The following is a 57,671-nucleotide window of genomic DNA, read 5'->3' on the forward strand; positions in this document are numbered from 1 at the left end:
TCATGGATGGGGTTCAGGTGATAATTAACGTAGCGGGCGAAGTGCTTGATGCGGCTGGTAATCTGATTCGCGATGCTGCCGGAGCCGTTGTCGATTTGGCTGAAGATACCTGGGAGGCATTAACTGGTTGGTGGTGAGAATAGTATAGCTAGAAAACACGATGAAAACTACATCAATTGTCCTGCTCTGTATGGCTATATGCTACACACCGCTGGCCGTCGCTCAAAATTCCAAACTCCTGCGGGCCTATGCTCAACCGGTCAGGAATGAAAATGCCATTCAGGTTAAGTGGATTATTGGGGTGCCAACGCCTACCGTCCAATACCACGTATTACGTCGGTTAGTAGGTGAAAAGGTATTTAAACGACTGACCGTAAAACCGTTGCAGGGTATTGTGGCTCCTGAGCCTGGCGCGTCGGGTGCCATTGCCGACGCTCAGAAAAACTACCTGGCTTATATACAGGCGCGTCCGAAAGCCAAAGCTGATGCCCGCCTGTATCTGCAACTGTTCAGCATGAATGCTACCATCAGCAACGAGTTTGCCCAGGCCGCGGGCGTGTACTATACCGATAAAACCGTGACGGCAGGCCAGACTTACGAATACGCCATCAGTGCCATACTGAAGGGTAAAGAATATAGCTGGGCCGTCAGCGCACCCGTACGCGCTGGCAACTACCAGCCGTTGGCGGCCTCTACTGGCCTTAAACTAAAGCAGGAAGGCACCCGACGCGTGGCCGTAAACTGGACCATCCGGCCCGATGTGCTGGCTTACAACGTATATCGTCGGCGTGGAACGGGTGGCATGGATGAGAAAATCAATAAGCAGCCTGTAATCGTCATCGACGCGCAGGGCGGTAAGCAGCCTTCTACCCAGTTTACCGATACTGACAGCACGCTGCGTGTCGGCGAAACGTATTATTACCGCATTGCCGCGCTCGATCCGTTCGTAAATCCCGGCGAACTGAGTCAGCCCGTCTGGCTCACGATCAAAGACATGGACCCACCTGCCGGACCAACGAACCTGAGCGGCCGCATCGATAACCGAAAGGTGAGGCTTGGCTGGACCCCTTCGCCTGCTCGTGACTGCATTGGCTATCGGCTGTTCCGCAGTACGTCGATGGAGAAACCGTTTCAGCCCGTACTACCCCGCCTGCTGGCTACAACCGATACAACGTTCACTGACGAAACGGCTCTGGAAGGAAGCACATATTATTACTACCTCCGGGCCGAAGATCAGGCTGGTAACGGCGCGAATACGTTGCCCATTCAGGTCAGTCATCCCGACCTGACTCCACCTGCATCGCCCACCGGTCTGGTAGCGCAAACCGATACGACAGGCCACGTTCGGCTAAGTTGGAAGGGTAATACGGAATCGGACCTCGCCGGGTATTTCGTCTATCGTGGCCTGACTCAAAGCGATGACAATTATGCTCAGTTGCAACTGGCTCCGCACAAGCTGGCTACGTACCGCGATACGTTGCTACGTAACAACCGCAACGCGTTCTACTACCGTGTAACGGCGGTCGATAAAATGGGTAACGAAAGTAAGCCCGCCCTGCTGACGGTACGTCTGCCCGACCGTCGCCCACCGATTACACCCCATCTGCAAACCCTCACGGCCACGGGTGATTCGGTGCAGGTGATCTGGCAGGCATCGTCGTCGGAGGATGTGCGCGTCTACCACGTATTACGCCAGAATGAGAACGACGCCAAACCAACGTATCAGATCGTGGGTCGCACTTCCGCCAACCGGTTTTCGGATCGGAACGTAGCGAGTGGTACGTATCGCTACGCTATACAGGCCGTCGACAGCACCGGTAATACGTCGCAACCGTCGATTCCGCGTTTGGTACAGCTTATTGGTAAATATAGCCTTACGACACCTGCCAATGTAAATGTGCAGTTGGATGAGCGGGGCAAGCGCCTAACCGTAAGCTGGAATCGTACCCAGCAGCCGACTGATTTTGCGGGATACCGCGTACTGGCCCGCGACGCTGGCGAAACGTTTCGGGCCGTAACTCCTCTGCTGGCCGAATCACAGGCCGTACTCACCGATTGGGAAAACGGCTCCGACTACGAAATCGCAGTGGTGGCCGTGAGCCAGACGGGACGGCAGCTACGTAGCGAAATTGTCAAGGCGAAAGCCAGTAACTAAGTCACACCTTCATCGACTATGAAAAAGTACTTTTTTCTGCTCCTGTTCCCAATTTTACTGCATTTGTCAGTACTGGGTCAGTCTAACGCGCCTACCAATCTGGCAGCTTCAGCCCAGAACAGCACGTCGATCCGGCTCACCTGGACCGACAACATTTCCAACGAAACCGGTTTTGACATTGAACGCAGTACCGATAATCGGACCTTTACCAAAATTGCCGATGGCAACGCGAATACACCTTCATTTACGGTTACGGGATTATCGCCCGCTACGCTCTATTACTTTCGGGTACGGGCTAAATTCGCTACCGGCACATCGAACTACTCGAATGTAGCTTTTGTCACTACGTATCCTGTACCTCCCGTTGTCAATACGCTGACTGCTACGTCGAAAGGCACTACCTCGATTCAGCTCGCCTGGACTGATGTCGTTAAGGAAGGTACTTATTTCGTCGAACGCCGGACAGGACAGTCGGGCAACTTCACCCGCATCGCTACGTCTGGGCCAGGGTATACCGATAACAGCGTATCGCCGGGTACGGAATACTGCTACCGCGTACAGTATGATGCCAGTTATGAAACCGCCGGTTACTCCAACATAGCCTGCGCCACCACCCAGCAAGCTCCGCCAGCAGCCCCTGCTAGACTTGCGGCACAGGCTGTATCCAGCAGTCAAATCAATCTGCAATGGGCCGATGTAAGCAATAACGAAACAGGTTTCCAGATTGAGCGGGCCAGCAGTGCTACGGCACCGTTTACGAAAATTGCGGATGTAGGTGCGAATGCTACGTCTTACGAGGATAAAAACCTGTCGGCCAGCACGCAATACTGCTATCGGGTTCGGGCTGTCAATGGCGCGGGCAACAGCGGCTATACAGATATTCAGTGTGCGACTACGCAGGCGCCACCCCTCGGCGCGCCCCAGAATCTGGTTGCTGCGGCCGCTTCAACTACGCAGATTAACTTGTCGTGGACAGGTGTAGCCAACATCACCGGCTATCAACTCGAACGTAGCACCGATGGAAATAACTGGGCTAAAATTGCTGACCCAGCTAACAACGCCACCAGCTACGAAGACAAAAACCTAGCACCAAATTCGCGCTATTACTATCGACTACGTGCCGTCAACGGCGGTGGTCCCGGTCCTTATTCAAACGTAGCAGATGCCACTACGCCTGATACGCCACCCGCAGCCCCCGCTCGCCTGACTGCCACCGCCGTTACGTTCAGCCAGATTAACCTGCAATGGGCCGATTTGAGTAATAATGAAAGCCGCTTTGAAATCGAACGTAGCACCGACGGGACGAGCTTCACTAAAATCGCCGATGTTGGGGCGAATGCAACGAGCTACGAAGACAAAAATTTGCAACCGCAGACGCGCTACTACTATCGTATTCGGGCCGTTAATGCGGCCGGTTCGTCGGGGTACTCCAACGTAGCAGATGCCACTACGCCCGTTGGTCCGCCCGCAGCGCCACAAAATTTAGTGGCTACGGCGGTCTCAATTACGCAGATCAATCTGACGTGGACGGCGGTGCCTAATGCCACGAACATTCTTATAGAACGGAGTCCAAATGGCAACGATGGCTGGACGCAGATTGCCAGTGTAGCTGGTAACGTCACTACGTATGAGGACAAAAACCTGAGCCAGAACACACGTTATTTTTACCGAATACGGGCTACCAACACCAGCGGAAACGGGCCATATAGCAACGTAGCAAATGCGATCACACCCGATGCGCCACCAGCAGCACCCGCTCGTCTGACGGCAGCAGCGGCTTTGGCCACGCAGATTAATCTGGTCTGGGCCGACTTATCAAATAACGAATCGGGTTTCGAAATCGAACGTAGCGCCGATGGAAATACGGGCTGGACGAAAATTGGGGATGCAGCCGCAAACGCTACGTCGTTTCAGAATATCGGCCTGACACCGAATACGCGCTATTTTTATCGCATTCGGGCAATCAACGCGGCTGGGCAGTCGGCGTATTCGAACGTAGCGGATGCGACCACTCCCGATGTGCCACCAGCAGCTCCCGCGAATCTGACCGCTACACCCGGCTCGGCTACACAAATCAACCTGACCTGGGCCGACCAATCGGCCAATGAAACCGGTTTTGAGGTTGAACGGGCAAGCAGTGCTACGGCACCATTTACGAAAATTGCCGATTTGCCGGCCAATACAACCACGTATCAGGATCAGGGATTAACGCCTGCGGCAACGTATTGCTACCGGGTTCGGGCTAAAAATACCATTGGCGCATCGGCGTATTCCAACGTAGCGTGCTCGGCTACGCCTGACGTACCGCCCGCGGCCCCGGCCCGCCTGACGGCTACTCCAGCATCGCCCACGCAAATTAATCTGGCCTGGGCAGATTTGTCGGCGAATGAGAGTGGTTTTGAGGTCGAACAAAGTACTAGCGCTACCGGTACGTTCACGAAAATCGCAACCCTGCCCGCGAATGCGACGACCTACGAAGTCAAAAACCTGACGGATGCCACGCAGTACTGCTTCCGGGTTCGAGCCGTGAATGCGGCCGGACCATCAGCCTATACAGAACCTGCCTGCGCCACTACGCCTTTAGCTCCGCCAGTCACGCCAACGGGTCTAACTGCCAAGGTGTCGGATTATGACCAGATTCAACTGAACTGGGCTGCCGTTTCGCCGAAAGCTGTAACGGTTAGTATTGAGCGGTCTACAAATCCGAATGGCCCATTTGTGGAAATCAAACAGGTGCCAGCCGCACAGACCAATTATGTTGATCCGGGTTTGCAGGAGTTCACTACGTATTACTTCCGCATTCGGGCAACCAATGCTGCCGGAAACTCGAACTACTCGAACGTAGCATCGGCGCGGATTGAAGAGGTTGTCATTGGCGTGGAAGACGAATGGATTACGCAGACGCAGGTTTTTGTCGAGAATCGTACCCTACAGATACGTACTGAGTGGTATCGGTCGGTTCCGGCGCAGGTTCAATTACACAGCCTGGATGGCCGGGTTCAACTCGCTGATAATCGACGGGTTGGTACAACCGATGCCTGGTCTTACTCGCTAACACAGCCGCCATCGGGCCTGTACGTACTCGCTATTGTGGCCGATGGACGGCTATTCACCAAACGTATCATACTACCATGAAAAATCTACGCCTTCTCTTTTTTCTGCTCATCGGTCTGAGTAGTTGTCAGCCCAAAACCGTTACGCCCATTACAGATCTTGTCAGTAAAATATGGAAAGCCAATACCGTGAAAGAAGCGGACGTACTGGTTTTTACGCTCGGTGCTACGTCGAACATCAAACCGGGTTATACGAATTTCCGGCTCGATCTGAGCCAGCCGGGTAAGGTCATTCTGAAAGATGTGGATGGCCGTACCATCACCGGCACCTGGACCGTGTCAACTGACAACAAACGCCTGATTTTGTCGGACTTAACGCCGAAGCCAACTAATACGGGCGGTATGATCGAATATTTCATTTTGTCAGACGCCGACGGTTCGTCGCTAAATCTGGAACGTACTGCCGAAAGCCGTAAAACGGGAAATACAGTCAATCAATACGGGTTGATACCAGAGTAAGTCATAAAAAACAATATCTTCACCCGAACCATCATTACGATTGATTTAGGTATCTTGGCCTGAATTGTTAACGTGAGATACTGATGAGTCGGAGCATCCTGAAATACACGCTTCTGATACTGGCCGCTACGTCGTTCATCTATCCGTTTATCTGGATGTTGAGTGCGTCGCTGTCGTCGGAGCGCGGATTGGGGGAGTTGACTCTGTTGCCTGTAGATTTTACGTGGAATAACTATGTAACGGTTTTTACAAAAATTCCGCTCGATAAGGCGTTTTTGAACAGTGTGTTCGTGGCCGTGCTGACCACTACGTTGGTGCTGGTTTCGGGAGCGATGGTCGGGTATGCCCTGGCACGGCATCGTTTTAAAGGGCGTGACCTGATCTTCTACCTGATCATCTTTTCAATGACGTTACCGTTTCAGATTACGTTGATTCCCAACTACATCACCATGGTGAAACTGGGATGGGTTGATACGTATCTGGCCCTGATTGTGCCGTTTGCGCTCAATTCGTTGTCGGTACTTCTGTTTCGACAGGCGTTCCAAAGCCTTCCCGAAGCCTTGATCGAAGCCGCCCGAATGGATGGTGCTGGTGAGCTACGTATCATTTTTCATATCCTCGTACCAAACGTATTACCAACCGTACTGACCATTACTATTCTGACGTTCATGGGCATATGGAACGAAGCGCTTTGGCCCCTGATCGTTATTCGCGACGAAGCGACCATGACCATGCCTCAGTTAGTGACCCTGTTTTCGGTGGGTGGACGAGCTGACGCACAACTAGGTGTGAAAATCGCGGCTGCAGTGATGCTGGCCATTCCGATTGTGATTTTATATCTATTTTTTCAGAAACATTTCATCCGCAGTATGGCGTCTTCAGGCATGAAAGACTAACGTAGCGTGGACTTTCCGCGGTACATTTATCGAGTACCTTCATGAATCGAATAGTTTTTTTTTACCTGCTGTCCCTGCAAATTCTGCTGCCAACATTTTTAATTACAGATTCTGTTGCACAGCTATCTGTACCAGCCAAACGTTACGTCAATCTGGCGCATCTGGACCGACTTTATCAAACGGTTAAAATGGCTTCGACGGGCGCTACAGTCGGAACGATAGCCATTTATAGTGAAGCTCCGGATTATCATCTGGTTACCGATGCAGATGAAGGTTTCACCTGCATCGACGACGTAGCACGGGCCGCCCTGCTGCTTCTGCACGAACCCGACCTGGCAACAGCCAATGACAAGCAAACCAAATTACGGGCGATGACCCAGTTTGTGCTTCAACTACAGGCCGAAACCCGAAACGCCGGCGCGGGGTACTTTTATAATTTTCTCTGGCATGATTTCACCATCAACAAAACCTTTCGGACCAGTGTAGCCGAGCCGAATTTCTGGTCGTGGCGGGCCATGTGGCTGCTGACCGAAGCTTATCCGTATTATCAGAAAAACGACTCCGTTCTGGCCGGACGTATTCAGTTGGCAGTGAAGAACGTAACGTCAAACCTGCTACGTGACTTTGGGAGTCAAGCCAAATTATATACAACTATCAAAGGTATTCAAGTGCCTAAATGGTTACCTTTCGGGTCGGGTTCAGATCAGGCGGCTATCATGCTGATTAGCCTGACTAATCTCTACCAGCAGTCACCCAGCAGCGACGTACTGAAACTGATTGACCAACTGGGCGAAGGTATTCTGGCCATGCAGTACGGCGACGCCAGAAAATATCCGTACGGCGCTATTCTGTGCTTTGAAAACAACTGGCACGCTTACGCCAGCGATCAATCGTACGTATTGCTACGTGCCGGAAAGGCGTTGAACAAACCCGCCTGGATTGCGGCCGCCAAGCGTGAAATCGACAATTTTTATCCGTACCTGATACAGCATGGATTTCTGGAATCTTTTGAAATAGAGAAAGTAGACAGCGAAATTAAAGCTGTGAAAACCAGCCGTTTTTCGCAGATTGCCTATGGCATTCGGCCAATGATTTGGGCCACGCTGGAAGCTTACGACCAGACTAAAGAATCCAAATACGCCGACATGGCTGGTAAACTAGCAAGCTGGTTTCTGGGAAAAAACGTAGCCAACACCGTCATGTACGATCAGACGACCGGACGAGGATACGATGGCATTGGTGCTAACGGGAAGGTAAACCGAAATTCAGGGGCAGAGTCAACGATTGAGGCACTCTGGGCGTTCCAACGTATCGAGCAATATCCGGAAGCGATGAAGGCGCTGGAAAGGTACAGGTAGAAACAGGGCATGCCCTGTCTCGTGTGCGTCAGCAATTGCAGACGTTAACTAAAACCATCCGGTCAGGAGACACGGCATGCCTTTACGTAGGTTAAATCTCTTTCCCGCAGTGCGGACAAACACGTCGGTTATGACCTTTCCGGTTGCGGATATGTTCGTTAAAACCAGACACCAGAATACCCGTCGGCAAGGCAAACAGGCCAATACCAGCGATGGCTGAAATACCGCCCAATAGTTTTCCTAATGGCGTAATTGGGTGAATATCCCCGTAGCCAACCGTTGTCATAGCCGTAACGCCCCACCACATCGTGGCTGGAATACTCGAAAATTGGTCGGGTTGAGCCGTGTGTTCAACGTAGTACATGACACTCGATACGATAATCAGCATGAAAACGACGAGCGTAGTGCTTAGAATCAACTCTTCTTTTTTGTCGGAAACCACACTCTGAATCATCCGAAAGGCGTGCGAATAACGCGAGATGCGGAACAGCCGGAAAATACGGAACAAGCGCAGAATCCTGACAATAGCCAAATCGGTGGCGAACAGCGAGAAGTAAAACGGGAAAATGGCCAGAAAATCGATGATGGCTGCGGTTGAGAAAACGTACTTTAATCGTCCCCAGAACGGATGATGGTATTTCTCGTTTTCTACGCAAACCCAGACCCGCAGCCAATATTCGGCAGTAAAGAAAATCACCGAAAACAGCTCAAAATCATAAAAAAGTCGGGCAAAGCGTCGATTGTATTCCGGTACGGTGTGCAGAACAATCGCAAGGGCATTCAACGTAATAATCGAGCTGAGCGTGAGGTTGAAAACCAGGCTGGCACCCCGGCGTTTTCCTGCCGAGGTTTCGAGAATGCTATACAGATATTTACGGAGGGAGTGCATAAACGTAGTGCAGTAAGTACTGCAAACTACGTAGTCTTAGTAAATGAACAATGTATAAGGAAAAATGAATAATGTATGATGTTAATGTCGTAGCGATCACATCATACACCATATATCCTATATCATACATTAGTACCCTGTCGACGTAGTATAATCAATGTAACCAACGTAGCAGTCAGTGCCAGCCCACCCGCAAACAGGCCAATGGTAGGCACCTGAACGTAGTTGAGCGCATGGCCCGCCAGATACGACCCGGCAATATCCGAAAGATTCACAAAAGCCATATACGTAGTGAATTGAGAACCTTCGACCCCTTTGCGGCACAATGTCATCAGCACAGGCATGGCGGCTACACTGATACTTGGGTCCATAAAATACAGCGATACCAACCCCATCTGTGCTACGTCGTGACGAGTCCAAAATTCGGATAAGCTGTTGAATGTGAGCAGATACGTAGCAACCAGGCCCAGCACAAAAACCAGCAAACGTTTTGGGCCAATCCGGTCGGCTACGAATCCACCGGCAAGGGCCACCAACGTAGCAACAATCATTCCATACGTGCCCGTCAGCAGCGACACCGACGTATCGGACCAGCCAAGTTTTTGAATCAAATGGTAATTATAGGCCCTGAGAAACAGACTGATACTGATGTAAGCCGCAACCGCCGATCCAAATAATAACAAACTATTTCGAGAAAACAGGCCCCGAAACAGTTCGATAAATAGCCACCGGAAATCGGTCGGATATGTATTGCCAGCAGTGATTGTTTTTGCGGGAATTGGGTGAAATATACTGACACTTTTTCTCCCGAAAGAGGGCAGGAGCTGGTCTTGAGGTCGTTCGCGAATGAAAAACGTAAGTACGGTTAAGGAAAGCAAACAAAGCGATTGCGTCAGGGCCGCAGCCTGAAATCCGTTCGTCCGCAAAATTTGTGAGAAAACGGCCGCGCCTACACCTGTGCCAATCAGAAACCCGGCTCGCATAAACGCATTCACGCGCCCTCGTTCTGAATGGGGTATGATGCTAATCGCCATTGCATCGACACTGGCATCCTGAATACCCGCAAAAACGCTGTGGCCGAAGAAAAACCAGGCCAGCGTCGCTACGTTACCAATCGGATTCGGCACAAATAAAATGCCGAGTGAGGCCAGAAATGCCAGACACTGAGCGCCTAGTACCCAGGGTTTTCGTCGCCCCATTGCCGATTGCTGAAACCGGTCAATAACGGGCCCCCAAACGAACTGAAACGCCCAGGGCAAGCCCACAACAGCCGCAAACGAACCGATTGAGGATGGATTCACGCCTTCGGCCGTCAGGTAATTCGTCAGGGCGGTCAGTGCAAAACCCGCCGGAATCCCCTGCATGACGTATAGGTAAAAAAAGGCGACGTAACGTAGCAGCTGACTTTCACTGAGAACCAGCCAGGAACGTCCAGAAAGGGAAGAAGGGTTCATCCGTTGAGCAATGTCGGCCAGTGACGAAATCCCTGGACGACGTCTGAACGTATAGGACTTAAAGATTAATAATTATGTTTTGACCGTTGGCGAACTATCCTGAAAAAAAACCGTTATGGTATTGCAAGACCGGGATAATCTCTCTAAAATTGTCCCCGTTTTCGCACAAAAACCAATGGCAAAGCTCGTTTACATACCGACGTTCTTCCATACTACGCCATTTCGGTTTAGGTCCGAAAGGACTATTTGTGTTTGTTTGCCTATGTGGTAGACGTTTCCGCTAATTTTCTCGTTTTTATTCACAACACCAATCAGTGGGGATTACGCTGTAATCAACGGCTCCCCGGTCCGTTTCTGCGGCTTCACAACCGCCCGATACACGACAATGATTAAGCCCGAAGTAGTCAACGATCAATATATTGTTCAGGTAGCCAACGAAAACCACCTGCGGCTGGCCGAAACCATCTGCCACGAGATGGAAGAAAGTGCGAAAGCACGGGGAACCGGTATTGCCAAGCGTTCGCCTATTTATATCATGGAAAAAATGCTGGAGGGGAAAGCTATTGTAGCTACAACCCTGGCTGGCGAGTGGGTTGGATTCTGTTACATCGAAACCTGGGAACACGGTAAGTTCGTAGCGAATTCCGGCCTGATCGTGAATCCTGATTACCGCAAAAGTGGTATTGCAACCCGCATCAAAGCCAAAGCTTTTGAACTGTCGCGGACGATGTTCCCGACGGCCAAAATTATCGGCATCACCACGAGTCTGGCGGTTATGAAGATTAACTCAGATCTTGGCTATCAACCCGTTACGTTGAGTGAGCTGCCCGGTGATGAAGCCTTCTGGAAAGGCTGCCAGACCTGCGCCAACTTCGATATTCTGAGCCGCACCAACCGGAAACACTGCCTTTGCACGGGTATGCTTTACGATCCGGAAGAGCACAAGAAGGAAGAGAAAGACGAAAAGTGGAATTTCCTGAAAGAATCGAAGCTTTATGAACGCTGGATGCGCCTGAAAAAACGTATCCTGCTACGTTTGAATCCAACCGAGCGTTCGCGCGTACACCGCCCCGAGCGTGAACTGGAACCGGCCTGATACGTAGTCAAGTGTTTGGTTTCGTCAATAAATCAAAGAGCACGTAGTGAGAAAATCTAACTCTCATTACGTGCTCTTTCTTATTTTTTACTAACGTAGCGATTGTCTTTAACGTAGTACCGATACGGCAAATCGACACCTTGGGTAATACCGATACGTGTAGTGGTTACCATATCGAAATCGTGTAAGACTGGGCCGCGAATCAATAAATTGCCCGAGGTTAAAGAAATTCCATTATCCCGGTCGCGACGGATGCCCATCGCAATAGTGAGCTTGCCAGGGCCATTGCATAAATTTCGCTGCCCGGCGGCTGTTCCTGGGTCGATTGTATTATTTCGGTATCGCTCGAATCCTGTTTTAAATGCGTCATTCCGACGTAGCGCCATTATGTCGATGCCTTCGGTTGGTTCAAGGGCACGTATCAAAACAGCCTCACCAATACCTTCCGGCCCTGTCACTACGTTGATGCAGTTGTAGTGATTATAAATCTGGTAGACATATAACGTACCGGCTGGCCCAAACATAGCCGCGTTACGTGTCGTTTTCCGGCGATACGCATGACAGGCCGGATCGCCGGTCAGATAGCCCTCCGTCTCTACGATAATACCCGCCGTCGTGCCCTCCGACGACTGGTGCACAAGTTCGCAACCCAGCAGTAATTGAGCCAAGGTTAGCGTATCGTGTTTTTCGTAAAAGTTCTGATTAAAGACAGTCATTTATGATTCTAAGTTATAGAGTTGTAATGTTATAGGGTTGTGAAGTTGATGTATAACAGTCCAACAACTTTACAACCCTATAACATTACAACTCTATAACTTAGATCACATTCATCGTTTGCTCTTTTATTTTTTCGAGCTCGTCCTTCATTTGCACAACGTAACGCTGAATGGTGGCGTCGTTGGCCTTGGAACCAATCGTGTTGATTTCACGACCGATTTCCTGGGAAATGAAATTGAGTTTCTTACCGTTAGCTTCTTCGGTCGACAGCACTTCCAGAAAATAGCTGAGGTGATTTTTCAGGCGGACTTTCTCTTCGGAAATGTCGAATTTTTCGACGTAGTAAACCAGTTCCTGTTCAAACCGATTCTGGTCGAACGTATCGTTTTCCAGCAATTCTTTCACAGAATTACGCATCCGTTCGCGGACGGCGGGTATACGCTTAACATCCTGTTCTTCTACGTCGGCCAGCCGGTCGGAAATAATCTGGATGTATTCCTGAAACTTTCCTTCCAATACGGCTCCTTCCTGCGTCCTGAATTCAATGCAACGGCGAATGGCTTCCTGTACTGCGGCCTGCAACGTTGCCCAGTCGGAAGCGTCAGCTCCAGGGTCGGCTGATTCGGTCAGGTAAGCGTTGGGTTGCTGGAGCGCTAACTGAAAAACTTCGCCATCGGGAATGCTCATCAGCATGGAATTGGCCGTTTCCTTCAAGTCATGTACGTAAGCCGTCACCAACGAACGGTTAATCACAACGCCGGGACGTACTGCCTGCGTGCGAGCCAGATTCAGTGATAGCTCTACTTTTCCCCGTTCCAGTTGATGCGTAAGCATCGCCCGTAATTCGATCTCCTTATCCGAAAACTGACGCGGAATCCGACAATAAATATCTAAAAATTTAGAGTTCAGGGTTTTCACTTCGGCGGTAACCGCCAATCCGCCAGCTTCTACGGTCGCATTGCCAAAGCCGGTCATTGATTTAAGCATCAGGTAATTGGGTTATAATGTTGTAGAGTTATGGTGGCCCGGCATCGTGGTTATAAGGTTGTAAAGTTATAAAGTTGCAGAGACAGTGGCTGGTTGCTCCAAAACTTTATAACCTTACAACCGCTCCGGCGGCCCGGTCTACTACTTATTTCAACGCTCCCGCTTCGAGTTCCAGAAACTCCTTCCGGTGACGCGCTACGTCGATGGCGGTGTAAATAGCTTGTAAAAATGATGTTTCGTCAGCGATACCTTTGCCGGCGATGTCGTAAGCCGTACCGTGGTCGGGTGAGGTACGAACGGCAGGCATACCAGCGGTAAAATTGACCCCTTCCTCGAAAGCGATTGATTTAAAAGGAATCAGGCCCTGATCGTGATACATGGCCAACACCGCGTCGAATTTCGCATAGGCCCGCGTACCGAAAAAGCCGTCGGCAGGGTAGGGACCAAATACCAGCTGGCCTTTATTACGCCACTCGTTCAGCAACGGTTTGATAATGTCCTGTTCTTCATTGCCAATTAGCCCTTCTTCGCCAGCGTGTGGATTTAGGCCAAGGACCGCAATTTTGGGTTTTTCGATACCAAAATCCTGACGTAGTGACTGCATCATCAGCGTGAGTTTCTGCACAATTTTGTCGCGCGTTACGTTCTGACGGACACGCCCCAGCGGAATATGGCCCGTTACTACGCCCACCCGAAGCTTTTCACTTACCATAAACATCAGATTATCAGCAACACCAAATTCCTGAGCCAGGTATTCGGTATGTCCCGGAAATTTGAACTCCTCCGACTGAATGTTGTATTTGTTGATAGGAGCCGTAACCAGCGCGTCAAGTTTCCCGTCTTTCATATCATCGACGGCTCGTTGAAGACAGGCAAAAGCGGCCTGACCCGCTTCGGGTGTTACGTGTCCCGGCTGAATATCCTGATTCTGGTCGGGCCAGCACGTAATAACATTCGTCAGTTTATGACTGATTTGCCCTACCGTCTGTGCGCCGTTGAGATTCCAGTCTTTTAGGTTCAACAGGTTTCGATAACGGTTCAAAATACGCATGGAACCGTAAATGACTGGCGTACAGATTTTTTGCAATCGGTTGTACTGCAGCGCTTTCAGAATCACTTCGGGTCCAATGCCATTGTAGTCGCCCAGCGAAATGCCGATAACCAGCCGATCTTCACGACCAACGGGCTCATGAGTGGCTGATTGTTGATTACCAAAATCCCGCGATTCCGCAGGCGCACTCATTGGCTCGCGGGCTGGCTGACGATTGTTGTTAGTATTTCTGTCTTGCTGGCCGGCTTCCCGCTGACGGGCTTCGTGTTGGCGTTGATTTTGGTTTGGATCGCGCTGCTGCTGAGGCTTTTGGCCCTGACGCTGATTGCGGTCGCCATTGTTGTCACCCGCCTGATTGTTGTTATTTCGCGGTTCGTTGCGGTCACCACGGCCATTCCTGCCCTGTTGGTGTCGATTGTCGCGCTGTTGTTGTGGCTGATGATTTTCCGCTGATCCATTTGCGGCAGACGGCTGGTCGCCATTAGCTAAGTTGTCTTCCGGTTGTATAGCCGGTTTGGCTCCATCCGAAGGCGTGTTATGTGTTTGGTTCGATTCGTCGGGTTGGCGTGGTTCCATGCACTTTTCGTAGTTTCGCCAGGATAATAAGGAATAATATATACTGAATAATGAGTAATGCATTGGGACAAACAACCCTCATTTTTCACTATTCATTATAAATTATTTATTTGATAATGCTGCAAGTTACAAAAACCCCTTCGATGTTTCAGAATCAACCGTCTATTCTCATTGCCGACGAGATGCACCCGTCGCTTTTCCCCATGCTTACCGAAGCTGGCTTTTCGTATGATTATCGGCCAAGAATAAACCGTAGCGAACTTCTGGAAGCCCTGGCACCTTATACGGGACTTATTATTCGGAGTAAAACCACGGTCGATGAAGAGATGCTGAGTCACGCACCTAACCTACAATTTATCGGGAGAGCAGGGGCTGGACTGGATTTAATTGACCTCGATGCTGCCGAACAACGTAACATTCACGTCTTTCACGCGGGTGAAGGCAATCGCGACGCCGTGGCCGAACATACGGTAGGCATGTTGCTGGCGTTACTGGCTAACATCCTGAAAGCAGATCGCGAAGTGCGCCAGGGCGTCTGGGATCGCGAAGGCAATCGTGGGTACGAATTGGGTAGTCTGACAGTAGGACTGATCGGGTACGGCAACAATGGTCGGGCAACGGCTCAACGGCTCAGTGGTTTCGGATGCCGCGTACTGGCTTACGATAAATTTCTAACGAATTATGGTGATACGTTCGCGCAGGAGGCTACGATGGAACAAATTAAGTCGGAAGCTGACGTAGTAAGCCTGCATATTCCGCTCACCGACGAAACGCGCCGGATGATCGATGATACGTTCATAACAGACGTAGCAAAGCCGTTTTACCTGATAAACATTGCCCGGGGGGAAATCACATCGTTAGCGGCTCTGGTACGTGGATTGCAAAGCGGAAAGGTGCGAGGAGCCTGTCTCGACGTACTGGAAAACGAAAAACTTGCCAAACTAACCTCCGACCAGCAAACTTCTTTCGATTATCTGCGCCAGTCTGACCGGGTTGTATTAACACCCCACGTAGCAGGCTGGACGCACGAAAGCTACGTTCGTATCAACGAAGTGCTGATTCGACAGATTCAGTCGATTTTTACTTCGTTACGGTAAAATTGATTGTGGAGCAGGTCGTCCCGGCTTCGTTAATGACGCAAATCGGTCCGGTGACGGCCCCCGCAGGAACGGTAACTTTATACGTATTGTCAACGCCAATCATGGCAGCGGGAGCCGACGTACCGTTCCCGAACCGAATTTCCTTAACCGACGCCAGGTTGTCGCCCTTGATGATAATGTCATCGCCCACTTTTCCTGTCTGAGGACTGATATCAAGGTTGGTGATTGGACGTAGCACCGTGAAGATGGTTTCTGTAAAGATTTCACCGGCTGCATTCACAATTCGAAACCTGCCCGTTTGGCCTGTGCTCGGCACAATGATATACCGCTCTACATCGGTATTTTTACCACCATCGGCGACCTCGGTAATCGATCCAAAAAAGAAAATCTGAGCGTTCAGCAAAAAGTCGCCACGTAGCACAACCCGGTCGCCTGGACGAGCTTTGGCTGGAAGGATGTCTGTTACAACAGGTGCCTGAACAACCACGAGTGAGGTACTTGTTGTAGCTGTTCCTGCCTTGTTCGTAACCGTGATAGGGCCACTTGTGCCCGTTGTCGGTACGTCGACGGTAAGGCTGCTGCCTTCGGTACGTATCGAGATCGGTACTGAAATCCCGTTAATACGAACGTCGGTGACCCGGTGAAGATTCTGCCCGGTAATGGTAACAGCCCGACTCCGCACTTGCCGCGCCGGACTAAATGTCAGGTTGGATGGTGCTACGTAGTAAAAAAACGACTCGGTAGCTGCAGCAGAACCACCGATACCGCTCACCGATATGGTTACCTGGGTGGGAGCCGCAAAAGCAGGAACCGTAGTTTCAATTTGCGTATTGCTCAACACCCGGAACGTAACGGCCGTGTTATTGAACGTAACGGCTGTTACGTCGGTCAGGTTGAAACCCGTCAGAATCAGTTTGTCACCGGCGATACCATCTTTAGCACTGAGGTTCCCCACATAGGGCGGCTGAATAATAAGCAGACTATCAGTGCTGGTAGCTACTAACTTCTCAAATACCGTTACAGTCACTTTCCCTGACGTCGCAACTGGGGGAACAATGGTACGTATTTCTGTGTCCTTTACGGTCGTCTGGCTTTTTTCCGTATTCAATCCATTGATACGTACCACGCCATCAGTGAGGTTTACGCCCTGAATAACCAGTTCTGTCCCCGGCTTGATTTTCTTGGTCGAGAGGCTGGTAATCTGCGGAGTACCGGCCACAATAAACGTAGTAGTGAATTGATATTGCCCGCCATTTGTCTCAACGACAAAAGACCGGGAGCCGCGCGGTACGGTAGACGGAACAACTACCGTGATTTTTGTAGCAGAGCTATCTTTAATAACGGCGTCGATCTCGTCAAATCTAATGCGGGAAAGCTGATTGAGGTAATTGCCAGTAATAGTGACCTGCGTACCGGGAAGGCCGTTGATAGGGTTAATGACAACGTTAGACGGCGGAGGTTGTCGAACTATAAACGGAAGCGGATCAGAGGTACCTTCAGAAGTACGTACCTGAACTACCGTTCTACCAGGTGGTATAAGCGGAACCTGTACCTGAATTGTGTTCTCGTCGTGACTAAGAATAGCCGCCGTTACGGCCGATGTAGTCACACCGAACGTAACGACTGGTTCTGAACCAAACTGGTAACCCGTAAGCACAATGGTTTGACCCACAAGCTCATTGGATTTTGACAGACTGACTAATTCAGGTGGATTATTCCGAACACGACAACTCAGTACGCCAAGAAATACAACTAAGAGGAAGAAAAATGATATAATCGTCTTCATAACGGCTGCAATCGATCCCTTCGACGCTTATAGGGAACAAAATTAGTCAATTTAGCGGTCGAAAAACCATTTCTTTCGAAAGCCTGTTACGTTAATGATGAATGGTAAATGATAAATGATGAATGATGAATGATGAATGCGGCTGACGCAAAATCATTTATTACTCATCATTCATCATTCATCATTCATCATTTATCATTAAAAATACAGATGAACTACCGCAGCCTGAAACCATCAAAATTACTTTCGATTACAACGTTGGGCGACCTGAAAGCCGCCGGTTACCAGTCCCGATCAATTAAGCAGGAACTTCGCGAAAATCTGATTGAGCGGATCAAAGAAAAAGAAGTCGTTTTTCCGGGTATCTGGGGTTACGAAGACACCGTAATTCCGGATGTGGAGCGCGCTATTCTGTCGATGCACCACATCAATTTGCTGGGTCTGCGGGGGCAGGCCAAAACGCGTATCGCCCGTCTGATGGTGAACCTGTTAGACGAATATATTCCGGTTGTGGAAGGCTCCGAGCTGAACGATGACCCACTTCAGCCCCTGTCACGTTTCGCCCAGGACCTAATTGCTGAACATGGTGACTCAACACCTATTTCCTGGCTACACCGGAACGACCGCTATACTGAGAAACTCGCTACGCCCGACGTATCGGTCGCCGATTTGATTGGCGACGTAGACCCTATTAAGGCTGCTACGTTAAAACTGCCTTATTCCGACGAACGTACCATCCATTTCGGCCTGATTCCGCGTTCGCACCGGTGTATTTTTGTGATTAACGAATTGCCTGATTTACAGGCTCGTATTCAGGTGTCGCTGTTCAATATTTTGCAGGAAGGCGATATTCAGATTCGGGGCTTCAAGCTTCGTTTGCCACTCGATATTCAGTTTGTGTTCACGGCTAATCCCGAAGATTATACGAACCGGGGCAGCATCGTGACGCCCCTGAAAGACCGGATCGATTCACAAATTGTGACGCACTATCCGAAATCCATCGAAATCGGTAAGAAGATTACGATGCAGGAAGCCATCGTAAAAACCGAGCAGAAAGGCATGGTCAAAACCAACGATCTGGTGGCTGATCTGATCGAACAGGTTGCGTTGGAAGCCCGTGAAAGTGAATACGTTGATTCGAAAAGTGGGGTTTCGGCTCGTATGACCATCTCGGCTTACGAAAACCTGCTTTCTTCGGCGGAACGGCGGGCGCTTTTCAACGCCGAAAAAGAAACCTACGTGCGGATCGCCGATTTGTACGGTGTGGTACCGGCCATCTGCGGGAAAGTCGAACTAGTTTACGAAGGCGAAGTAGAAGGGCCGGTGATTGTCGCGCAGAATTTGATTGGGAAAGCCGTCCGTAATCAGTTTTTAAACTATTTCCCAAATCCGGAAAAAGCCAAAAAAGACAAACGCGGCAATCCCTACAAAAAAATCACCGACTGGTTTGGCGATGGCAACACGATGGACATCCTGAACAACCTGAGCAATCGCGACTACGAAGCCCGGCTACGTACCATCGATGGTCTAGACGATTTGGTTGACCAGTTTCATTCACGTCTAAGCAAGTCCGAAAAGCTGTTCATGATGGAATTTGCCCTTCATGGCCTGGCTGAGCATTCGCTGGTGGGTAAAAAAGCAATGGATACCGGCCAGTCGTTCAAAGACCTGCTCGGGTCGATGTTCAATCCCGACTCGCATTTTGGCGAGGAAGAGGACGATGACGACGACGAACGATTTTAGGAAATAGTCGGGTGTGGTCAGGTGTGCTAATTACCTAACCATGCCCGACAACTACATATCGCCAGCTATCACAGCAGTACCGTTGGCGCTTACCATCAGCATCGAGCCATTACCGCCAATCGTTTGGTAATCCAGATCAACACCAATAATGGCATTGGCGCCCAGCCGGGTTGCCTGGTCGATCATTTCTTTGATAGCGATGCTTTTGGCTTCGCGCAGCCCCTGTTCGTAGGCCCCCGATCGACCGCCCACAACATCGCGGATACCGGCCAGAAAATCTTTTACGAAGTTGGCACCAATAATGGCTTCTCCGTTGACAAGGCCAATGTATTTGGTAATAGGCTTGCCTTCAATATTGGGAGTAGTAGTAATGAGCATGCAGAAGGTTTAATCGGTTATAGAAGTCGTAAAGTTATAAAGTTATGCTGTTCTGAACGTGTTATTGGGATAAGTGGTAGAAAACCTGTACAACTACCGGAGATTTTTTACGTTCTCAATCAGGAAGATAATGTATGCCATCGGCTGAAGTTTGTTCGCACATGTCAAATTTATTAATGTCTACTAAAAATCTATTGTGTGTACATGACGTTACTTTGCGTTTTATGTGCCATTTTTAGTTCCAAAACCCGATTCTCCCATTTTCACCATCAAAAAAGCATGAAAAACTCCAATTTCTCTCGACTATTTGCCTACGTATTACTTGTTACGATTCCTGTCTGGTTCAATGCCTGTAAGAAAGAAGAAACCACACCCACCCCCACACCAAGTAATTCTGTTGAAGGAAGTTATAAAGTCACTTCACTCAAAGTAGACCCGAAAGCTGCTGGTCTATATGACGATTTGCTGGCTGCCTCGAAATTGTTATTCAACAACACGACTTGCCTTACCGACATAACCATTACGTTCAAAAGCAACGGCGATGCTACTACCGATAATCCAACGTCTTGCCAAAACCTGCCTGTGGCGGTCAGTATGTTTACGGGCGTAGATGCCTCCAGCAAATGGGCTTTTGCTAACAACAAGTTGACGATTACAAAAAGCGATAATACCAAGACCGAATATACCGTAGTATCCAACACGGGCGGACTCATGAAACTTCAGTGGCAGGGAGCGTTAAATTACCCTACGCCAAGCGCCACTGTGTATACGTACACGATGGAATTGAAAAAACAGTAGTACCCGGTTTCGGCCATCTAATCGGTTCGCGGTAAGGGGGTTAGCTTGAACATAAGCTAACCCCCTTACCGCGAACCGATTGCTTTTAAGCAGGATGGAAATATCAGCCAACGTACCTGAAAAGCATTCTTTACTGGTTATGGGCACTGTAAACCGTTCAGCAAGTGCCTGACCGTTTAATAAGTCGGATGATGGTACACTTTTTGGAAAGTATAAGCTTTGCAGGAGAATTCAAATTTTATTTAACTGAAAAGCAATCGATACAATGAAAAAAGTGAATGTAGTTCGTCTGTGGGCCTGGGTATCTATCGTCGCATTACCCCTGTGGTTTGGAAGCTGTAAAAAGGGAAGTGACGATGCCGTAACCCCGTCGAAATCGGCAGTAGAAGGAAACTGGAAAATTTCAGGTTATAAAGTCGATCCCGGTATTGACTATACCGGAACAGGCCAGAAAACTAATGATTTACTTATGATTTTAAAACAAGTACCGAACGGTGCTGACGCGGTTGAATGTTTAACGACTACGATTATTACGTTTAACAGCAACGGCAAAATCACCGGAAAGCCGGGTACTAAATGTTCAACAGCCAATTCAGACGTGAATCCGGTTGACGATAACTCAAACTGGAAGCTGGATGGCAATAAACTGACGATTACCAGCGGAACGGAGGTAACAACGTATGACGCAGCTGTAAGCGGCAGTACGTTGAAAATGTCAACGCAGGAAGTGGACGACCTAGACGGCGATGGTAAAAAAGAGACGTATACGTATACGCTCGAGCTAACCAAGGTGTAAGCATTGATCATCTCAAACGAAGCCGTTCCAGCAAATGGAGCGGCTTTTTTTATACTTCATCCAGGCAGTCCTGCAACGTAGCAATGTACTTTTCCAGATACAGCGGTACGTCTTTGGCTTTGTATTGAAGAATATAGCGCGGATGGTCCAACGTAACGATACGTTCAAAGAAACCCTGCTGATCGTTGAGTCGGCGTAGGTACGTTTCATTTTTACGGCCCAGACATACCGCTACGTGTCGGTTGGCACCAAAAGAAAGCTGCGTTCGGACGGCTTCGGTAATGGCGGGCCAGAGCGCATTAGTGGTAGCCCGGTCGTCGTAGAAATTGTAGTTTTTCCCGTCTTTCGTCAGGGCCAGCGGAAAAAGTGACGTCAAGAAAAAGCGTTCGTAAAATGCCTCTGCTCCGCCAAATGCGTCAACAACCTGATAAATAAACCGACTCGACAGTTCGGGCGTATCGCGCAACGTATTGTCGATGCCACAGTAGCGACGCAGGTTCTGGGGCGTTGTAAACGAAATACCAGTTACACCAGCGCCAAATCGGCCGGGATTGATGCCCAATAGGAAAACGCGGGGATCGGTGTCGTTGAAAAATTTTGTGTAAAACTCGCCGACAATGCGCTGAACGTCTGGAGCCTGAAACGAATTCATGACCTCAACACCAACTGGCAAATTGGTTGGCGAAACTAGTGAATTATAATATCGAATGGCTTTATCCGCAAAAGTGGCCGGTTCAGTGGGGGAAGTAGACAAACGTAGCGTTGGGTTTTTTTGTCATGCTCACGAAGGATGCATCTTAAAGCGTCCAAACTAGTCAGTAAGGAAAGTTTAAGATGCTTTCTTCGTCAGCATGACAAAGACATTCTTTTGTATTTAGTCTCAGTGACATCAGCAGCCGAACGTAGCATCAGATTTACTTAATATTCTTCCGTCGGTTGCGCTGGAAATCTTCGAACATCATATTGCCAAGTCCCTGCAAACCACTGTAGTACGCCCGTCCGTTATTCACCTTCGTAAATTCCTGCACGAACTGCTTCAGATACGGATCGGAGGCAATCATGAACGTAGTAATCGGAATATCGAGCCGACGACACTGTGCGGCCAACGTCAGGGTTTTGCTCACGACTTTGCGGTCAAGCCCAAATGAATTTTTATAGTATTTAATCCCCTCTTTCAAACAAGTCGGTTTCCCGTCCGTAATCATGAAAATCTGCTTGTTCTTGTTTTTCCGCCGACGTAGCAAATCCATCGCCAGTTCCAGGCCCGCCACCGTATTGGTATGATACGGCCCTACCTCCAGATACGGCAGTTCTTTAGCCTGAATCTGCCAGGCATCGTTGCCGAACACAACAATATCGAGTGTGTCTTTGGGGTATTTTAACTTCACCAGTTCAACCAGCGCCAGCGCCACTTTTTTGGCGGGCGTAATGCGATCTTCGCCGTACAGAATCATCGAGTGGCTAATGTCGATCATGAGCACCGTTGATGTCTGCGTTTTCTGCTCTTTTTCAGTTACTTCCAGATCACGCTCCATCAACCTAAATTCATCAACTCCGCTATTGATCTGGGCGTTTTTGATGGATTCGGTCATAGAAATTTGCTCCAACGTATCACCGAACTGGTAGCTACGTAAATCGCTGCTGAGTTCGTCGCCTGTTCCTGTATACGGCGTGTTGTGGTTGCCACCCGACTTGGAGCGTTTTAGTTTGCCAAAAATTTCTTCAAGGGCGGCTCGTCGGATGGTTTGTTCGCTTTTGGGCGTCATCACGATACGTCCTTCCTGATTTTCTTCGGTCAGGTAGCCTTTCTCTTTCAGGTCGTCGAAGAAGTTGCCGATGCCGTATTTATCATCGGTGAGACCGTATTGGCGGTCAAGCTGGCTCATCCACGACATGGCCTGTTCCACATCGCCGGCAGTAAGCAGCAGCAATTGCTGGAAAATATTGAGCAGTTTGTTGAAATTACTGCCTTCTTTCTGCTCGGGGGGTATAAATTCGGAAAACTGGAAGCCTTTCATCAGTAAAAGTCGTTAGTAGTCAGCTATTGAAAGAACAGCTTGATTCAGGGTTTTGTTCGCCTGGAAAAGCCCACACAGCGTAGAGCCACTGGATGCTACGTTATTTATCAAATATAACCAAAATCCCCTGATTTCGCCTATAACTGCGCCAGCAGATACAGCACCGCCATACGTACCGCTACGCCGTTTTCGACCTGATCCAGAATGATGCTGTGGGGAGAGTCGGCGGCATCGGAGGTTAGCTCAACGCCACGGTTAATGGGACCGGGATGCATCAACACAATGGGCCGGTCAAGGTCGTCGAGCATCTGTTTCGAGATGCCGAAATACAGCGAATATTCACGTAGCGAGGGGAAATATTTAATCTGCTGACGTTCTAGCTGGATACGTAGCACGTTTGCTACGTCGCACCAGGCCAGCGCAGCCTTTACGTCGTGACCAACTTTCACGCCCAGTGATTCAATGTGTTTCGGAATCAGGGTTTTGGGGCCGCAAACCATGACTTCGGCGCCTTGTTTCTGTAGGCAGAAAATATTGGAAAGAGCCACCCTTGAGTGCGTAATGTCGCCGATAATGGCGACACGTTTGCCTGCTACGTCGCCGAGTTTTTCACGTATCGAAAACGAGTCAAGCAGCGCCTGGGTAGGATGTTCGTGGGTGCCATCCCCCGCATTTACTACGTTGGCTTTGATGTGTTTGGTCAAATAATGCGGAGCGCCGGGACTACTGTGGCGCATCACGACCATATCGACCTTCATGGCCAGAATGTTGTTGACTGTATCAAGCAGGGTTTCCCCTTTTTTCACTGAACTGCCCGATGCCGAAAAATTCACTACGTCGGCCGACAATCGTTTCTCGGCTAGCTCGAATGATAAGCGGGTGCGGGTCGAATTTTCGAAAAAAACATTGGCAATCGTTACGTCGCGCAGGGAGGGTACTTTTTTAATAGGCCGATTGATGACTTCCTTGAATTGACCAGCCGTTTCCAGAATAAGCTGAATATCAGATTCGGTCAGGTCTTTGATACCCACCAGATGGCGGACGCTGAGGGATTGGGCCATAAAAGCAGTGTAACTAAAATCGGGCAAAGATAGGCCATTATGATACGCAGACGACGCGAATTATTCGGATTAACGTTGAATCTTCTGATGGCCGTCTTTCTTCATCAAAATCTGTTTTTAGCCAGACCAGCGACTAACTCGCGCATTCGTTCAGTCGGTGATACGTTCCGTTCCATCGCATCGGTGTAAATCTGTTTGAGGATGCTATAATCGTAAACGATACCGTGATGCCAGGAAAAAGCGTTTAGGGCGGTCAGAAGTCCATCGGCATCGTGCGCATCAAAGGCAGCGGTGGTCCAGTCAACGTAAATTTCCGGCAAAAACTGGTGTCTGAACTTTACACGCCTTAATCGATTCATCAGGCCGGCTGGATTGCGCATCATGTAATAAGCCTGTTTCACCAAAGCAATATTGGCGACCAGTCCGGCGTCGCTCACTTTATAAAGTAACGAATCGGCCTGAGCGGGTTTGTGATCGACTACGTAAGCCATGGCTTCATAAACCAGCGGAGTTTCCCAGCGCGGCTCAAGCTGATACGCCTGTTTAAAGTCGGTCATGGCAGCCGCTACATTACCTTGCTGGAGATGAGCGCTTCCAATCTGAACAAACAGGGCCGGTCGTTTACCTTTTTCAATCGCTACGGCTTCCTCATAAAGCGGGAATGCTCTGGCATAATCGTCGTGTGCTATGTAAAGCGAAGCCAGACGAGCTTTGTAACGGCTCGATTGCGGATGCTGCTGGCAAACTTCCCCCCAGATGTTCACGGCTCTGTCATAACAGCCTTGTTTATCAACCGCCGATACGTTGGCATCATTGAGCGACGACAAAGCTAGCGTTACCAATTGGTCTGCTACGTCGATTTTGCCTACGGTGGCGGCTCGATACGTTTGTTCCAGCAACGTAACGCGCTCAAAAAGAGAGCTTTGTCGGTTGAATTGATTTAGCTGACGTAGTGTTTTGGCGGGAGTTATAATCGCGAAATAAGCCAGTATCACCAGCCCGGCTATGGCAACACCCCGGACCGGCAAAAGCCAGGCCGGACGATTTGTTGCCAGTTGTGGCGTGACTGATTGAAGGCCATCTTTCGTGAAAGACGTATCAATGAAAGCCAGCAACAGAAAGAACCCCTGTAGCGCCAATATGCTATCGGGGTTGAACAGATTAAAAATAAAATAAGCTGTGAGGACGGCTATCAAAACGTACCGCTGCATGGCTGGCAGGCTTGATCGGATGAGTTGGAATAAACCCCCCGCCCATATAGCCAGATACGCCAGAAAGCCCAGCACTCCTCCCGAGAAAGCCCACTCGAGCGGTACGTTATGTACCCGGTCGTACCAGTCGCTGCCTTCCGGGGCTAAACTTGATACGTAGTAACTGGCAAAGCCATAGTTGTAATTATCTTGTCCCCAGCCCAATAATGGTCGCTCGACGAAGGCATTCAGCGCAATCTGATTGCTTATTTTTCGAGGTTGCCAGGTGTCTGTGGAGCCAGACAGGTGCGTGAGCCGGTAAATGATCGGCTGATGCTGTACTGTATCGGTTTGACTAATGAACCAGACAATACCGGCCAGTCCGACCGCAATTGCTGCATAAAGCAAAACACGCTTAGGCTGTGTACGGGCGTTACGTATTGCCAGTAATACGCTCAGGATAACTATACCTGCAGCCAGGCCAATAAATGAAGAACGCGAACCGGTCATAACCATGCCGCCAAGTAGCACAATGGCCGCAACGCCTAAGCCGGACAGCTTTGTTACGTTACGTACCCGCCGAGATTTCCATTCGATACGTAATGCCACAAGACTCAGGATGCCCAGTTGTTGAAGCAGATAGATGGCCATAAACGTAGGGTTGCCAAACGTGCCCATCAATCGTTCGTCACTGGTATGTCGGCCCGCTTTAGTGCTTAATACGAAGATGGTAAGGAGTAGGGCAATGCTTACCGATACGGCTAGTGCAACGGTCCACTGACGGGCTGAAAACTGGAATCGGGTAATTAGTAAAAAGTAAAGGCCCAGGTAGATATACGTAACAAATCCTTCCATACGGGCAAAGCTCGACCAGAAACTGTTCTGTGCATCAACTCCCAGCAGATTGGCGATGGCTGTAATGCCTAAAAAAGCCAGTATACTCCATTGTAGCAGCGATGGTTTTTGCCGCCATACTGACTCCTGCCAAACGGCCAGTAAGGCCATAATCGTAACGATTCCCTCGAAATATAGTACCCGTACGGAAGTGTACCCAAAAAAGACGTTGCTGCTGAACAGAGCGGGTGTCAGTAACGACAGCAGGAATAAACCATACTGAAGCCGATTGTGGCTTGGCGACTTCGGAGGGTTACCTGGCCCTTCTGGCGCTGTCTTCGTTCGGGTTGACGGACCTGGGATGGAGGAGCCTTTTTTCTCCCGAGAGGATGTCGCAGATGGTTTAGCCATAAGGTGTACTTAGGATCTTGTCAAAGATAAGCCGCCTGGAGCAGCAAAAAAATACCCGGCTTTGCGGAACAAGAGCCGGGTATTTTGAACGATAATTAATCTGCTACGGTCCGACTCGTACTTTGCCGGTATTGGCAATTACTATTTTGCCTCCATTCGTGTACGTAATTTTCTGACTAAGACCTGTGTAACTTTCAGGTACGTTAACTATGTGACGGATCTCTACTGCATCGGCAGAAGTCGGAACCGAACCACACGACCAGGTTGCAGGGGTATTCCAGGCACCATTCTGAACGGTAAAGAAACCTCCCACACAACCAGCACTCGTTGTCACAACCAAGGTAAATCCAGTTGATATTGTACTGCTACACCCATTGGAAACCTGAACGTAGTACGTTCCGGCCTGACTGAATTGTACGTTTGAGAGCGTGAGCGTGGCTGACGTCTGCCCGGCTACGATATTGCCCGGTGCGGTTCCATCCTTATACCATTGATACGTTAACGACGACCCGGTAGCCGAAACCGAAGCTGTTGCCGTGCTGCCCGCTACAACAGTAGCTGACGTAGCGGGTTGCTGGGCAATAGCTACAGGAATACAGTCTGTTGTGCGGAATACGACTGGATCGCTAAAGTTACTGCCAGTACATAATACCTTTACTTTCCATTGATAACACGTACTGATATTCAGACCGGTAAGAGTGACGTTATTCGTGGAAATATTCGATATGGTGGTCCAGGGGTTTTCCGTACTTGTCGTATTATTCATACAACCGCCGTCGCCGGTTATGGCGTTACTAAGATTAGCGCGCCATTGCACTTCATACTGAACACCACTACCCAGGTTATTCCAGTTGAGTTGAGCCGAGGTTCCCGCAATTGGGTTGGTACTCAATCCACCGGGAGACTGGCCACAGGCAGTCGTGAAATAGCCCGTGGATGACGTAAAACTAGAGGCACAGGTGGCAATTACACGCCATTGATAACACGTACCTTCGGTCAGGCCCGGGAGAACCGTATTGTTTGCTGTCAGGCCGCTAGCTGCGGTAGTCCAGGGGTTGGCCGGGCTGGTGGTGTTGGAGAAACACTGACCTGCGGCCATGGCCCTATATTCCACCGTATAGGAAGTGGCAGTAGGCGTCCAGGCCAGCCGTGCCGTGGTTGGCGTTACTACCGCCGATGATAGCGATGGAGTGTTGCAGCCGGGAGTAGAAAAGTTGAACGTATTGCCAAACCCGCTGGTGCTTGTCGTTGAACAGATGGACTCTACCTGAAATTCGTAGGCTGTAGAAGGTGTCAAGCCCGTCAAGGCATACGGAGCACTGGATATACCGCTCACCGTTGTATAAGCACCCGGTCCTGCCGCTGTCCGATAGCGTAGATTAAAACCTAAGGAGCCTGTGGGTGATGGTGACCATGATAATGTAACAGATGTAGCTGTAGCGCCGAAGGAAGACCCACTGGTTGGTGCTGCACAGCTCGTTGTTGTAAAATTTACCGGAGATGTGAATGTTGAACTACTAGTGGCCGAGCATATTACACGTACCTGAAACTGATAAGCGGTGCTCGGCGTCAAACCACGTAATATATAACTTATCTGTGCCTGATTGAATGCACTGGGTGTGCCGGATATATCGCTGATTGTATTCCAGGGTATTGTATTTTGCTGCCGATACTGTACTTCATACCGACCTCCCAGCGCGGGGGTGAACCATTGCAAGTTTGCCGAATTTGAGAAGGCGGAAATTACGTTCGGATTCGTTGGCGTTGAGCATTCGAGCGTTTTAAAAGCGACGGGAGTCGTATAGTCACTAAAGGTTAGATCTGTGCAGGAAGCACGTACGCGCCATTGATAACACGTATTCGATGTTAATCCTGTCAGCAGAAGATTTGTTGTGCTCGTCGTACTGGTAGGCCAGCTAACCCATGGGTTAGCCGATACGGTTGTGTTACCCGTACAAACGTTATTATCTACTGCCCGGTATTGTACTTCGTAAATGGTAGGACTGGAGTTTCCTGGTGCATTTGTCCAGTTTAGCCGGGCATTGGCAGGGGCTATCGAATTGGTGAAGGGGCTTACTGGCGTTCCACAGGCAAATAATGTCGACGCTTTATTCAGTGAAACAGGTTTATCTGGTGTTTCAGCCAATAAAGGGCTTACCAGTAATGTACAAACGAAAAGAAACAGGGCTCCTATGGCCCGGGAGGAGTAGAGATGAGGCATAAGCGTTGGTGCAGTTAGATGCGCATAACGAAAGTACGATTAGGATAGTGTAGGTACGTTAAAAAATAATTGAATTTACTTTTCGGTAGTATAATTGTATTTATGTAACTGTATTGTTGGTTGTCAATGCGTTGTTGGAGCTTTGGGGTTCACTTACCAGATGGAAAGCTGTCTTCTTGAAACTGTTACGTTTAATTTGCTTATTTTTGAGGTTCTTTTTTATCCAACATTACTCATACTTGGTTTTTAGTGAAGTATCTACTGCTACTAACTAGCTGCCTGTTACCGTTTTCGGTTCGGGCCCAGTTAGACATCACGTACCCAACTACCCGACTCGTTATTCAACGCGGCACCGATAACAAAGCCTCTCTTTTTATTGCCGGTACATGTGGGTTACCCATCGACCGAATTGAAGCTCGACTAGTGCCATTTTCAACCAACACTGGTTCGGCAACCGATTGGCAGACCGTTGCTACGTCCCCAAAAAATGGTGTGTTTCAGGGAACGCTACGTGCCTCGGGAGGTTTGTATCGGCTCGAAGTGCGTGGTACGCGTCAGCAACAGGTTATGGCGCAGTCGGCGGTGGAGCGCGTAGGTATCGGCGAAGTATTTCTGGTAGCTGGCCAGTCGAATGCGATGGGGCTGCCCGATTTGGGGTCGAAAGGAGGGAGCGAGCGCGTTTTGTCGATCAACGCAACCAATACGTTCCTGAACACCGATAACGTAATGGTTTCGGCTGATAAACCGTTTGCACCACCCGTTCTCTCACCGCTACGTGCCACCAACCAGGTTTTCCCGATGGGCGAGTCGGCCTGGTGCTGGGGCGATCTGGGTGATGCTATTGCTGACAAATATGGCGTGCCTGTCGCTTTTTTTAACGTCGGTTTTCCGGGTACGGTTGCCGACAACTGGAGTCGCACGGCGCACGGGCAAATAGCCACCAATATTTTCACCAGCAAGTCGTGGCCTTTTCTGCAACCCTATGCGAATCTTCGGAATACGCTTCAGTATTACCACAGCCAGCTCGGCATTCGGGCGGTGTTGTGGCATCATGGCGAGTCGGACGCGGTGCCCTACAACACGCCGTTGAACGAATACCGACGACAGGTTCAGGATTTGATCGATCAGAGTCGGCAGGATTTCGGGCAGAATATGCCGTGGGTTGTAGCCCGTTGCTCTATCACACCGGCCGGACCGATTTCGAGCACGACAATTATAGGAGCGCAGAACGCCCTGATTCAAACGCCGGGAAATAACGTCTGGCCTGGTCCTGATACCGACACAATTCAGACACCACGTCCGGCGCATGGGCATTTTGAAAATATTCCCGGCGGTGAGCAGGGACTTACCGAATTTGGCTTGTCGTGGCACCGGAGCATGACCGACCTGTTTTATAATTCCGCGAAACCCATTCAACCCCAGCGGTTTCTACATATCGGTTTGCTGCCGAGTCATATCCCTGTTGGCAAAGAAATTTTGGTGCCTTACGAGCAATTCGGTTATTCAAATAAGCCTGATGTGAACGTGCAGTTGTTGGACCAAAACGGTACGTTCGTACTGGGCGTTACGTTGCTCGCAGGAGGTAATTCACTACGTATCAGTTTGCCCGATACGTTACGTAGCGGCTTATACCAACTGCGCGTGGTTGCCAAATCACCGGTGCTGCCCAGTGCGCCATCGGCGCTGTTTCGGGTTGTTGGCGCGAGACAGCCGTTAAATCCGCTTCGGGATGTGCAGACTGAAACCGATGGTACTACGGTCCGTATCCACTGGCAATCAGCGCAGGAGCCGCCGGGGAGTCAGTTCGTCATCGAACGGCAGGAGGGACGTGATACGTTCGTGGAAGTTGGTACGTTGGCTCCATCGAACGACGGGCAGCCGTATCATCTTTATTCGTTTTCGTACCCAAAAACATCGACCGCAAACAGTAGGTATCGAATCCGGATTGATCTGCCCGATGGCACCAGCGTTTATAATCCGGCTGCGTTTATCACAGGAATCGAAGAACCTATCGCCATCCCGCTAATTTACCCGAATCCGAACGACGGTAAAAACCTGACGCTGCAATTGCCCGAAAGTGGTCAGTGGACACTTATGTTACTGGATGCTGCTGGCCGACGTATCAGTGAGCAATACGTATCGGCCACGGCCAACGTAGCAGTTTCCGTTCCGATTACAACATCGCTGCCAGATGGCATTTACCTGGTTCGGCTAACGTATCGAAATCGAGTTCATACACAACGTTTGCTGGTTGCGCAGAAATAGAGATTGTGCCACAATCTTTTTAAACAGGTAGATAGACGCTGAACGTAGCACCTTTACTTGGTTCGCCGGTAGCAGAAATGGCTCCTCCGTGGTTACTGACTATTTTCTCGCAGATAGCCAGCCCGATTCCTGTTCCAGCAAACTGATTTTTGTTGTGCAGTCGCTGAAAAACCTGAAAAATCCGTTCCGCGTATTTCTGGTCGAAACCGATTCCATTGTCGATTACCTGTATCTGATGATACGTGTCCGCTTGACGGGTTGGCTTTATGGAAGGGGGCAATTCGGCAGCGGACAGCGTTTGGCAAGCTACCTTGATGTGAGGCTTAACATCGGGCCGGTGAAATTTAAGAGCATTGTTCAGTAAATTCTGAAACAGCCGCCCCAACTGAGAAGCATCGCCCATCAGAATTGGTAACGGACTAACTTCAATCAGGGCGTTCGTTTCCTGAATACGTAGTTCTAAATCGGTCAGGACTGTATTTACTACGTCGGTTAGCGATACGTGTCTTACACTTTCGGTATGCGTCGTAATGCGGGAGAAGTTGAGAATATCCCGAATTAGAGCCGACATTCGGCTGGCCGCCGACTGCATTCGTTCCAGGTAATTCCATTCATCGCTCGATGGGGCAACGTAGCGCGTTTTAAGGAGGTCGCCAAATTGCTGAATCTTACGTAGTGGTTCCTGCAAATCGTGGCTGGCTACGTATGCAAATTGCTGTAGATTATCGTTCGACCGATTCAACGCCTGATTGGTAAACGCCAATTCTTCGTTGCTGCGCTTTAACAAGGTCTGGGTTTGTTTCTGGAGCGTCAAATCAGTGAAAATAAAGCTTAAACAATCACCCTCATCGAGCGCCAGAGGAGTGGCTGATATCAGGCAGATAATCTCCTTTTCGTTTTCCTTCTGCGCGAGCGTCATCTCCGTTTTTCCGGGCGATGACCAGCTTTGCTGAATAAAATTTTTGTAATCCGCCTGGCACGCGGGGGCAATATACGCAAGCAGGTCCGAACCGATAACCGCCGATAAAGGCTGATTGACCATCGTTGCGAAGGTAGAATTGCAGTAGAGAATCAACCCTTGCTGATTGAGCGTTACGGCACCTTCGTGCATCGACTCAATGAATACCCGGTACGTTTGGTCGGCTGTTTTTAGCGTATAAATCTCGTGCCCATTGTCTCCTTCCACCACCAGCGCATCGATCTGCCCCGTACGAATCGCCTGAATTGTTTCCAGCGCTTCGTCAAGACGAATACGTAGCGATTCATTCTCTGCGGCTAACTGTTCGTTCGTTCTGGGTGGATTCATCAGCCAATAATGCCTAAACCTTTAAGTACCTTTTCTGTATCCGAAAGATCACCGATGAGCCGACGCTCAGGCCAGGGCGAGTCTTTTATGAGTAAGGGCAGCGCAATCAACTGCGCCGATTTAGCCAACTCTTTCTGCTGATGAACATCAATAATTTCGAGCGAATAGCGACCGGGTATGTGTGTTTCGCAGATATGCTTGATGTTAGAAACCGCCCGAACCGAATGGAGTGACGCACCCGTTATAAATAAACGAAGTATATACGGCTGGTTTTTGCCAGTCAGATTGACATCAGCACGTTCTGCTGGCTCACTCATCTTATCTTTTCGCAGAACGAATGTCTAAACCCACCAATACTTTCTCTTCATTGGACAAATCCCCGATGATCTTACGGATAGGTTCGGGTACTTTCTTGACCAGAGTCGGTACCGCCAGAATCTGATCGCCGGCTGCCAACTGAGGTTGTACCAATAAATCGATTACCTCAATAACATAATTACCCTGCAAATGTTCTTCACAGTATTTCTTCAGATTGTTGAGGGCGGTTACCGATTTAACTGTTTTGCCTGCTACGTAGAGTCTTAACTCCCAGATATTTTCTTGGTCACTCATCAAGTTAGGTAGGTTTGTTAACCAGCATCTACTGGCCACTATGACGACTACGGATCAATTGTTCTCGGTTCTGTTCTAAAATCTCTTTACGGAGATCATCTTCCAGAAACGTTTTGTTCAATTCATCCTGTACCGACTCGAATTCTTCTTTCAGACTGGCAATTCGGGATTCGAGCACAGTTCGTTTCCGTTCAATTTCGCGGTCTTTACGGTTCATCGCATGATCGCGTAAGGCTACTCCCGTCACTTCCTGCAACTGTTGCGCTTCGCGGGCCGAACCGGTCAATACGCCTTCGGAACTGAGATAAACATCAATTAAATCCAGTCCTTTATCCGTAATAACAAACTCACGGACCTGGTTGGAATGTTTCATTCCCCGTGATTTCATGACGTATAAACTTCGGTTACGTTCACCATTCATCTCGATGTCCCGCACAAGTATCCAGGCATCCACCAGCGATGAAACGCCTTCGTCGGTCTGATCACTAATCACTGTATTCAAGGCAAGCGCCGTGAAAAGCACCGTGATCTGTTTAACCTGTAAAAAGTCGATCAACCGAATAAGCATCGACCGCACTTCACTCAGCGAACCAACCGTAACCAGATTCGTGATGGGGTCAAGCACAACCACTTCAGGCTTGAACTCACTAACAAGTTTATGAATGGTAACCAGATGCATTTCCAGTCCGTTGAGTGTAGGACGGGACGCGTGGAATTTCAGCAGTCCGTTATCAACATGCTCCTGAAGATTGAACCCGATTGAACGCATGTTGCGGCAAATCTGCTGGGGTGATTCTTCAAAAGCGAGGTACAAAGCCCGTTTCTTTTGCTGGCAGGCCGTATTTACGAAACTGGCTGCAATACTGGTTTTGCCTGTACCGGCAGTACCCGATATCAGAATGCTGCTTCCGACAAAAAAACCTTTGCCTTCCATCATAGCATCCAGCGCCGGAAAACCAGACGAAAGTCGCTTGTTCGATACGCCATGATCCAGCGTGAGCGACGTAACGGGCAACACCGAAATCCCGTCTTCATCGATCAGGAACGGGTACTCATTGGTGCCGTGAACCGACCCGCGATACTTGACGATACGTAGTAAACGAGTCGAGATCTGATAATTAACCCGGTGTTCGAGCAGAATCACACAGTCTGATACGTATTCCTCCAGCCCGTGCCGGGTCAACGTGCCTTCTCCTTTTTCTCCGGTAATTATAGTGGTTACGCCTTTGTCTTTCAGCCAGCCAAACAACCGCCGGATTTCACTACGTAAAATACCTTCGTTGGTCAAGCTGGAAAACAGGTTTTCGATGGTATCCAGCACGACCCGTTTGGCGCCAATACTATCGATGGCGTAGCCCAGACGAATAAATAGCCCATCCAGATCATACTCACCAGTTTCTTCAATTTCGGCGCGATCGATGTGGACGTGATCGATTTTGAGGAGCTGGTCTTTCTGGAGCTGTTCAAGATCGAACCCCAGCGATGCTACGTTAGCAACCAACTCTTCGGGCTTTTCTTCAAAAGCCATAAATACGCCCGGTTCATTAAATTCGAGCGCTCCCCGCACGATGAACTCAAGGGAAAACAACGTTTTACCGCTACCTGCGCTTCCGCAAATGAGGGTTGGTCTACCCAGGGGCAATCCGCCATTCGTTACTTCGTCGAGGCCGATGATGCCTGTGGGCGATTTGGGTAGGCTTATAAGTGACTGGTGCTTATTATTTTTTGAAGAACGATTCATTCAGTTACGGATAAAGAACAAACTTATTAAAAAATCAAGATATCGACCTGTGTTGGCGCTTTTTATAGTTATGTGCTCTGATTTTACTACGTATCAGCGCACCTTAATTAACTGGAAAGTCCACCTAACTGTTTTAGTCGATAAACTGCCAATCGACTGGGTAACAGTTCTATAAACCTTACTCCTTCCCAAATGGGAAAATTGGAGATGCTACGTGTGATTGCTTCATTAATCGACTCAATTCCTGCGCTTTGTCAGGATTTGTACTAGCCAGATTTTTTTGTTCGGCGGGGTCGGTAGCTAAATTGTACAATTCAACGGGATTATCGGGATTGGTGGATGCCTGTAAACGTACCGCTTTCCAGTTGCCCTGCCGAACGGCTTGCCGACCGCCGTTTTCGTGGAATTCCCAGTATAAATAATCGTGTTTCTTTTGCGTGCCTTTGCCCGTTAGCGTAGATACAAACGACAATCCGTCGATGCCGGTGGGCGTTTTAGCACCCGCCAGTTCAGCAAAAGTAGGCAACACATCCCAGAACGCACCGACGAAATCGCTGGTCGAACCGGGTTTGATAACGCCCGGCCAGTTGGCAAAAAACGGTTCGCGGATGCCACCTTCGTAGAGGTCACGTTTTACGCCCCGGAGACTTCCGTTGCTGTTGAAGAATTTGTGGTCTGCTCCGCCTTCAAGGTGCGGCCCGTTATCGCTCGAAAAAATGACCAGCGTGTTTTTGTCAAGCCCTTTGGCTTTCAGGGCTGCCATTACCTGTCCAACGTATCGGTCAAGCCGGGCGACCATCGCGGCATACGTAGCGTGCGGGTGCGCCTGCGATGCATAACCTTCTGGCTTTGCGTTGGGTCCATAATCCGCACCTTTGAAGGGTTTTTCGTCAGTAAATATCTTCTTGTAATGAGCCAGAAGACTGTCGTCGGGAGCTACTAATTCGGCGTGGGGGAGAATGTAAGGCAGAAACAGAAAAAAAGGCTGTTTACCGTCGCGTGCATTCAGGAAATTCAACGCCTGCTGATGAATCATATCGGGTGCGTATTCTTTCTGTTGTTGCAGATTCTCATTGGCTTTCAGCACGGTTTTCTGATCGTTATCCCAAAGATGATTCGGGTAAGCCCGGTGCGCCAGCGCCTGACAGTTGTAGCCATAAAACCGGTTGAAACCCTGCCTGTTAGGATCGCCCTCCGAACCGACTGGCCCTAAACCCCACTTGCCAAAAGCGGCCGTTACGTAGCCCGCGCGTTGGAGTACTTCACCCAACGTTACCACCGAATCGGCGATGGGTTGCTGGCCTTCCGGCTCAACACCTTTATTTCCCCGAATGAACGTGTGACCTGTATGCTTGCCCGTCATCAGCGACGAACGCGACGGTGCACAAACAGACGTACCAGCGTAAAACTGCGTGAAGCGCATCCCCCCATTCGCCAGCCGGTCGATGTTTGGTGTTTTTATGAGTTTCTGACCGTTAACGCCTACATCGCCAAAACCTAAATCGTCGGCCAGAATGAAAATAATATTAGGCTTAGACGTAGTTTGAGCAGAGCAGAACTGACTAAACAACGTAGCAATAAGGAGAAAAAGCAATATTCGCATGGTTTTGGGAAATTCAATTAAAATTATACGAGTGAGTTTTTGTCATTCTGACCGGGCCGCCGGAGCGGGAACGAAGAATCTTAACGTCTCCTTACCCCGTGGCGAAGATATTTTTTCGTTCCCTGTTCCCGCTCCGGCGGCCCGGTCAGAATGATAAAAACTCACATTATAAGATCAGTTCTCAAAAGTTTGAACAGCATCATCGTTATTGAACAGGTGTAAACGTCATTTTGGGTTGCTGCATGGCTTTTTCGAGCAATACAATCTCCAGCTTGAGAATTGCTTCTTCGGCCACTACGTCGATTTTTTCAGTATCGTCGGTGGGTTTGTGGTAGTCGGGATGGCCGCCGGTATGGAAAAAGAGAACAGGAATTTGTTTGGCGTAGAAAGCGGCATTGTCAGAGCCTCCGTTTCCCGCCCGGTCGGTGAAAAATTTGACAGAACTTGTTACGTCTTTAAATACCGCTGGCCAGGTATCGCTGGTGCCGTAGCCGCCAATGCCTACGCCACGTTCGGGATTATATCGGCCAATCATGTCCATACACACCATGAAATTCAGTTTATCGAGCGGTAATGTTGGATTGTTCAGAAAATAACGCGAACCCTGCAAGCCCAATTCCTCGGCGCCAAATGCCATAAACAAGACGTTGTAAGGCTCTTTTACGTCGTTTTTGGCAAAATACTGCGCTAATTCCAGCAGGCCCGCTACGCCCGATGCGTTGTCATCGGCACCGTTGTGAATTTTGCCTTCCGGCTCCTTCTCCAGCGAACTTCCCTGTCGTCCTTCGCCTAAATGGTCGTAATGGGCGCCGATGACGATGGTATTTGGTGCCTCGTTATCCAGAAAACCAATTACGTTCGACGCGCTACGTAGGCTATCGGGTACAACCACGCGCCGAACTTTGGCCGTAAAAGACTGATAAAAGCCGTTGGTACCCAGCGGTTTCAGGCCGTATTTTTTGAAATGGCTGGCAATATAATCAGCTGCTTTGGCATTCTCTGGACTGCCAGTTCCTCGCCCTTTCATCCTGTCAGAAGCGAGCTTTTCGATGTGTCGGGCGATACGTTTATGCGATGGCTCCTGCCCGAACAGTGAATGCGTCAGGAAAAGTAGACAGAAAATCAGGCGTAGGTTCATAAATAGGAAAAGCTATGAAATAGGCTACGTTACTTAACGAATGGAGAATGGAAAATGAGTAATGTAAAATGGAGGTCGGCTTTCCCGTTGTTCATTGTTCATTACGCATTATCAACGTAGCACCACACACGAATAAGCTGGTACGTTCACGTGATCGTTTTGAAAATGACAGCCCGGTACAGTTTCAAACTCGATGCTGTGACACCAATATTCGTTGGGCGAAAGTACTACGTCGATTGGCTTGTCGGTCAGGTTGTGGAGAACTAGCGTACGTTCCTGCTGCGTCTGGCGTATAAACGAGACCGTTCCCGGCTGACGAATGCCTGTTTGCAGCAACCGACTTTGATTGTCGTTTAAAACAGGGTGGCTATTCCGAAACTGAATCAGGCGTTTGTAGTGCGAAAAAAGCGAATCCGGATCGCTCTGTTGCTCGGCCAGTGGACGAACGGTTCGGCTGGTGGTGTACTGCCCCCGACGCCAGCGAGTACGTTGATGATCGCGGGGGCGGATGTCCCACAGAAAAGGTTCGCGGATGTTTTCATCCGGCTTCAGGCCAAGCATACCAATTTCCTCACCGTAATATAGGTAAGGTAATCCAGGCAGGGTGAGCAGCAGATTAGCTGCTACTTTGAGGTGATCCACATTGCCTTTTAATAGACTGCCAATGCGGTCTTGGTCGTGATTTGACAGAATTAAGGCGTCGATGAAGTTGGGATTTACGTTACCGAAAGCGGCATCAACGTAGACCAGAAATTCAATCAGATCTTCAGTATCGTCTTCCTGCCGAACGATTTCTTCGATCATCAGTCGCAGGTCGAAATTGAAGTTGGCTTTCAGGCCACGGAAATACGGCGCGATACGTTCGGGCCGCGTCCAGACTTCGCCAACTGTGTAAGCACCTGGTTTTGCAGCCTCGATTTCCCGACCAAATTCTTCCCAGAACTCATAATTTTTGGACTCCTCGGTTTCGCGGTACAGGTGACGAGCAGCATCCAATCGAAAACCATCGACCCCTACGTCCTGAAGCCAGTATCGTGCAATTTTATAGACTTCCTCGCGCACAGGCGGGTGATCGAAATTCAGATCGGGCATACCACTCCAGAACATAGCGTAGTACTTTTCCTCGTTTCGATACGTAGCATTACGAACGGAATGCCAGGGACTACGTTCACCCGAATCGGCCGTAATGTCGCGGGTAGCGAGGTTGCGGGCTTTAATTTCGGCGGGATGCAGCCATTGGTAGAAATGCCGAAATGGATTGTCGGGGCCTTTAGCTGATTCCCGAAACCAGTGATGCCGGATGCTGGTGTGGTGAATCACCAAATCAATCACAATAGCGATACTACGTTGGTGGGCTTCGTGAATGAGCCTCCGGAAATCAGCCAACGTACCGTACTCAGGATCAATTCCGTAATAATCAGTTACGTCGTATTTGTGATAACTTGGCGACGGACTGATAGGCATGAGCCAGAGGGCTGATACGCCGAGATCTTTGAGGTAATCGAGATTATTGGTAATGCCATTAAGATCGCCGATGCCATCGCCGTTGGAATCAGCAAAGGAACGAACGAATATTTCGTAATGGACGCCGGTTTGACCAATGGGTAGGATTTGCATAGTTTAAAGAGCGAAAGCGTGAATGACCGGGCCACCGGAGCGGTGAAAAAGCGAAAAAAGCTTGCGCCAGCCATTCACTCTTTCACCGCTCCGGCGGCCCGGTCATTCACGCTTTCGCTCTTTGAAAATTCTTTCAAAACCTGATAAACCCGGTGCGTGGGCAAACCCATGACTGTGTAGAAGGAACCTTCAAGATGTTCGATGCCGACTAACCCAATAAAATCCTGAGCACCATAAGCCCCCGCTTTGTCGAAGGGATGACATTCGCGGATGTAGTAGGTAATCTCGTCGTCGGTCAACGTAGCGAACGTTACCTGCGTTTCGTCGGTGAAGGATTCCTGCTGGATGTTTCCGTTACCGTCGGGGGCCAGCACGCAGACCCCCGTCCGAACGCGGTGCGTCTGCCCAGATAAGGCACGTAGCATCCGCCGGGCGTCGGCTTCATCCTGCGGTTTGTTCAGGATTTTTCCATCCAGAATCACAACTGTATCGGCGCACAAAACGATACGTTCGTCCAGGTCGTGCCGAAACTGAGTTGCTTTCTGACAGGCAAGGTATTCCGCGACGTCGTCGGCAGGCATATCGTCCGGAAAAACCTCATCAGTAGGGCGGATTTCGACGATGAACGTAAAGCCCGCATCGGTCATTAATTGTTTCCGGCGGGGCGAACCCGAGGCCAGTATGAGTGGGTAACGTAACGAAAGCATAAATCTGGAACAGTCAGCAATGTGGCTGCAAAGTTGCGTTCGCTACGTTAAAAAACGTAATTCGCAGGGCACAAACACATCGCTAACCCATAAATCAAACAGATCGTGTTTATTTCCACTGCTACATTGGCTGACGTATCTGCCCTTGCCGCACTGTCGGCAACGACCATGCGCGAAGCGTTTGGGCCCCCTCATAACCCGGTCGAACTGGTAGAACAATACATCGCTCAGGCACTGACCGAACCTATTCTGAATCAGGAACTTGTTGATCCACGATGTGCTTTCTTTCTGGCCAGCTCATCCGATGGTACGCCCGTGGGGTATGCCAAGCTACGCCGACACGCACCACCTCGACGGATGCAGGAACGTAACGCCATTGAGATACAGCGAATTTATTTGCTACAGAGTCAAATTGGTCAGGGCCAAGGGCGTCGGCTTATGGAGCATTGTCTGGACTGGGCGCGTGAGCAAAAGGCTGAGGCTGTGTGGCTGGGCGTGTGGGAATGTAACAAACGCGCCTTGGCTTTTTACGAAAAGATGGGTTTCGAACGTTTTAGTTACCATTACTTTCAATTCGGTTCGGAACGCCAGCGGGATTTTTGGCTGCAAAAACAGTTATAGGTATAGTAGCCTGAACGACCGGCGTTCTTAAACCATTCACGCTGACGTCGTTCAAACGATTGTTCTTTTGTATCCATGATTCAATTATATCCGAATACGTATATGGCTCCTCTGCGGTGTATGCTGCTGAGCTTGCTTTTTTTATTCGGATGCTGTCCCGAAATCGCTGCTCAACAGGATACAATTCGCCAGCAAAAGCCATCCGGCTTAACGCCTGAACGGGTCCGTATGGACTCAGTGCAGATCGAAACGACCAGAAAAGCGGATACTGATTCACTGGCAACGGCTCATTCAACCCACGTGGCCGACAGCATATTAATGCAGCGTGACAGTGTGTTTTATACAAAATTGAAATCCAGCATGTATAAACACCGGCTGACGCGCCAGCTTTACGACGCTGTATTCCGAGACGTATACAATAGCCGTGTTAAAACGGGGGAGGTCAACCAAATCGAAGTAAATCCATTCAAAGCGTTTGAAGGTCGGGTGATTGGCGATATTCACATTCGTCGATTGAATGTATTTGGACAAACAGTTTATGATACGTTACGTAAACCGGCAAACTGGATCGAAAAAACGGGAAATAGTTTACACCGGAATACGCGAGAGAACGTAATACGGTATTCGTATCTACTTTTTAAAGAAGGCGATCTGGTCGACCCGAACGTACTGCGCGATAACGAGCGACTGCTACGTAATACGTCGATTTTTCACGATGCCCGGATTCTGGTGGTGCCACGTAACGGAAGCCGTCAGTTTGTCGATGTCTACGTCATTACGCAGGATGTCTGGTCGTTGCTTCCCAATGGTGGATTTGGCAGTTTTAAGAGTTTTAACATTGGGTTCGATCAGTTGAATTTTAGAGGATTAGGTCACCAGCTTTTTGCGCAGGTCGCTTATTCGGGCAACGACCCACGCCAGAAACTGGAATATCAGGCCCGGTATAAAGTGCCGTTCATTGGTAAAACCTTCCTGACAGCCCAGGCCGATATACTTTATCTGCGCGATCTGAAACAGGTGTCGGCCCGTATTTACCGTCCGTTTCTGACCCCCGACACGAAGTACGCGGGTGCTGCCGAAATTAATTATACGCAAATCAACAACCGACTGCTGACCCGCGCCGATTGCGTAGTCATTGTTCCACTGAGTTATACCTATACCGATTTCTGGATTGGGCGTTCGTTCCGGTTGTTTTATCGGGAGGGGAATTCCGACGAAAAAGGGCGTGCGCGACTTATTCTGGCGATACGTAACACCGATTACAGCTATTTCAGACGGCCCGACGTAACGGCCGATACCAACCAGATTTATCAGGATAGTCGTACTACGTTGTTCAGTGTCGGATTTTCACGCCGGAAGTACGTTCGCGACGTACTGATCTATGGTTTTGGGCGTACGGAGGACGTACCGGTTGGAGAGTCGATTGTAGCGATCGGCGGCATCGATAACGCTGAACTGGGGCGACGTACCTACACGGGCATCAACTATTCGCAGGGTCATTACATCAAACGAGTCGGCTATCTGTACGGATTGGTTAGTCTGGGTAGCTTTTTCCGGCAAAATACACCCGAACAAGGCGTTTTTTCGTTTGAATCGAATTATTTCAGTCCGCTTATTAAAAGTCGATGGGGGAATATGCGCCACTTCATCAACGCGCGATACACAACTGGTTTCGGGCGATTTGATAATGAATACATTACGTTGGGTAGCACCGGAAGTGGTCTTATCACCGATGGAATAGGCATCTACAGCGATGCTTTGCGAGGTACCAAACGGATGCTGCTCAATTACGAGAATATTCTGTTTTCGCGCCTGAGTCTTATTGGGTTCCGGGTGGCTTTCATTACGTTCGCGAATTTGGGCCTGACCAGTTTCCCAGATCGACCGTTGTTGCAGGGACCTTTGTATCAGGGATATGGCATTGGATTCCGTTTACGTAACGAAAATTTAACATTTAACAGTTTTCAGATTCGGCTGACGTACTATCCTAATATTCCGGGAAATACAATCCCGTTCAGGCAGGCGTTCGAAGGTGTTCCGACGCTGAGATTCAGGGACTTTGATCTTTCGGCTCCTCAGATTGTACCTTATCAATAATGAGACATACTGAAATAAAAGGTATAGATGGAACAAAATCTAAATAAAATAATGTTGATACATTAATTGCATTTGTCTTATATTTGCATCATGTCTATTGAAACCGACATCAAACAGAATACACCATTCAAAACGCCCTATCAGCGCGTGGTGGTGAATCTGATCTATACCAGCAACTGGCTCGCTGATAGTCAAAGTCGGTTATTGAAACCGTATGGAATTACAATGCAGCAGTATAATGTGCTGCGGATTTTACGGGGGCAATATCCTGAGCCAGTGAAAGTAAGCGATATAACTGAGCGCATGCTCGACAAAATGTCGAATGCATCCCGGCTGGTCGATAAGCTCGTTGCCAAAAAATACGTCCTACGTACCGAATGCCCCAGCGACCGACGGGCCGTTGATGTGGTTATTACGGAGAAAGGCATGGAATTGCTGAATCGGCTGGACGTTTTACAAACGGAGTGGGATCAACAGCAAACCTGCAAATTAACGCCTGAAGAAGCCATTCTCCTCAGTCAATTTCTCGACCGCATGCGGGAATAATCCATTTTTTTATACAACCTGAATTTTTAGTTTAATCGTAATAGTAACCATGAAAAAGGCAACCTTTTTTGCTGCTTTGTTATGTTCATCTGTGGGCGCTTTTGCCCAAAACTGGACACTTGATAAGGCCCATTCGAATCTGGGCTTTAGCGTAACCCACATGATGCTGGCCGAAGTAGATGGCAAGTTTCAAAATTTCGACGTGAAAATGACTTCGTCGAAAGACGATTTCAGTGATGCCCAAATCGACCTGACCGCCGATGTTAACAGCATCAACACCAATCAGGACCGTCGCGATACACATTTGAAAAGCCCTGACTTCTTCGATGCTGCCAAGTATCCGACGCTGTCTTTCAAAAGCAAGTCGATCACTAAAGTAGGCGGTAATAAATACAAATTGGCAGGCGACCTGACGATGCACGGCGTAACGAAACCTGTAACGCTCGACGCGGTTATTAATGGCCCCGTTACGAACCCACAGAACAAGAAAGTGAAAGCTGGTTTTAAAGTGACGGGCGAAGTGAAACGCGCTGATTTCGCGTTAGGTGGCGCGCCTACGGCCGTTGTTAGCGACGAAATCGCCATCCGCGCTTCGGGTGAACTTGATAAGTTGTAATCAATAACGTACTGTTCGTACTACGTGAATCCCCGGTACCAATAAGGGCTGGGGATTTTTTATGCTACGTAAAAGCAGGGAAATCGTCCATAAATTTGATCTCGGACGTATCATGATTCACCGAGTAGCAGTAGTGAACCAGGCCGTTCGAAAGAACCAGATATGGTGCCCGGTGGATATAGTTATAACGCGTAACCTGGTCGATTACCTGCTGCGTTATCGTTACGTGGGGAGCCTTGCACTCCACAACCAGAAACGGACGCCCTTCCCGATCAAATACTACTACGTCGGTACGTTTCTGCGTCTGATTCAGCTCTAGACCTCCCTCCGTACGTATCAACGCTTTTGGGTAGGCAAAATGCGTCAGCAGCAGGTTGACGATGTGCTGCCGTACCCACTCTTCGGGCGAGAGCCGGACGTATTTACGACGTAACGAATCAAAAATGTATACTTTCCCTTCGACATGCTTAGTTTTGTGGTCGAAGGTAGGTAGGTTTAATGCAAGCATACCCCAAAGATAAAGAGCGAAAGAGTGAATGAGTGAAAGAGCGAACAACTCTCACCAACTTTTCGCTCTTGCATTCATTCACTCTTTCGCTCTTTATTAATGAAAACTAAAGAAGAAATCGTTGAGAACTGGCTGCCACGGTATACGGGTACGCCGATTGAGCAATTCGGCGAATACATCCTGCTGACCAATTTTATCAACTACGTGGAGCTATTCTCCAAAAAGTTTGACGTAGAGATTTTCGGGATTGGTCGGGCTATGCAAACGGCTACGGCCAACAACATCACGATCATTAACTTTGGTATGGGCAGTGCCATGGCCGCGACTGTCATGGATTTACTGTTGGCTATCAACCCCAAAGCGGTGTTGTTTCTGGGCAAATGCGGTGGGCTAAAAAAGACGCAGATTGGTGATTTGATTTTACCCATTGCGGCCATTCGGGGCGAAGGAACCAGCAACGATTACATGCGCCCTGAGATTCCGGCGCTTCCGTCGTTCCGACTGCAACGGGCCGTATCATCAACCATCAAAAAATACGAACTCGACTATTGGACTGGAACCGTCTATACTACCAACCGACGTATATGGGAGCACGACGAGCCTTTTAAAGATTACCTGCGCGAAATCCGGACGATGGCCATCGATATGGAAACGGCCACCATTTTCACGGTCGGTTTCGTTAATTCTATCCCGCACGGAGCCTTGTTGCTGGTGTCCGACAATCCGCTGGTGCCAGAAGGCGTAAAAACCGAAGAAAGCGATAAGCGCGTCACGAGCCAGTTCGTCAACGTCCATCTCGACATTGGCATCGACGCCCTTATTGAACTCGAATCTTCCGGTGATTCGGTGAAGCATTTGAAGTTTGAGTAAGGGCTATGTTGGCGGAAATCCAGGATAAAAAAATCCATGAAATTTCAGGCAAATGGTGTTGACTATTGGAGCGAAGGCGGAGTCGAAACCGTCTTCTTCGGCCATGAAGAAAAAGAGTTGGCCTTGTTGCTATCCAATGTCCCTGGTACGTCTGACCACTATCTGGAATGGAATGACCAATCCAATGCCTGCACCAACGCGGTTAAAACGGTTCAGCTTTCCGGGCAGGAATTGCAGATTCAGTTGTTACCGGAAGCCGCAAAACGCTTAGGAGTTTCTGATTTTGTCGTTGCATTTACGATTACGGAGGAAGAATATAAAGAAATCGTACAACGCTTCTCTATTATTTTCGGGGATCTGCTGGTCCTTAAAAAAACAAGCGTTGCGAAGAAAACTCCGCCTAGACAAGATTATAGCAAGATCAAATACTTGAATCTGGAAGGGAAGAACCTCAAAAACCTTCCCGATTACGTCCAGGAAATGATCTCGTTAGAGACGGCTAAACTGGCGCGAAACCCCAGGCTGGATTTTCACGCTGTATGCGAGGTTTTGGCAAAACTGCCGGCGGTCAAGGAACTGACGTTCACGACAGAACAGGAGGTACCAGCAACTATTAGCCAACTCAGCGCTTTGAAATCATTGAGTTTGGATGGCTTCAGTTCGCCACAAATACTATCAGAGAGCATAGGGCAACTTACAAATCTGAGCTATTTGCTGCTCATGAGCGATGCTGATGTGATATTGCCGGAGTCTTTTGCCAATCTGGTAACACTGAAGGAGCTAAATATTCGTGCCAGGAGCTGGCAATTGCCTTCAAAATTTTATCAGCTTTCCGGCTTAAAACAACTTGATTTTACGAATTGCCGCTTTACCCGCGTGCCGGAAGAAATGGCCGGGATGAACGAGGTAGATACACTGTATTTCGGGAGTCCCGAGGTGCGTGATTATGCGCAAATACTACCTGTGATTGCTCAAATGCCAAAACTGAAAGAACTCGAACTGAACGTAAACCCGGTTCCTAAAGAAATTGGTCTTTGTACGCAAATTGAGAAGCTGGTTCTCTGGCCTGGTATCGACTCCCAGATTCCGTTGCAACTTCCTGACGAGCTTTTTGACTTGCAACAACTCAAAGCCTTGCTTTTCAACATGACTTATTTCGATGAAATCCCGGCAGAAATCGGTCACTTGAAGGGATTAGAGCAATTGGTGTTTATTGAATCGGTCTTTGAAAGTTTGCCAGATTCAGTAGGAGAATTAGCTAATCTAACTTTTTTGAACGTCAGCGAAAACCCGTCGTTACGTACCCTGCCGGAAAGTTTGGGGAATCTGACAAAACTCAAACATCTGTATCTGGATGATAATCCGCAGTTGAGTCATTTGCCTGATAGCTTGAAAAACCTGCATAACCTAGAGGCCGTTCGTATCTCCAACAGGGAGGCTTTGACAAATATCCCGGAAAGCTGGTATAGCCTGTTTATATGAGTTCAAAATCCTCCCTTAGCAAGGCCATTATTTGTTTTTTTGTGGCCTTGTAATTTTCGTAATTATTGAAAACCAGCGTGTTGCACAGGAAGCAAACAGATATTGGAATGTTTACTTCTCCGTTCGTAAAAACGATGTGATAATCGTAGCCACATCTGCCTACGGGCCCTCCCGGTTCAAACCGCCATTTCTCGACAACTAAAAGTAGTTTGCTAGCATCAGCGAGCACATAATTTTCAGGATTTTTACCCTTCCGAATTTGAGTAGCTACAATTTTGAAATTGGGTTGAGGAATACCCATATTTTCAAAGATTTTTTTACTAGCAGTTTTGCCGAAAAGTGCTTCCAGGAATTCGATCATTATACGCGTTGTTACGTTTGTTTGGACGCTCTTGTTAACGTAGCACGAGAAATCACAGATTACAAAAAAAGTCGATAGTCAGTAGACACCACCATCAAAACTGGCAGCTACTGACTATCGACTGACGACTGCACCGACGGCCCAGTATCGACTTAATTACAATAATCACTAATGGCTTTATAAGCTGGATTATAACCCAACTCACCCGATTTGGAAAGATCAAGGCAGCCACCGTTTTCATCACCGAGGCTGTGTTTGATGAGCCCTCGAACGTAGTACACTTCAGCGTAGCGCGGGTTTAGTTTGATGGCGCTGTTGCAGTCCATGATGGCGCCTTTCTGATCGCCCTGATTCGATTTGATTAATCCCCGGCTGAAATAGGCTTCGGCGTAGGTTGGGCTCAATTCAATGGCTTTGTTCAGGTCGATGATAGCGCCTTTCTGATCGCCCTGTTTGTTTTTGCTGACACCCCGACTGAAGTAAGCTTCGGCACGTTCGTCACCTAGCTCAATAATTTTGTTACGTTCCTGAACCTGATCACGCAGTTTATCGAGCGTGGCACGGTTGATACGTCCGGTATATACTACTTTCGAATCGGCGTTGGCGTTGTTAATTTCGATAGCCTGGTTCAAATCCTGAACCGAACCACGTTGGTCGTTCAGTTTGCTGCGGCAAAATCCACGACCATAAAAAGCCCGGTAATTATCCGGCTTAAGGGTGAGCGCTTTGTCATAATCAGGTATCGCGCCTTTATAATCTTCCAGTTTGCTTTTGGCAAAAGCCCTATAAAAGAATGATTCGCTATCTTCGGGACTGAGTTCGATGGCTTTATTCAAGTCGGCAATGGCCCCGGTGAAATCATTCAATTCAACTTTCGACATACCCCGACCGGCAAATGCCTGTGGCCGTTTGGGCATCATCTCAATCATTTTGGTGAAATCGGGCAAACTACCAGAAAAATCTTCTAGTTTCTGTTTGGTGATACCTCGCGAATAATACGTCTGGGCGTTGGCAGGGTCGAGTTCAATTGACTTGGTAAAATCAGCCAGGGCACCCCGGTATTGTTCCAGTCGACTGCGGCTGGTTCCCCGGTTGTAATACGTCTGTGGGTCGTCGGGGTTGAGTTCAATAGAGCGGCTGAAGTCGAGCAGGGCGCCCCGATGGTCTTCCTGTTTGCTTTTGCTGATACCCCGACTCAGATAGGCGAGGGCATCTTTACCGTTCAGGTCGATGGCGCGGTCGTAATCCAGAATAGCGCCCCGGTGGTCTTTCAGGCTTGCTTTGGCTACACCCCGGTTGTAATAACTGGCGGCATTGTCGGGATTCATTGTGATGGCCATGCTGAACGCCTGTAGCGCTCCCATAAAATCACCAGCTTTACTTTTGGTGATACCGCTTTCAAAAAAATCGACGGCCGTTTGTTGAGCAATAGTAGGGAGGGTAAAGCTGGAAAAAAAGAGGATAGCCAGCGGCAGTAGTTGTCGCTTCATGAGATGAGTTTATAAATTATTTAGGAAGTTGGTTACGAATTGAGCGGGCTAAATTTAAAGCTTTGTTACTGATTAGCCAAGTTAATATAAGATTATGTCATGGTCGAAAACGGCTGTGCAACACAGGGTTATATGTGTATTCACGTGGCTTCACGGCAGATTTCTTGCAAAATGGTTGCCAACTTTACAGTCCAAAAGTGACAATATGTCTTATATTGGAAAATATTTGACTGAAAAAATGTCAAAATGTCATAAAAATTTAAAGTTTTTGCTTTGGTACAACATTTGAACAACGGGTGTATGTAGTCAATAATAGAACAACACAACAAATCAAAAAGCACATGGCAACTTTAGTTCGATATAACAACTTCCCTACGTTCTTCAACCCTTTCTATAGCCGTCCCGTCGTAAATCGATACAATGCGACCACGACCAACGTACCAGCCGTCAACGTAAAAGAAACCGAAACGGCTTTCCATCTTGAACTGGCCGCTCCTGGTCTGAAGAAAGAAGATTTGAAAATTAACGTAGAGAACAATCGCTTAACGATTGCGTACAACACGGAGTCGAAAAACGAAGAAACCACCGAGAAATTCACCCGTCAGGAGTTTGGCTTTACCTCGTTTGAGCGGAGCTTCCGACTGCCTAAAACGGTAAATGCCGACGAAATCAAAGCCGCTTATACCGATGGTATCCTGACGCTCGACCTGCCTAAAGTCGAAGAAACGAAACTCGTGAAAGAAATCACCGTTGCGTAACGTAGCAGGGATAGCAAGGGGCAGGGATTGTCCTACCGAATGCCTAATTTTTAAAACAGGTCATACTACGTAGTGTGATCTGTTTTTTTGTGCAGGGATTGCTGGGTCACACCCGGCCCCGTGCTCCCTGCTATCCCAGCACGACCTTCATAAACGCTTCCAATTTCCGCTTATCCAACTGGCCATCGGTGCGAACGCCACTGCAAATGTCGAGTCCGAAGGGCTGCACTACGTCTATCGCCTGACGAACATTTTCCGGATTCAGACCGCCCGCCAGAAAAACCGGTACCGAAGACTGCTCCACAATTTGCCGACTTACCTGCCAGTTATGGACACGGCCGGTACCTCCTAATAATTTAACGGCTAGATTAGGATTTCCTGAGTCAAGTAGTAATGCATCGACGCCATCGGCGACAGCTTTTAAAGCTTCATCGACGTTACGTTCGTCGAGTACGTGAATGACCTGTACAAGTTTTACGGCTGGTAATTGGTCACGCAGTTGGGCATACGTATCGGTTGGAACGGCGTCGACTAACTGAATCGTATTGGCCCCAACGCGCTGTTGATGAGCCACAATGTCTGCTACGTTGTCTTCACTGGTGAGCATAAACGTAGCAAGGGGTGGAGGGGTTGCACGAACAACCTGAGCGGCTATTTCGTCGGCTACTACGCCCGGACCGCTGGGCATTCGACCCACTAAACCCAGCGCATCGGCACCGTAACGTAGCGCCAGTTTCGCTTCGTCGAGACTGCTGATGCAGCAAATTTTCACTCGGGTTCTGAACTGAGATTCCATATTTTGGGGTTGATAACGTAACGATTGGCTGACAAACATACGCTTCGCCCGTCAAAAGTATGGTACAACAATCCACCAACGATACCTACGCGTCACTACGTTTTCCTGAGTTTCGGTATTTCATTATGAATAGTTTCCTGATTACAGTTACACTGTTGATTCAGGAAGTGATTCTGGGTTACGAATTGTATAAAATCACCCACGACCCGCTCATGCTTGGGCTGGTTGGATTAGCTGAGGCCATTCCGTTTATCGCGCTCTCGCTCTTTGGTGGGCACCTGGCCGACCGGCGCGACAAAAAAAGTATTCTGCAATGGAGCCTGCTCGTCATTATTCTCGGATCCGTTATTCTGTACCTTGTTTTTCAACCGTCGGTTGTAGCGGGTTTGTCGCAGACGGCCCGGCTGGCTACCATTTATGGCGTACTGATGCTGATTGGTACGGCGAAAGGATTTTATTCGCCCGCCAGTTCGTCGCTGAAACCGTTTCTGATCCCGCGCGAACTGTACGCTAATTCTGCTACGTGGAGTAGCTCGTTCTGGCAGGCGGGCGCTATTGTGGGGCCAGGCTTGGCCGGTTTTTTTTATAGCTGGTTTGGGTTCGACAATACGTTAATCATCGTCATCGGCCTACTGGTCGTCTGCTACGTATTGATTAGCCTGATTAGCCGTAAACCTGTGCCCGTTACCGACGAACCAGTACTTGGTTTCCGGCAGAGTTTGGCCGAGGGCTTCCGGTTTGTGTTTAAAACACAGATCGTACTCTACGCCATTTCGCTCGATTTGTTCTCGGTGCTATTCGGGGGTGTCGTAGCACTTTTGCCGGTATATGCCGAGGATATTCTAAAAGTAGGAGCGGAGGGATTAGGATTTCTACGGGCAGCTCCGTCGGTGGGAGCTTTGCTAACCATGGCGTTTATGACCCAATATCCACCCACGCATAATGCTTGGCGTAACATGCTTCTGGCCGTGGTCGGCTTCGGTATAGCCACCCTGGTGTTTGCCGTATCGACCAATTTTTACTTATCACTCGTGATGCTGGCGCTGACTGGTGCATTCGATAGTGTGAGCGTCATTATCCGGCAAACCATTCTGCAAATTTTCCCACCCGACCATATGCGCGGACGCGTAGCCGCTGTGAACGGCATTTTTGTGAGTTCGTCGAACGAAATTGGGGCTTTTGAGTCAGGCTTGCTCGCTAGTCTGATGGGAACCGTTCCGTCGGTGGCGCTGGGTGGAATCGTTACGTTGGTGGTTGTTACGTATGTCTACACAAAATCTAAGGCGCTGTTTGCCGTTCGACTAAGCTGATACACTCTCTAAACATACCCGCTACATTCAAAAACGAGCTTTTTTGTCATGCTGACGAAGGAAGCATCTTAATGTCTCCTAATTCGTTAGTTGGGAAAATTTAAGATGCTTCCTTCGTCAGCATGACAAAAAGCTGCATGACAAAAAAGCGACGTACTCCGGTAGAAAACCGGCGAATGGTTCTGTTTCGGGAAGTTTAGCCTGATTACTTTGTGGAACTAACTCTGGGCAATCGGGGTGTCGAGGTTCCGTAGAAAGAGGTCTATGTCCACTGGCTTGTTAAGTAACACGCGCCTATCGAAGACTTCCCAGAACAGCTCATCGGAGAGTTGGTAATCCTGTTGCAGTCGGACCATATCGCGGATGCTCTGCTTGATTTGCCCGGCTGGCGATTGCACCTGCGAAGCAAGGGATTGGGAGTTTGCCATAACCTGTTGTTTTTTAGTGTGCGATAGAGTAAACACCTCCGTTTTTTGATTGTTTTTATCTATAGCGCCAACTAAGTAGCTGATAGTTAGAAAAGTTATATTTCGCCTTTTACCTCTGCACCGGAAAGCAACTGCTGTCCCGGCATGATGCAACTGAAATTTTTTACAATTATTTAATTGGGTGATCTTGTGGCAAATGTGCTCGACTGTTTTCTTTATCAGGAACCGTGCCACATTTTTGACCAACGTTCAATTCATTTAGCCAAACCATGAAACAAACCTTACTTGTTGCCACCGCACTGCTTTGTGATGCTAGCCTGTTGTCGTTAACGTTACCGCTTCCGGCTGCGAAACCACCTAAACTGGTAAAAGTATGGGAAACCGACACTACGTTACGTACGCCGGAGTCGGTGCTGTTTGATGGCAGCAATACGTTGTACGTAGCCAACATCGATGGCAAGTCCGATGCGCTGGATGGTTCAGGGTTTATTTCGAAAGTGTCATTAGATGGTAAAATTGAGAACCTGCAATGGACTGCCGGACTGAATGCTCCGAAAGGTATGGGCCTGTATAAGAATAGGTTATACGTAACGGATGTGCATCGGCTGGTGTGCATCAATACGTCAAACGGGCAGGCCGAAAAAACCTGGGATGCCGTGGGGCAGGGCGCTTTCCTGAACGACGTAACAGTCGATAAAGAGGGAACGGTCTACGTATCGGATAACCGCAACAATAAAGTGTATCGCCTGAAAGAGGACAAATGGGAAGTGTTCATGGAAGGTGAGCCGCTCAACAATCCGAATGGCTTGTATGCAGTTGGTACGGATAAGTTGATGGTCGGCAACACAAAAACCGGTGCTCTGTGCGCACTGGATTTGAAAACCAAAACACTGAAGCAACTGGCCGATGGTATGGCCAACACAGATGGTATCGTACCGGAAGGGAAAGGGAATTTCTTCGTTTCAGACTGGAACGGGCGCCTGTTTCACATTGCCGCCGACGGCACCAAAACCGAACTTCTCGACACCCGCCCCGACAAAGTCAATGCGGCCGATATTGAATACGTAGCGAAAAAGAAATTGCTGGTCGTACCGACATTTCTCAAGAATAAACTTGTAGCGTATAAGGTCGAATAAACGTAACGCAGAACGTAGTGAGGTACAACGCCCGACCATACTGGTTGGGCGTTGGCGTTTATGTGTATCCATCAACCGGCTATACGTATAATACTCTTATTATTCCTTTAATTTTTTTGATTCTTTCCCCGCCAACAGTTGCCTTCAATTGTATTGATTGAGATATTTGTGGTTTATAATCAGGTATTTACGTACCAACATCTATCCACATTCCGTATGCAAAGACAACTACCCGTGCGGGCCAGTGTGCCCTTTCTTCTCATTTTTCTCGGTTTTTTCGTTTCATTTCATCTCCGAGCTCAGACTATTACAACCGTAGCTGGCTCCAATCAGGCAGGTGATGGAGGGCCAGCAACCAGTGCCCAGATAGGCGCCCCGGCTGGAATAGCTGTAGATAATAGTGGCAACCTCTATATTGCCGATGTATACCACCATCGTATCCGAAAAGTCGCTACCAATGGTACGATCACCACTGTGGCTGGTACAGGGTCAATGGGTTTTAGTGGCGATGGTGGGCAAGCTGTTAACGCTCAATTAGCTAATCCTCAAGCAGTAGCTGTTGATGCTAGTGGTAACCTGTATATTGCTGATTCATATAATTACCGCGTCCGTAAGGTTGCTGCCAATGGCATCATTTCTACAATAGCCGGAACAGGTACTCCTGCTTTTAGTGGCGATGGGGGACTGGCAACTAATGCCCAGTTTGGGTATCTGTATGCAATAACTCTTGACAGCAATGGTAATATTTATTTGGTTGACCCAAATTATAACCGCGTTCGAAAAATCACAACAGGAGGTATTATTTCTACAGTGGCTGGAAGTGGATCGTCTAGTACTAGTGGAGATGGTGGTTTAGCAACCAATGCAGGGTTAAATACTATCTTTGGAGTAGCCATTGACAATAATAATAACCTATATATTTCTGAGGTTAACGGTGGCCGTGTTCGCAAAGTAAATACGAGTGGGATTATTTCTACCTATGCTGGCGGTGGCAGTGGTGGTGACGGTGGTCAAGCCATAAATGCTTCAATCAATGGGCCTTCTGGCTTAGTAGTAGATGCCAATGGCAATCTTTTTATTACATCTTACTATCGAATTCGTAAGGTGACGGCAGCAGGTATTATCTCGACAGTTGCAGGAAATGGAACCGAAGGGTTTAGTGGCGATGGCGGACAGGCTACCAGCGCCATGCTATATGGTCCACGAGGAGTAGCTGTGGATGGTAGCGGCAATCTCTACATTGCCGACCAAAACAACAATCGCATCCGCAAGGTAAATACAAGTGGTATTATTTCTACCTATGCTGGTAATGGCTATGCAAGTTTTGGTGGAGATGGCGGACAAGCTACCAACGCGAATCTGTTTTACCCTCAAGCAGTGGCTATAGATGGTAGTGGCAATTTCTATATTGCCGACGCTAGTAATGTCCGCATCCGAAAAGTAGCTGCGAATGGTATTATTACAACGATAGCCGGTACGGGAACATACGGTTTTAGTGGCGATGGAGGAGTCGGCACCAGCGCTCAGATTGGGTATGTTACTGGACTGGCAGTAGATGCTGGTGGTAACGTTTTCTTTGCGGACCAGGACAATCAGCGAATCCGAAAAATAACTCCGGCGGGCATCATTTCTACAGTAGTGGGTACTGGCTCTTCCGGTTTCAGCGGTGACGGAGGACAGGCAACTAACGCTACGCTGAGTTATCCGAGCGGAGTCGCCATAGATGCCAGTGGTAACCTTTATATAGCTGATCAATATAACAACCGCATCCGTAAAGTAACTACCAATGGTATCATTACGACCATAGCTGGTACTTACTCATCAAGTCATAGTGGAGATGGTGGTCCAGCAATTAATGCGGCTCTCTCCCCATATGCGGTGAGTCTGGACGGAAGCGGTAATCTTTACATTGTTGATAGGAGTAACCGGCGTGTTCGAAAGATAACCATGAGTAGTGGTATTATCTCTACGGTAGCAGGAAATGGAGCTGAAGGATTTAGTGGAGATGGGGGGCAGGCTACTAATGCTTCTTTGAGCAGCCCTTCTGGAGTTGCTGTCGATGCTAGTGGTACTATCTATATTGCCGATCAGTATAATCAACGTATCCGAAAAGTCTCTACGAATGGTATTATTTCTACCCTGAGTGGAAATGGTACTATAGGGTCAATTGGAGATGGGGGTCCAGTAGCCAATGCGCTTCTGAATTACCCAGCCGGTTTAGCAGTAGACGCTACTAATAATATCTATATCACTGATAGTGGTAACTTTCGTATTCGTAAAGTCAGTGGTCCTGCCAGTGTGAACATTAGCCCAGCTACGCCAGTAGCCGTCTGCTCAAGTGGTAGTATTAGTCTAACTGCCACAGCCGTTAATTTTACCCCAACTTCCTTCTCCTGGACCAGCCAGCCAACGGGAATTTCGGTTAGTGGAGCCTCTCCAACATTTACAGTTCCATCCGTGAGTGTACCCACTACGTATACCCTCACCGTTACTGCAACAGATGGCACCAGCAGTCCAACCGCCAGCGTTACCCTCACAGTTAATCCGGCGCCTACCCCTACACTCACGGCAAGCGGCACGTTAACCTGTGCGCAAACCAGCGTTACGTTAACGGCCGGGGGCGGCACTACGTATCAGTTCAGCGGTCCGGGTGTCGTAAGTACATCTGCCAACGTAGCAGTGGTGAATGCCGGTGGTACATTCTCGGTAACGGTCACTTCTGCCAGTGGCTGTACGGCCAGCCAAACTACTACTGTGTTCTCTAACACAACCGCCCCACCAGCCAGCCTGTCAGTGAGTGGTACGTTGACCTGCGCTCAAACCAGCGTAAGCTTAACGGCGGAGGGAGGAGTAACGTATCAATTTGCCGGGCCAGGAATAGTGAGCCAATCGGGTAACGTAGCAACTGTCGATCAGGAAGGTATCTACTCAACTACCGTAACAGGAGCCAATGGATGCACGGCCACGCAAATTACAATTGTGCAGTCCAGCACGGCGCTCCCTACCGCTACGTTGTCGGCCAGTGGTACGTTAACGTGCAGCCAAACCAGCGTTACGTTAACCGCCGGGGATGGTAGTGCGTATCAGTTCAGCGGTCCAGGAATAGTGAGCCAATCGGGTAACGTAGCAGTGGTGAATGTAGGCGGTACGTATTCAGTTACCGTTACGTCGGCCAATGGTTGCAACGCCAGCCAGACGACAACCGTTGCATCGAACACGACTAGTCCCACAGTTACCCTTTCAGCGAGTGGTACGTTGACATGCGCTCAAACCAGTGCTACGTTAACAGCGGGGGGCGGTGCTACGTATCAGTTCAGCGGTCCGGGCGTAGTGAGCACATCTGCTAACGTAGCGGTGGTCAATGTGGGCGGTGCGTATTCGGTGACGGCTACTGGCACGAATGGCTGCACCGCCAGCCAGAGCGCTACCGTTGCGTCGAACACCACCACGCCTACTGCATCACTATCGGTCAGTGGCCAGGTGAACTGTAGTCAGACCAGTGTTACCCTGACAGCAGGTGGCGGCAGTACGTATCAGTTCAATGGTCCTGGTGTGGTTAGTCAGTCGGGAAATCTGGCAGTGGTGAACACAGGCGGCTCTTATTCGGTGACGGTGACGGGTTCGAATGGCTGCACAGCTACTCAGACTACCTTCGTCTTCATCAATACAATTCCTCCGACAGCCAGTCTATCGACCAGCGGTACGTTAACCTGTGCGCAAACGAGTGTAACCCTCACCGCGGGAAGTGGCACGAGCTATCAATTCAGCGGACCGGGCATCGTGAGCCAATCGAACAACGTAGCCGTGGTGAATGTGGGTGGTACGTATTCGGTAACGGTCAGTTTGCCCAACGGCTGCACAGCGGCAACCTCTGCGACGGTTTTCGCCAATACGTTGCCTCCCACGGCCACACTTTCCAACAGTGGTACGTTGACCTGTGCTCAGGCCAGCGTTACGTTGACAGCAGGTGGAGGTACTACGTATCAGTTCAGTGGTCCGGGCGTAATCAGTCAGTCTGGCAACGTAGCGGTGGTGAATAAAGGTGGTACGTATTCGGTGATCATTACGTCGGCCAATGGCTGTTCGGCCACGCAGACGACTACAGTTTTCTCGAATACTACGGCTCCCACGGCGACACTTTCCGCCAGCGGTACGTTGACCTGTAGCCAGACCAGTGTTACGTTAACGGCGGGTGGTGGCAGTACGTATCAGTTTGGTGGACCGGGCGTAGTGAGCCAGTCGGGGAACGTAGCGGTGGTGAATCAGGCAGGAGTTTACTCGGTAGCAGTGACGGGAGCTAATGGCTGTTCAGCGTCTACAGGTTTGACGATCAGTTATCTCAACTGCCCACCTACGGTGGCTAATCCCATTCCAGCTCAGTCGGCCACGGTGAATCAGGCGTTTAGTATGAGTATTGCCGCCAACACATTTATCGATCCCGAGACACCTAACAGTCTCACCTTGAGTGTGAGCGGCTTACCAGTTGGACTTAGCTTTATAGCTCCGGCCACTATCTCCGGTATACCTTCTACAACCACCGGTTCCCCGTTCAGTGTGACCATAACAGCCACCGATC

47 protein-coding genes (2 of these 47 cut by a window edge) are annotated in these 57,671 nt (G+C 49.1%); 22 read left to right on the forward strand and 25 right to left on the reverse strand.

Features of this window, described 5'->3' with window-relative positions; translation table 11 throughout:
• The 6 genes from IC229_RS09175 to IC229_RS09200 all read left to right on the forward strand — a co-directional run.
• Window positions 1–137 carry the end of a hypothetical protein gene (locus IC229_RS09175; RefSeq protein WP_190886669.1) on the forward strand. The gene continues 4,207 nt to the left of window position 1, outside the view, so the window shows 137 of its 4,344 coding nt (coding positions 4,208–4,344); its start codon lies off the left edge, out of view; the stop codon is at window positions 135–137.
• A gap of 23 nt (window positions 138–160) precedes the next feature.
• On the forward strand, window positions 161–2,155 hold the full coding sequence (locus tag IC229_RS09180; protein WP_190886670.1) for a fibronectin type III domain-containing protein: 1,995 nt from the start codon (window positions 161–163) through the stop codon (window positions 2,153–2,155).
• A gap of 18 nt (window positions 2,156–2,173) precedes the next feature.
• Window positions 2,174–5,290 (forward strand): fibronectin type III domain-containing protein, encoded by a 3,117-nt coding sequence (locus IC229_RS09185; RefSeq protein ID WP_190886671.1) that lies wholly within the window; start codon window positions 2,174–2,176, stop codon window positions 5,288–5,290.
• Window positions 5,287–5,727, forward strand: coding sequence for a hypothetical protein (locus IC229_RS09190; RefSeq protein ID WP_190886672.1), 441 nt, complete (start codon window positions 5,287–5,289; stop codon window positions 5,725–5,727). Before IC229_RS09185 ends, IC229_RS09190 begins: the two co-directional genes overlap by 4 nt.
• A gap of 83 nt (window positions 5,728–5,810) precedes the next feature.
• Window positions 5,811–6,623 carry a carbohydrate ABC transporter permease gene (locus IC229_RS09195; RefSeq protein ID WP_190886673.1) on the forward strand — a complete coding sequence of 271 codons (813 nt, stop codon included), beginning with the start codon at window positions 5,811–5,813 and terminating at the stop codon, window positions 6,621–6,623.
• 41 nt (window positions 6,624–6,664) lie between these two features.
• Entirely contained in the window at window positions 6,665–7,981 is a 1,317-nt protein-coding gene (locus tag IC229_RS09200; RefSeq protein ID WP_190886674.1) for a hypothetical protein, read from the forward strand.
• A gap of 91 nt (window positions 7,982–8,072) precedes the next feature.
• Here the strand turns inward: IC229_RS09200 and IC229_RS09205 are convergent, their stop codons facing one another.
• Together IC229_RS09205 and IC229_RS09210 are read right to left on the reverse strand one after the other, a co-directional pair.
• The gene (locus tag IC229_RS09205) at window positions 8,073–8,870 is read right to left on the reverse strand and encodes an ion transporter (protein ID WP_190886675.1); all 798 of its coding nucleotides are present in this window, start codon (window positions 8,868–8,870) and stop codon (window positions 8,073–8,075) included.
• Between the two features lie 122 nt (window positions 8,871–8,992).
• Complete coding sequence (locus IC229_RS09210) at window positions 8,993–10,324, reverse strand: MFS transporter (RefSeq protein WP_190886676.1); 1,332 nt, start codon at window positions 10,322–10,324, stop codon at window positions 8,993–8,995.
• A gap of 385 nt (window positions 10,325–10,709) precedes the next feature.
• Here IC229_RS09210 and IC229_RS09215 point away from each other — a divergent pair, with 385 nt between their 5' ends.
• Window positions 10,710–11,420: a GNAT family N-acetyltransferase gene (locus IC229_RS09215; RefSeq protein ID WP_190886677.1), complete on the forward strand. Its 711-nt coding sequence runs from the start codon at window positions 10,710–10,712 to the stop codon at window positions 11,418–11,420.
• 80 nt (window positions 11,421–11,500) lie between these two features.
• Here the strand turns inward: IC229_RS09215 and IC229_RS09220 are convergent, their stop codons facing one another.
• The 3 genes from IC229_RS09220 to pdxA all read right to left on the reverse strand — a co-directional run bounded on the left by IC229_RS09220 (window position 11,501) and on the right by pdxA (window position 14,751).
• Entirely contained in the window at window positions 11,501–12,136 is a 636-nt protein-coding gene (locus IC229_RS09220) for a DNA-3-methyladenine glycosylase (RefSeq protein WP_190886678.1), read from the reverse strand.
• A 100-nt stretch (window positions 12,137–12,236) separates the two neighbouring features.
• Window positions 12,237–13,124, reverse strand: a complete 888-nt coding sequence (locus tag IC229_RS09225; RefSeq protein ID WP_190886679.1) for a YicC/YloC family endoribonuclease — start codon at window positions 13,122–13,124, stop codon at window positions 12,237–12,239.
• Between the two features lie 145 nt (window positions 13,125–13,269).
• Window positions 13,270–14,751 carry a 4-hydroxythreonine-4-phosphate dehydrogenase PdxA gene (gene pdxA, locus IC229_RS09230; RefSeq protein WP_190886680.1) on the reverse strand — a complete coding sequence of 494 codons (1,482 nt, stop codon included), beginning with the start codon at window positions 14,749–14,751 and terminating at the stop codon, window positions 13,270–13,272.
• A 143-nt stretch (window positions 14,752–14,894) separates the two neighbouring features.
• On the opposite strand from pdxA, the gene IC229_RS09235 reads away from it, so the two are divergent.
• On the forward strand, window positions 14,895–15,848 hold the full coding sequence (locus tag IC229_RS09235; protein ID WP_190886861.1) for a 2-hydroxyacid dehydrogenase: 954 nt from the start codon (window positions 14,895–14,897) through the stop codon (window positions 15,846–15,848).
• On the opposite strand, the gene IC229_RS09240 is transcribed toward IC229_RS09235, so the two are convergent.
• A complete protein-coding gene (locus tag IC229_RS09240; RefSeq protein ID WP_190886681.1) occupies window positions 15,832–17,637 on the reverse strand; it encodes an IPT/TIG domain-containing protein in 1,806 nt (601 codons plus the stop codon). The genes IC229_RS09235 and IC229_RS09240 overlap by 17 nt on opposite strands.
• Before the next feature lie 210 nt (window positions 17,638–17,847).
• On the opposite strand from IC229_RS09240, the gene IC229_RS09245 reads away from it, so the two are divergent.
• Window positions 17,848–19,380 carry a P-loop NTPase family protein gene (locus IC229_RS09245; RefSeq protein WP_190886682.1) on the forward strand — a complete coding sequence of 511 codons (1,533 nt, stop codon included), beginning with the start codon at window positions 17,848–17,850 and terminating at the stop codon, window positions 19,378–19,380.
• Between the two features lie 51 nt (window positions 19,381–19,431).
• Here IC229_RS09245 and IC229_RS09250 read toward each other — a convergent pair whose 3' ends face one another.
• Window positions 19,432–19,758 carry a heavy metal-binding domain-containing protein gene (locus IC229_RS09250; RefSeq protein WP_190886683.1) on the reverse strand — a complete coding sequence of 109 codons (327 nt, stop codon included), beginning with the start codon at window positions 19,756–19,758 and terminating at the stop codon, window positions 19,432–19,434.
• A 279-nt stretch (window positions 19,759–20,037) separates the two neighbouring features.
• Here IC229_RS09250 and IC229_RS09255 point away from each other — a divergent pair, with 279 nt between their 5' ends.
• Entirely contained in the window at window positions 20,038–20,556 is a 519-nt protein-coding gene (locus IC229_RS09255; protein WP_190886684.1) for a lipocalin family protein, read from the forward strand.
• A 265-nt stretch (window positions 20,557–20,821) separates the two neighbouring features.
• Complete coding sequence (locus IC229_RS09260; protein ID WP_190886685.1) at window positions 20,822–21,352, forward strand: lipocalin family protein; 531 nt, start codon at window positions 20,822–20,824, stop codon at window positions 21,350–21,352.
• Window positions 21,353–21,401: 49 nt separating this feature from the next.
• Here the strand turns inward: IC229_RS09260 and IC229_RS09265 are convergent, their stop codons facing one another.
• From IC229_RS09265 to IC229_RS09285, 5 genes are all read right to left on the reverse strand, one after another.
• Window positions 21,402–22,106: a uracil-DNA glycosylase family protein gene (locus IC229_RS09265; protein ID WP_190886686.1), complete on the reverse strand. Its 705-nt coding sequence runs from the start codon at window positions 22,104–22,106 to the stop codon at window positions 21,402–21,404.
• A 160-nt stretch (window positions 22,107–22,266) separates the two neighbouring features.
• Complete coding sequence (locus tag IC229_RS09270; RefSeq protein ID WP_190886687.1) at window positions 22,267–23,370, reverse strand: vWA domain-containing protein; 1,104 nt, start codon at window positions 23,368–23,370, stop codon at window positions 22,267–22,269.
• 137 nt (window positions 23,371–23,507) lie between these two features.
• Window positions 23,508–24,431 (reverse strand): aspartate carbamoyltransferase catalytic subunit, encoded by a 924-nt coding sequence (locus IC229_RS09275; RefSeq protein ID WP_190886688.1) that lies wholly within the window; start codon window positions 24,429–24,431, stop codon window positions 23,508–23,510.
• Between the two features lie 104 nt (window positions 24,432–24,535).
• Entirely contained in the window at window positions 24,536–26,866 is a 2,331-nt protein-coding gene (locus IC229_RS09280; RefSeq protein WP_190886689.1) for an O-antigen ligase family protein, read from the reverse strand.
• Between the two features lie 103 nt (window positions 26,867–26,969).
• Entirely contained in the window at window positions 26,970–29,087 is a 2,118-nt protein-coding gene (locus tag IC229_RS09285; RefSeq protein WP_190886690.1) for a fibronectin type III domain-containing protein, read from the reverse strand.
• Between the two features lie 249 nt (window positions 29,088–29,336).
• Between IC229_RS09285 and IC229_RS09290 the strand changes: the two genes are divergently transcribed.
• The gene (locus tag IC229_RS09290; protein ID WP_190886691.1) at window positions 29,337–31,352 is read left to right on the forward strand and encodes a T9SS type A sorting domain-containing protein; all 2,016 of its coding nucleotides are present in this window, start codon (window positions 29,337–29,339) and stop codon (window positions 31,350–31,352) included.
• 19 nt (window positions 31,353–31,371) lie between these two features.
• Here the strand turns inward: IC229_RS09290 and IC229_RS09295 are convergent, their stop codons facing one another.
• From IC229_RS09295 to IC229_RS09330, 8 genes are all read right to left on the reverse strand, one after another.
• The gene (locus tag IC229_RS09295) at window positions 31,372–32,658 is read right to left on the reverse strand and encodes a sensor histidine kinase (RefSeq protein ID WP_190886692.1); all 1,287 of its coding nucleotides are present in this window, start codon (window positions 32,656–32,658) and stop codon (window positions 31,372–31,374) included.
• The gene (locus IC229_RS09300; protein ID WP_190886693.1) at window positions 32,658–32,975 is read right to left on the reverse strand and encodes a circadian clock KaiB family protein; all 318 of its coding nucleotides are present in this window, start codon (window positions 32,973–32,975) and stop codon (window positions 32,658–32,660) included. The genes IC229_RS09295 and IC229_RS09300 overlap by 1 nt, the downstream gene beginning before the upstream one ends.
• A 1-nt stretch (window position 32,976) precedes the next feature.
• Complete coding sequence (locus IC229_RS09305; RefSeq protein WP_190886694.1) at window positions 32,977–33,270, reverse strand: circadian clock KaiB family protein; 294 nt, start codon at window positions 33,268–33,270, stop codon at window positions 32,977–32,979.
• Between the two features lie 28 nt (window positions 33,271–33,298).
• A complete protein-coding gene (gene kaiC, locus IC229_RS09310; protein WP_190886695.1) occupies window positions 33,299–35,011 on the reverse strand; it encodes a circadian clock protein KaiC in 1,713 nt (570 codons plus the stop codon).
• Between the two features lie 178 nt (window positions 35,012–35,189).
• The gene (locus IC229_RS09315) at window positions 35,190–36,614 is read right to left on the reverse strand and encodes an arylsulfatase (protein ID WP_190886696.1); all 1,425 of its coding nucleotides are present in this window, start codon (window positions 36,612–36,614) and stop codon (window positions 35,190–35,192) included.
• Between the two features lie 205 nt (window positions 36,615–36,819).
• Window positions 36,820–37,752, reverse strand: a complete 933-nt coding sequence (locus tag IC229_RS09320; RefSeq protein WP_190886697.1) for a M20/M25/M40 family metallo-hydrolase — start codon at window positions 37,750–37,752, stop codon at window positions 36,820–36,822.
• A 111-nt stretch (window positions 37,753–37,863) separates the two neighbouring features.
• Entirely contained in the window at window positions 37,864–39,369 is a 1,506-nt protein-coding gene (locus IC229_RS09325; protein WP_190886698.1) for an alpha-amylase family glycosyl hydrolase, read from the reverse strand.
• A 74-nt stretch (window positions 39,370–39,443) separates the two neighbouring features.
• Entirely contained in the window at window positions 39,444–40,076 is a 633-nt protein-coding gene (locus tag IC229_RS09330; RefSeq protein ID WP_190886699.1) for a Maf family protein, read from the reverse strand.
• A gap of 105 nt (window positions 40,077–40,181) precedes the next feature.
• Here IC229_RS09330 and IC229_RS09335 point away from each other — a divergent pair, with 105 nt between their 5' ends.
• The 4 genes from IC229_RS09335 to IC229_RS09350 all read left to right on the forward strand — a co-directional run bounded on the left by IC229_RS09335 (window position 40,182) and on the right by IC229_RS09350 (window position 43,956).
• Entirely contained in the window at window positions 40,182–40,697 is a 516-nt protein-coding gene (locus tag IC229_RS09335) for a GNAT family N-acetyltransferase (protein WP_190886700.1), read from the forward strand.
• A 228-nt stretch (window positions 40,698–40,925) separates the two neighbouring features.
• Window positions 40,926–42,794, forward strand: a complete 1,869-nt coding sequence (locus IC229_RS09340) for a BamA/TamA family outer membrane protein (RefSeq protein ID WP_394355930.1) — start codon at window positions 40,926–40,928, stop codon at window positions 42,792–42,794.
• 90 nt (window positions 42,795–42,884) lie between these two features.
• The gene (locus IC229_RS09345) at window positions 42,885–43,340 is read left to right on the forward strand and encodes a MarR family winged helix-turn-helix transcriptional regulator (protein WP_190886702.1); all 456 of its coding nucleotides are present in this window, start codon (window positions 42,885–42,887) and stop codon (window positions 43,338–43,340) included.
• A 49-nt stretch (window positions 43,341–43,389) separates the two neighbouring features.
• Complete coding sequence (locus IC229_RS09350) at window positions 43,390–43,956, forward strand: YceI family protein (RefSeq protein WP_190886703.1); 567 nt, start codon at window positions 43,390–43,392, stop codon at window positions 43,954–43,956.
• A gap of 64 nt (window positions 43,957–44,020) precedes the next feature.
• Here the strand turns inward: IC229_RS09350 and IC229_RS09355 are convergent, their stop codons facing one another.
• Complete coding sequence (locus IC229_RS09355; protein ID WP_190886704.1) at window positions 44,021–44,464, reverse strand: type I restriction enzyme HsdR N-terminal domain-containing protein; 444 nt, start codon at window positions 44,462–44,464, stop codon at window positions 44,021–44,023.
• Window positions 44,465–44,563: 99 nt separating this feature from the next.
• On the opposite strand from IC229_RS09355, the gene IC229_RS09360 reads away from it, so the two are divergent.
• Entirely contained in the window at window positions 44,564–45,334 is a 771-nt protein-coding gene (locus tag IC229_RS09360) for an AMP nucleosidase (protein WP_190886705.1), read from the forward strand.
• A gap of 36 nt (window positions 45,335–45,370) precedes the next feature.
• Window positions 45,371–46,816, forward strand: a complete 1,446-nt coding sequence (locus IC229_RS09365) for a leucine-rich repeat domain-containing protein (RefSeq protein WP_190886706.1) — start codon at window positions 45,371–45,373, stop codon at window positions 46,814–46,816.
• Here the strand turns inward: IC229_RS09365 and IC229_RS09370 are convergent.
• Window positions 46,809–47,177, reverse strand: coding sequence for a hypothetical protein (locus IC229_RS09370; protein ID WP_190886707.1), 369 nt, complete (start codon window positions 47,175–47,177; stop codon window positions 46,809–46,811). The two genes, IC229_RS09365 and IC229_RS09370, sit on opposite strands and share 8 nt — an antisense overlap.
• 152 nt (window positions 47,178–47,329) lie before the next feature.
• Complete coding sequence (locus tag IC229_RS09375; protein WP_190886708.1) at window positions 47,330–48,667, reverse strand: tetratricopeptide repeat protein; 1,338 nt, start codon at window positions 48,665–48,667, stop codon at window positions 47,330–47,332.
• Window positions 48,668–49,008: 341 nt separating this feature from the next.
• On the opposite strand from IC229_RS09375, the gene IC229_RS09380 reads away from it, so the two are divergent.
• Window positions 49,009–49,425, forward strand: a complete 417-nt coding sequence (locus tag IC229_RS09380) for an Hsp20/alpha crystallin family protein (protein ID WP_190886709.1) — start codon at window positions 49,009–49,011, stop codon at window positions 49,423–49,425.
• A gap of 130 nt (window positions 49,426–49,555) precedes the next feature.
• Here the strand turns inward: IC229_RS09380 and IC229_RS09385 are convergent, their stop codons facing one another.
• Entirely contained in the window at window positions 49,556–50,221 is a 666-nt protein-coding gene (locus IC229_RS09385; RefSeq protein ID WP_190886710.1) for a phosphoribosylanthranilate isomerase, read from the reverse strand.
• A gap of 59 nt (window positions 50,222–50,280) precedes the next feature.
• Between IC229_RS09385 and IC229_RS09390 the strand changes: the two genes are divergently transcribed.
• On the forward strand, window positions 50,281–51,531 hold the full coding sequence (locus IC229_RS09390; protein ID WP_190886711.1) for an MFS transporter: 1,251 nt from the start codon (window positions 50,281–50,283) through the stop codon (window positions 51,529–51,531).
• Between the two features lie 218 nt (window positions 51,532–51,749).
• Here IC229_RS09390 and IC229_RS09395 read toward each other — a convergent pair whose 3' ends face one another.
• On the reverse strand, window positions 51,750–51,959 hold the full coding sequence (locus tag IC229_RS09395) for a hypothetical protein (protein ID WP_190886712.1): 210 nt from the start codon (window positions 51,957–51,959) through the stop codon (window positions 51,750–51,752).
• Window positions 51,960–52,228: 269 nt separating this feature from the next.
• Here IC229_RS09395 and IC229_RS09400 point away from each other — a divergent pair, with 269 nt between their 5' ends.
• Together IC229_RS09400 and IC229_RS09405 are read left to right on the forward strand one after the other, a co-directional pair.
• A complete protein-coding gene (locus IC229_RS09400; protein WP_190886713.1) occupies window positions 52,229–53,095 on the forward strand; it encodes an SMP-30/gluconolactonase/LRE family protein in 867 nt (288 codons plus the stop codon).
• A 216-nt stretch (window positions 53,096–53,311) separates the two neighbouring features.
• A protein-coding gene (locus tag IC229_RS09405; protein ID WP_190886714.1) for an NHL domain-containing protein crosses the window boundary here: on the forward strand, window positions 53,312–57,671 show its 5' portion. 551 nt of this gene lie beyond the right edge of the window; the window shows 4,360 of its 4,911 coding nt (coding positions 1–4,360); its start codon is at window positions 53,312–53,314; its stop codon lies beyond the right edge, outside the window.

This window comes from Spirosoma profusum (assembly GCF_014699005.1).
GTDB lineage: Bacteria > Bacteroidota > Bacteroidia > Cytophagales > Spirosomataceae > Spirosoma > Spirosoma profusum.

Excerpts from the sequence above, each read along its gene's own strand:
- IC229_RS09180 (WP_190886670.1), top strand. The coding sequence starts at position 161 with ATGAAAACTACATCAATTGTCCTGCTCTGTATGGCTATATGCTACACA.
- IC229_RS09185 (WP_190886671.1), top strand. The coding sequence starts at position 2,174 with ATGAAAAAGTACTTTTTTCTGCTCCTGTTCCCAATTTTACTGCATTTG.
- IC229_RS09190 (WP_190886672.1), top strand. The coding sequence starts at position 5,287 with ATGAAAAATCTACGCCTTCTCTTTTTTCTGCTCATCGGTCTGAGTAGT.
- IC229_RS09195 (WP_190886673.1), top strand. The coding sequence starts at position 5,811 with ATGAGTCGGAGCATCCTGAAATACACGCTTCTGATACTGGCCGCTACG.
- IC229_RS09200 (WP_190886674.1), top strand. The coding sequence starts at position 6,665 with ATGAATCGAATAGTTTTTTTTTACCTGCTGTCCCTGCAAATTCTGCTG.
- IC229_RS09205 (WP_190886675.1), bottom strand. The coding sequence starts at position 8,870 with ATGCACTCCCTCCGTAAATATCTGTATAGCATTCTCGAAACCTCGGCA.
- IC229_RS09210 (WP_190886676.1), bottom strand. The coding sequence starts at position 10,324 with ATGAACCCTTCTTCCCTTTCTGGACGTTCCTGGCTGGTTCTCAGTGAA.
- IC229_RS09215 (WP_190886677.1), top strand. The coding sequence starts at position 10,710 with ATGATTAAGCCCGAAGTAGTCAACGATCAATATATTGTTCAGGTAGCC.
- IC229_RS09220 (WP_190886678.1), bottom strand. The coding sequence starts at position 12,136 with ATGACTGTCTTTAATCAGAACTTTTACGAAAAACACGATACGCTAACC.
- IC229_RS09225 (WP_190886679.1), bottom strand. The coding sequence starts at position 13,124 with ATGCTTAAATCAATGACCGGCTTTGGCAATGCGACCGTAGAAGCTGGC.
- pdxA (WP_190886680.1), bottom strand. The coding sequence starts at position 14,751 with ATGGAACCACGCCAACCCGACGAATCGAACCAAACACATAACACGCCT.
- IC229_RS09235 (WP_190886861.1), top strand. The coding sequence starts at position 14,895 with ATGTTTCAGAATCAACCGTCTATTCTCATTGCCGACGAGATGCACCCG.
- IC229_RS09240 (WP_190886681.1), bottom strand. The coding sequence starts at position 17,637 with ATGAAGACGATTATATCATTTTTCTTCCTCTTAGTTGTATTTCTTGGC.
- IC229_RS09245 (WP_190886682.1), top strand. The coding sequence starts at position 17,848 with ATGAACTACCGCAGCCTGAAACCATCAAAATTACTTTCGATTACAACG.
- IC229_RS09250 (WP_190886683.1), bottom strand. The coding sequence starts at position 19,758 with ATGCTCATTACTACTACTCCCAATATTGAAGGCAAGCCTATTACCAAA.
- IC229_RS09255 (WP_190886684.1), top strand. The coding sequence starts at position 20,038 with ATGAAAAACTCCAATTTCTCTCGACTATTTGCCTACGTATTACTTGTT.
- IC229_RS09260 (WP_190886685.1), top strand. The coding sequence starts at position 20,822 with ATGAAAAAAGTGAATGTAGTTCGTCTGTGGGCCTGGGTATCTATCGTC.
- IC229_RS09270 (WP_190886687.1), bottom strand. The coding sequence starts at position 23,370 with ATGAAAGGCTTCCAGTTTTCCGAATTTATACCCCCCGAGCAGAAAGAA.
- IC229_RS09275 (WP_190886688.1), bottom strand. The coding sequence starts at position 24,431 with ATGGCCCAATCCCTCAGCGTCCGCCATCTGGTGGGTATCAAAGACCTG.
- IC229_RS09280 (WP_190886689.1), bottom strand. The coding sequence starts at position 26,866 with ATGGCTAAACCATCTGCGACATCCTCTCGGGAGAAAAAAGGCTCCTCC.
- IC229_RS09285 (WP_190886690.1), bottom strand. The coding sequence starts at position 29,087 with ATGCCTCATCTCTACTCCTCCCGGGCCATAGGAGCCCTGTTTCTTTTC.
- IC229_RS09295 (WP_190886692.1), bottom strand. The coding sequence starts at position 32,658 with ATGAATCCACCCAGAACGAACGAACAGTTAGCCGCAGAGAATGAATCG.
- IC229_RS09300 (WP_190886693.1), bottom strand. The coding sequence starts at position 32,975 with ATGAGTGAGCCAGCAGAACGTGCTGATGTCAATCTGACTGGCAAAAAC.
- IC229_RS09305 (WP_190886694.1), bottom strand. The coding sequence starts at position 33,270 with ATGAGTGACCAAGAAAATATCTGGGAGTTAAGACTCTACGTAGCAGGC.
- kaiC (WP_190886695.1), bottom strand. The coding sequence starts at position 35,011 with ATGAATCGTTCTTCAAAAAATAATAAGCACCAGTCACTTATAAGCCTA.
- IC229_RS09315 (WP_190886696.1), bottom strand. The coding sequence starts at position 36,614 with ATGCGAATATTGCTTTTTCTCCTTATTGCTACGTTGTTTAGTCAGTTC.
- IC229_RS09320 (WP_190886697.1), bottom strand. The coding sequence starts at position 37,752 with ATGAACCTACGCCTGATTTTCTGTCTACTTTTCCTGACGCATTCACTG.
- IC229_RS09325 (WP_190886698.1), bottom strand. The coding sequence starts at position 39,369 with ATGCAAATCCTACCCATTGGTCAAACCGGCGTCCATTACGAAATATTC.
- IC229_RS09330 (WP_190886699.1), bottom strand. The coding sequence starts at position 40,076 with ATGCTTTCGTTACGTTACCCACTCATACTGGCCTCGGGTTCGCCCCGC.
- IC229_RS09340 (WP_394355930.1), top strand. The coding sequence starts at position 40,926 with ATGGACTCAGTGCAGATCGAAACGACCAGAAAAGCGGATACTGATTCA.
- IC229_RS09345 (WP_190886702.1), top strand. The coding sequence starts at position 42,885 with ATGTCTATTGAAACCGACATCAAACAGAATACACCATTCAAAACGCCC.
- IC229_RS09350 (WP_190886703.1), top strand. The coding sequence starts at position 43,390 with ATGAAAAAGGCAACCTTTTTTGCTGCTTTGTTATGTTCATCTGTGGGC.
- IC229_RS09355 (WP_190886704.1), bottom strand. The coding sequence starts at position 44,464 with ATGCTTGCATTAAACCTACCTACCTTCGACCACAAAACTAAGCATGTC.
- IC229_RS09360 (WP_190886705.1), top strand. The coding sequence starts at position 44,564 with ATGAAAACTAAAGAAGAAATCGTTGAGAACTGGCTGCCACGGTATACG.
- IC229_RS09365 (WP_190886706.1), top strand. The coding sequence starts at position 45,371 with ATGAAATTTCAGGCAAATGGTGTTGACTATTGGAGCGAAGGCGGAGTC.
- IC229_RS09370 (WP_190886707.1), bottom strand. The coding sequence starts at position 47,177 with ATGATCGAATTCCTGGAAGCACTTTTCGGCAAAACTGCTAGTAAAAAA.
- IC229_RS09375 (WP_190886708.1), bottom strand. The coding sequence starts at position 48,667 with ATGAAGCGACAACTACTGCCGCTGGCTATCCTCTTTTTTTCCAGCTTT.
- IC229_RS09380 (WP_190886709.1), top strand. The coding sequence starts at position 49,009 with ATGGCAACTTTAGTTCGATATAACAACTTCCCTACGTTCTTCAACCCT.
- IC229_RS09385 (WP_190886710.1), bottom strand. The coding sequence starts at position 50,221 with ATGGAATCTCAGTTCAGAACCCGAGTGAAAATTTGCTGCATCAGCAGT.
- IC229_RS09390 (WP_190886711.1), top strand. The coding sequence starts at position 50,281 with ATGGTACAACAATCCACCAACGATACCTACGCGTCACTACGTTTTCCT.
- IC229_RS09395 (WP_190886712.1), bottom strand. The coding sequence starts at position 51,959 with ATGGCAAACTCCCAATCCCTTGCTTCGCAGGTGCAATCGCCAGCCGGG.
- IC229_RS09400 (WP_190886713.1), top strand. The coding sequence starts at position 52,229 with ATGAAACAAACCTTACTTGTTGCCACCGCACTGCTTTGTGATGCTAGC.